The 57671-nt window shown below is 61.0% G+C and carries 49 protein-coding genes and 1 pseudogene (2 of these 50 only partly in view); 30 read left to right on the top strand and 20 right to left on the bottom strand.

Annotated elements, in window-relative coordinates; translation table 11 throughout:
* Together ACVDHE_RS03920 and ACVDHE_RS03915 are read left to right on the top strand one after the other, a co-directional pair.
* Window positions 1-168 carry the end of a PHP domain-containing protein gene (locus tag ACVDHE_RS03920; RefSeq protein WP_458885667.1) on the top strand. 654 nt of this gene lie to the left of the window's left edge, so only the last 168 of its 822 coding nucleotides appear in the window; the start codon falls outside the window, past its left edge; its stop codon occupies window positions 166-168.
* 125 nt (window positions 169-293) lie between these two features.
* Entirely contained in the window at window positions 294-956 is a 663-nt protein-coding gene (locus tag ACVDHE_RS03915) for an HAD family hydrolase (protein ID WP_458885666.1), read from the top strand.
* Between the two features lie 291 nt (window positions 957-1247).
* On the opposite strand, the gene ACVDHE_RS03910 is transcribed toward ACVDHE_RS03915, so the two are convergent.
* Window positions 1248-1646, bottom strand: a complete 399-nt coding sequence (locus ACVDHE_RS03910; protein WP_418726176.1) for a hypothetical protein — start codon at window positions 1644-1646, stop codon at window positions 1248-1250.
* A gap of 199 nt (window positions 1647-1845) precedes the next feature.
* Between ACVDHE_RS03910 and ACVDHE_RS03905 the strand changes: the two genes are divergently transcribed.
* The 7 genes from ACVDHE_RS03905 to ACVDHE_RS03875 all read left to right on the top strand — a co-directional run bounded on the left by ACVDHE_RS03905 (window position 1846) and on the right by ACVDHE_RS03875 (window position 10356).
* The gene (locus ACVDHE_RS03905) at window positions 1846-2238 is read left to right on the top strand and encodes a Fur family transcriptional regulator (protein ID WP_213039730.1); all 393 of its coding nucleotides are present in this window, start codon (window positions 1846-1848) and stop codon (window positions 2236-2238) included.
* Between the two features lie 53 nt (window positions 2239-2291).
* A complete protein-coding gene (gene rbr, locus ACVDHE_RS03900; RefSeq protein WP_325227416.1) occupies window positions 2292-2825 on the top strand; it encodes a rubrerythrin in 534 nt (177 codons plus the stop codon).
* 286 nt (window positions 2826-3111) lie between these two features.
* Window positions 3112-3375: an HPr family phosphocarrier protein gene (locus ACVDHE_RS03895; RefSeq protein WP_213039729.1), complete on the top strand. Its 264-nt coding sequence runs from the start codon at window positions 3112-3114 to the stop codon at window positions 3373-3375.
* A 141-nt stretch (window positions 3376-3516) separates the two neighbouring features.
* Window positions 3517-5346, top strand: a complete 1830-nt coding sequence (gene uvrC / locus ACVDHE_RS03890; protein ID WP_458885665.1) for an excinuclease ABC subunit UvrC — start codon at window positions 3517-3519, stop codon at window positions 5344-5346.
* 287 nt (window positions 5347-5633) lie between these two features.
* Window positions 5634-6203, top strand: a complete 570-nt coding sequence (locus ACVDHE_RS03885; RefSeq protein ID WP_458885664.1) for a hypothetical protein — start codon at window positions 5634-5636, stop codon at window positions 6201-6203.
* Between the two features lie 14 nt (window positions 6204-6217).
* Complete coding sequence (locus ACVDHE_RS03880) at window positions 6218-7816, top strand: GH3 domain-containing protein (protein ID WP_418726179.1); 1599 nt, start codon at window positions 6218-6220, stop codon at window positions 7814-7816.
* Window positions 7813-10356 (top strand): HD domain-containing phosphohydrolase, encoded by a 2544-nt coding sequence (locus ACVDHE_RS03875; protein WP_458885663.1) that lies wholly within the window; start codon window positions 7813-7815, stop codon window positions 10354-10356. Before ACVDHE_RS03880 ends, ACVDHE_RS03875 begins: the two co-directional genes overlap by 4 nt.
* A gap of 153 nt (window positions 10357-10509) precedes the next feature.
* Here ACVDHE_RS03875 and ACVDHE_RS03870 read toward each other — a convergent pair whose 3' ends face one another.
* Both ACVDHE_RS03870 and ACVDHE_RS03865 read right to left on the bottom strand, forming a co-directional pair.
* Complete coding sequence (locus tag ACVDHE_RS03870) at window positions 10510-10932, bottom strand: hypothetical protein (protein ID WP_458885662.1); 423 nt, start codon at window positions 10930-10932, stop codon at window positions 10510-10512.
* 113 nt (window positions 10933-11045) lie between these two features.
* Window positions 11046-12971 (bottom strand): LTA synthase family protein, encoded by a 1926-nt coding sequence (locus ACVDHE_RS03865; RefSeq protein WP_458885661.1) that lies wholly within the window; start codon window positions 12969-12971, stop codon window positions 11046-11048.
* A gap of 240 nt (window positions 12972-13211) precedes the next feature.
* Between ACVDHE_RS03865 and ACVDHE_RS03860 the strand changes: the two genes are divergently transcribed.
* Window positions 13212-14057 (top strand): helix-turn-helix domain-containing protein, encoded by an 846-nt coding sequence (locus ACVDHE_RS03860; protein WP_458885660.1) that lies wholly within the window; start codon window positions 13212-13214, stop codon window positions 14055-14057.
* A gap of 57 nt (window positions 14058-14114) precedes the next feature.
* Here ACVDHE_RS03860 and ACVDHE_RS03855 read toward each other — a convergent pair whose 3' ends face one another.
* The 10 genes from ACVDHE_RS03855 to ACVDHE_RS03810 all read right to left on the bottom strand — a co-directional run bounded on the left by ACVDHE_RS03855 (window position 14115) and on the right by ACVDHE_RS03810 (window position 25166).
* On the bottom strand, window positions 14115-14699 hold the full coding sequence (locus ACVDHE_RS03855) for a helix-turn-helix domain-containing protein (protein WP_458885659.1): 585 nt from the start codon (window positions 14697-14699) through the stop codon (window positions 14115-14117).
* A 138-nt stretch (window positions 14700-14837) separates the two neighbouring features.
* Window positions 14838-15770 (bottom strand): TIGR03943 family putative permease subunit, encoded by a 933-nt coding sequence (locus tag ACVDHE_RS03850; protein WP_213039720.1) that lies wholly within the window; start codon window positions 15768-15770, stop codon window positions 14838-14840.
* Window positions 15771-15795: 25 nt separating this feature from the next.
* Window positions 15796-16917 (bottom strand): CobW family GTP-binding protein, encoded by a 1122-nt coding sequence (locus ACVDHE_RS03845; protein ID WP_458885658.1) that lies wholly within the window; start codon window positions 16915-16917, stop codon window positions 15796-15798.
* Between the two features lie 98 nt (window positions 16918-17015).
* Window positions 17016-18383 carry an alanine/glycine:cation symporter family protein gene (locus ACVDHE_RS03840; protein ID WP_458885657.1) on the bottom strand — a complete coding sequence of 456 codons (1368 nt, stop codon included), beginning with the start codon at window positions 18381-18383 and terminating at the stop codon, window positions 17016-17018.
* Between the two features lie 123 nt (window positions 18384-18506).
* Window positions 18507-20705: a stage V sporulation T C-terminal domain-containing protein gene (locus tag ACVDHE_RS03835; protein ID WP_458885656.1), complete on the bottom strand. Its 2199-nt coding sequence runs from the start codon at window positions 20703-20705 to the stop codon at window positions 18507-18509.
* Window positions 20702-21727: a virulence RhuM family protein gene (locus ACVDHE_RS03830; protein WP_458885655.1), complete on the bottom strand. Its 1026-nt coding sequence runs from the start codon at window positions 21725-21727 to the stop codon at window positions 20702-20704. Before ACVDHE_RS03830 ends, ACVDHE_RS03835 begins: the two co-directional genes overlap by 4 nt.
* 135 nt (window positions 21728-21862) lie before the next feature.
* Entirely contained in the window at window positions 21863-22123 is a 261-nt protein-coding gene (locus tag ACVDHE_RS03825) for a hypothetical protein (RefSeq protein WP_458885654.1), read from the bottom strand.
* Window positions 22124-22173: 50 nt separating this feature from the next.
* On the bottom strand, window positions 22174-23541 hold the full coding sequence (locus ACVDHE_RS03820; protein ID WP_458885653.1) for a relaxase/mobilization nuclease domain-containing protein: 1368 nt from the start codon (window positions 23539-23541) through the stop codon (window positions 22174-22176).
* Window positions 23541-23858, bottom strand: coding sequence for a plasmid mobilization protein (locus ACVDHE_RS03815; RefSeq protein ID WP_458885652.1), 318 nt, complete (start codon window positions 23856-23858; stop codon window positions 23541-23543). The genes ACVDHE_RS03820 and ACVDHE_RS03815 overlap by 1 nt, the downstream gene beginning before the upstream one ends.
* A gap of 96 nt (window positions 23859-23954) precedes the next feature.
* Window positions 23955-25166, bottom strand: a complete 1212-nt coding sequence (locus tag ACVDHE_RS03810; RefSeq protein ID WP_458885651.1) for an AAA family ATPase — start codon at window positions 25164-25166, stop codon at window positions 23955-23957.
* 122 nt (window positions 25167-25288) lie between these two features.
* Between ACVDHE_RS03810 and ACVDHE_RS03805 the strand changes: the two genes are divergently transcribed.
* Window positions 25289-28318, top strand: coding sequence for an RNA dependent RNA polymerase (locus ACVDHE_RS03805; RefSeq protein ID WP_458885650.1), 3030 nt, complete (start codon window positions 25289-25291; stop codon window positions 28316-28318).
* Window positions 28308-29180 carry a hypothetical protein gene (locus tag ACVDHE_RS03800; protein ID WP_458885649.1) on the top strand — a complete coding sequence of 291 codons (873 nt, stop codon included), beginning with the start codon at window positions 28308-28310 and terminating at the stop codon, window positions 29178-29180. The genes ACVDHE_RS03805 and ACVDHE_RS03800 overlap by 11 nt, the downstream gene beginning before the upstream one ends.
* A gap of 6 nt (window positions 29181-29186) precedes the next feature.
* Here the strand turns inward: ACVDHE_RS03800 and ACVDHE_RS03795 are convergent, their stop codons facing one another.
* On the bottom strand, window positions 29187-29477 hold the full coding sequence (locus tag ACVDHE_RS03795; protein ID WP_458885648.1) for a DUF6809 family protein: 291 nt from the start codon (window positions 29475-29477) through the stop codon (window positions 29187-29189).
* 432 nt (window positions 29478-29909) lie between these two features.
* Entirely contained in the window at window positions 29910-30239 is a 330-nt protein-coding gene (locus ACVDHE_RS03790) for a hypothetical protein (RefSeq protein ID WP_458885647.1), read from the bottom strand.
* 384 nt (window positions 30240-30623) lie between these two features.
* Between ACVDHE_RS03790 and ACVDHE_RS03785 the strand changes: the two genes are divergently transcribed.
* The gene (locus tag ACVDHE_RS03785) at window positions 30624-32192 is read left to right on the top strand and encodes an S-layer homology domain-containing protein (protein WP_458885646.1); all 1569 of its coding nucleotides are present in this window, start codon (window positions 30624-30626) and stop codon (window positions 32190-32192) included.
* Window positions 32193-32402: 210 nt separating this feature from the next.
* Here the strand turns inward: ACVDHE_RS03785 and ACVDHE_RS03780 are convergent.
* Window positions 32403-32501: pseudogene (locus tag ACVDHE_RS03780) on the bottom strand (AbrB/MazE/SpoVT family DNA-binding domain-containing protein); the annotation flags it as partial.
* Window positions 32502-32946: 445 nt separating this feature from the next.
* Between ACVDHE_RS03780 and glgB the strand changes: the two are divergent.
* From glgB to ACVDHE_RS03745, 7 genes are all read left to right on the top strand, one after another.
* Window positions 32947-34869: a 1,4-alpha-glucan branching protein GlgB gene (gene glgB / locus ACVDHE_RS03775; RefSeq protein WP_418725474.1), complete on the top strand. Its 1923-nt coding sequence runs from the start codon at window positions 32947-32949 to the stop codon at window positions 34867-34869.
* On the top strand, window positions 34866-36074 hold the full coding sequence (locus ACVDHE_RS03770) for a glucose-1-phosphate adenylyltransferase (protein WP_458885645.1): 1209 nt from the start codon (window positions 34866-34868) through the stop codon (window positions 36072-36074). The genes glgB and ACVDHE_RS03770 overlap by 4 nt, the downstream gene beginning before the upstream one ends.
* Window positions 36071-37183 carry a glucose-1-phosphate adenylyltransferase subunit GlgD gene (gene glgD / locus ACVDHE_RS03765; RefSeq protein ID WP_458885644.1) on the top strand — a complete coding sequence of 371 codons (1113 nt, stop codon included), beginning with the start codon at window positions 36071-36073 and terminating at the stop codon, window positions 37181-37183. Before ACVDHE_RS03770 ends, glgD begins: the two co-directional genes overlap by 4 nt.
* Window positions 37184-37403: 220 nt before the next feature.
* A complete protein-coding gene (glgA, locus tag ACVDHE_RS03760; RefSeq protein WP_418725472.1) occupies window positions 37404-39485 on the top strand; it encodes a glycogen synthase GlgA in 2082 nt (693 codons plus the stop codon).
* A gap of 21 nt (window positions 39486-39506) precedes the next feature.
* On the top strand, window positions 39507-41936 hold the full coding sequence (locus tag ACVDHE_RS03755) for a glycogen/starch/alpha-glucan phosphorylase (RefSeq protein WP_458885642.1): 2430 nt from the start codon (window positions 39507-39509) through the stop codon (window positions 41934-41936).
* Window positions 41937-42067: 131 nt separating this feature from the next.
* Window positions 42068-42547 (top strand): RNA polymerase sigma factor, encoded by a 480-nt coding sequence (locus ACVDHE_RS03750; RefSeq protein WP_458885641.1) that lies wholly within the window; start codon window positions 42068-42070, stop codon window positions 42545-42547.
* A gap of 77 nt (window positions 42548-42624) precedes the next feature.
* Window positions 42625-43077 (top strand): hypothetical protein, encoded by a 453-nt coding sequence (locus tag ACVDHE_RS03745; RefSeq protein ID WP_458885640.1) that lies wholly within the window; start codon window positions 42625-42627, stop codon window positions 43075-43077.
* Between the two features lie 55 nt (window positions 43078-43132).
* On the opposite strand, the gene ACVDHE_RS03740 is transcribed toward ACVDHE_RS03745, so the two are convergent.
* Complete coding sequence (locus ACVDHE_RS03740; protein WP_418726248.1) at window positions 43133-43348, bottom strand: helix-turn-helix domain-containing protein; 216 nt, start codon at window positions 43346-43348, stop codon at window positions 43133-43135.
* Between the two features lie 310 nt (window positions 43349-43658).
* On the opposite strand from ACVDHE_RS03740, the gene ACVDHE_RS03735 reads away from it, so the two are divergent.
* Together ACVDHE_RS03735 and ACVDHE_RS03730 are read left to right on the top strand one after the other, a co-directional pair.
* Window positions 43659-44381 carry an SdpI family protein gene (locus tag ACVDHE_RS03735; RefSeq protein ID WP_458885639.1) on the top strand — a complete coding sequence of 241 codons (723 nt, stop codon included), beginning with the start codon at window positions 43659-43661 and terminating at the stop codon, window positions 44379-44381.
* 33 nt (window positions 44382-44414) lie between these two features.
* Window positions 44415-45572: a DEAD/DEAH box helicase gene (locus ACVDHE_RS03730; protein WP_213039708.1), complete on the top strand. Its 1158-nt coding sequence runs from the start codon at window positions 44415-44417 to the stop codon at window positions 45570-45572.
* A gap of 55 nt (window positions 45573-45627) precedes the next feature.
* On the opposite strand, the gene ACVDHE_RS03725 is transcribed toward ACVDHE_RS03730, so the two are convergent.
* A complete protein-coding gene (locus ACVDHE_RS03725; protein WP_458885638.1) occupies window positions 45628-46137 on the bottom strand; it encodes a hypothetical protein in 510 nt (169 codons plus the stop codon).
* 213 nt (window positions 46138-46350) lie between these two features.
* Between ACVDHE_RS03725 and ACVDHE_RS03720 the strand changes: the two genes are divergently transcribed.
* Both ACVDHE_RS03720 and ACVDHE_RS03715 read left to right on the top strand, forming a co-directional pair.
* On the top strand, window positions 46351-48054 hold the full coding sequence (locus tag ACVDHE_RS03720) for a peptide ABC transporter substrate-binding protein (RefSeq protein WP_458885637.1): 1704 nt from the start codon (window positions 46351-46353) through the stop codon (window positions 48052-48054).
* 129 nt (window positions 48055-48183) lie between these two features.
* A complete protein-coding gene (locus ACVDHE_RS03715; protein WP_458885636.1) occupies window positions 48184-49194 on the top strand; it encodes a lipoate--protein ligase in 1011 nt (336 codons plus the stop codon).
* Window positions 49195-49272: 78 nt separating this feature from the next.
* Here the strand turns inward: ACVDHE_RS03715 and ACVDHE_RS03710 are convergent, their stop codons facing one another.
* Window positions 49273-49935, bottom strand: coding sequence for a GntR family transcriptional regulator (locus ACVDHE_RS03710; protein ID WP_418726253.1), 663 nt, complete (start codon window positions 49933-49935; stop codon window positions 49273-49275).
* Window positions 49936-50086: 151 nt separating this feature from the next.
* Window positions 50087-50794, bottom strand: coding sequence for an MBL fold metallo-hydrolase (locus ACVDHE_RS03705; protein WP_325227351.1), 708 nt, complete (start codon window positions 50792-50794; stop codon window positions 50087-50089).
* A 475-nt stretch (window positions 50795-51269) separates the two neighbouring features.
* Between ACVDHE_RS03705 and ACVDHE_RS03700 the strand changes: the two genes are divergently transcribed.
* From ACVDHE_RS03700 to ACVDHE_RS03675, 6 genes are all read left to right on the top strand, one after another.
* Window positions 51270-51782, top strand: coding sequence for a TRAP transporter small permease (locus tag ACVDHE_RS03700; protein WP_213039702.1), 513 nt, complete (start codon window positions 51270-51272; stop codon window positions 51780-51782).
* Window positions 51782-53089, top strand: a complete 1308-nt coding sequence (locus tag ACVDHE_RS03695) for a TRAP transporter large permease (protein ID WP_458885635.1) — start codon at window positions 51782-51784, stop codon at window positions 53087-53089. Before ACVDHE_RS03700 ends, ACVDHE_RS03695 begins: the two co-directional genes overlap by 1 nt.
* 77 nt (window positions 53090-53166) lie before the next feature.
* Window positions 53167-54222, top strand: coding sequence for a TRAP transporter substrate-binding protein DctP (gene dctP / locus ACVDHE_RS03690; protein WP_418726256.1), 1056 nt, complete (start codon window positions 53167-53169; stop codon window positions 54220-54222).
* Window positions 54223-54416: 194 nt separating this feature from the next.
* Window positions 54417-55409 (top strand): thiamine pyrophosphate-dependent dehydrogenase E1 component subunit alpha, encoded by a 993-nt coding sequence (locus tag ACVDHE_RS03685; protein WP_213039699.1) that lies wholly within the window; start codon window positions 54417-54419, stop codon window positions 55407-55409.
* 20 nt (window positions 55410-55429) lie between these two features.
* Window positions 55430-56404: an alpha-ketoacid dehydrogenase subunit beta gene (locus ACVDHE_RS03680; protein ID WP_325227343.1), complete on the top strand. Its 975-nt coding sequence runs from the start codon at window positions 55430-55432 to the stop codon at window positions 56402-56404.
* A gap of 27 nt (window positions 56405-56431) precedes the next feature.
* A protein-coding gene (locus tag ACVDHE_RS03675; protein WP_458885634.1) for a 2-oxo acid dehydrogenase subunit E2 crosses the window boundary here: on the top strand, window positions 56432-57671 show its 5' portion. The gene runs 107 nt beyond the window's last position; only the first 1240 of its 1347 coding nucleotides appear in the window; it begins with the start codon at window positions 56432-56434; the stop codon falls past the right edge of the window.

Genomic DNA, 57671 nt, shown 5'->3' with positions numbered 1-57671 from the left:
CTGCGGGAGTGGCGGGCGATGGGCGGCCGGGTCATCCTCACCGCCGACGTCCACAGCGCCGCCGGGATCGTCCACGCCTACGATCAGGCGGCGGAGCTGGCCCGGGCCGCCGGGTTCCGGGAGCACACCCTTCTGACCAGCCGGGGCCCCATGCCCGATTTCCTGTGAGAATATCCCCTGCGAAATCCATAAAAAAGGCGCGGCATCCGCCGCGCCTTTCAGTTTGTCTGACACTTGTGAAGCGTCGGTAAAGTTGCTAAAATAGACGGGAATTTACGAAATGAGGTGCGCCTATGTACCAAACGGTGATTTTCGATCTGGATGGAACGCTGCTGGACACTCTGGAGGACCTGGCGGACGCCGGCAACTGGGTCTGCCGCCGCAACGGCTGGCCGGAGCACTCCCTGGAGGAGTTCCGGGCCATGGTGGGACACGGGATCCCCAATCTGGTGGAGCGGTTTTCCCCGGAGGGCTGCCGCAGCCCCCTGCTGATGGTGAACACCCTGGCGCAGTTTTCCCAGTACTACGGCGCCCATAATATGGACAAGACCCTGCCCTACGCGGGAATGGCGGAGCTGGCGGCGGAGCTGAAGGAGCGCGGCGTGCAGATGGCGGTCTACTCCAACAAGGCCGACGACTTCAGCCGTCAGATCGTGGAGCACTTTTTCCCCGGCGTATTTTCCCTGGTGCGGGGAAAGGTCCGGGGCGTGCCGGTGAAGCCGGACCCCACCGGCGTGCGGCAGGTGCTGGCGGAGCTGAACGCTGACCCGGCCGCGACCCTTTTTGTGGGGGACAGCTCCGTGGATATGGAGACGGCCCACAACGCGGGCCTTCCCGCCTGCGGCGTCACCTGGGGCTTCCGGTCCCGGGAGAGTCTGGAGGCCGCCGGCGCGGAGTTCCTGGCGGACACGCCGGAGCAGCTGGCCGCCGTGATCCTGGGCAAAGAGAAAACCTGAACAGCGGGATGCGGCCTGTACGCGCATCCGAAAAAACGGGAGCACCGGCTTATGCCGGGGCTCCCGTTTTGATGTAGACAGCAAAACCGGTCAGCTTACGCGACGGGAAGGAAGAGCGTTGCGAGAGGAACCCAGGAGGGTTCCTTTCGTTTTCAATCATGCGTTTTTAAAACCGCTTTGGGGTTTGAAAAATGTTTGCAGCCTGTTGAAAAAACTCTTTCGGCAGGCTGAATGGGGACCCCGGCTTATGCCGGAGTCCCCGTTTTTTCACGCCTCCAGGAACAGGCGCGGTTAAGCGGCGCCGGGTGTATGGGCGTTTTCGCCGTCCGTCAGGTCGCCGTCGGTGTCGTGGACGGAGCCGTTGCGCACCATCTGATCATAGCTGGCGCCGCTGTCCGTCAGATCGTCCACGCCTCGTTCCAGGTCATCTCCGAGGTCGTTCATGCCGTCCTCCAGATCACCCAGAACACCGTCATCGCCGGCATCCGTGGAATGGTCGTTCTCCATGCCGGTGCCGTCGTCCTGGTTGCGGTCAGAGCTGTCATCGCCCGTCAGAGCGCTGTCGTTCTGATCCGTCACCATGCCGTCGGTACCGTCTGTGGTCCCGGCGTCCTTGTCGTCTCCGCCGCAGCCGGCCAGGGTAACAGCCAGCAGACCGGAGACCAGCAAGAGCGCGAATTTTCTTTTCATTGTGCTCCTCCCTTGATGCGGGATGGTTGTGCGCGATACCCAGTGCCTATTGTCTCCGGCCGGCGTCGATTTATGGCTGGAAAGTTTCTCCGCAGCGGACAGAAAAATTATGGGTAATTTTTAAAAAAATGCTTGCAATTTGAAGAGAGATGTGTTATATCAATAATAGAAATCATTACTGATTAAGAAAGGGGTGCCCATGGCAGAACGACGCTTCTCCCATCAGCGGGAGCAGATCTACCAGGCAGTGTACGGCCGAAAGGACCACCCCACGGCGGAGATGGTCTACCAGCAGCTCAAACCCGAGATGCCCCGGCTGAGTCTGGGAACGGTATACCGCAACCTCCACCAGATGGCCCAGGAGGGCCGCCTGCGGGAGCTTCCGGGACCGGTGGTTCGATTTGACGGCGATACCACGCCGCACACCCATTTTCAGTGCGCCTGCTGCGGCCGGGTGACGGATATGGAGTCCGTCCCCTATGACAGCGCGCTGGATCAGGCCGCCGCCGAAAGCGGCTGGCAGGTAAATGGACATATTTTGGTATTCACCGGATGCTGCCCCGCCTGCGCGGCGCAGCGGGAACCGGCTTGAGTATACAAAGGAGATCAAGTATTCAACTTATTTTTTGAAAGGGGAAAGTTATTATGGAACTGAAAGGCAGCAAGACCGAGGCCAATCTGTGGATCGCATTCGCGGGGGAGTCCCAGGCCCGCAATAAGTATGATTATTTTGCCAGCCAGGCCAAGAAAGAGGGCTACGAGCAGATCGCGGCCATCTTCCAGGAGACCGCTCTGAACGAGAAAGAGCACGCCAAGCTCTGGTTCAAGGCCCTGAGCGGCATCGGCAGCACCGAGGCCAACCTGGCTGCTGCCGCTGCCGGCGAGAACGAGGAGTGGACCAAGATGTACGCCGAGATGGCCAAGACCGCCGAGGAGGAGGGTTTCCTGGCCCTGGCCGCTCAGTTTGAGGGCGTTGCCAAGATCGAAAAGACCCATGAGGAGCGCTATCTGAAGCTGCTGGACAACCTGAAGAAGGGCGAGGTCTTCAAGAAGGGCGAGAAGGTCATGTGGTTCTGCCGCAACTGCGGCCATGTGGAGATCGCCGAGAGCGCGCCTGCCGTGTGCCCGGTGTGCAAGCATCCCCAGGCCTACTTCCAGATCAAGGCCCAGAACTATTGATCCGTACGGCTGCCGTGCAGCAAGAGAGCGGGACATCCGAAGGATGTCCCGCTCATTTTCGTTTTGTCGGACACCGGATGGAAAAAGTGATAAAAACCGGGTATAAAATCGCCCTGGAATGGTGCAAACTACCAAAAGACTGGGTTTCCAACAGTTGGTTTTTTTCAAATGTTTGTGAAAAACGCCGTTGACGCAACTGGCAAAAGCGGTTATGATGATAACAGGAAAATGACCTGCTATGCAATCGCACGCGAAACGAATTGGTATAGAAAAGGAGAGCTGTATCATGTATACACAGGAGATCACTGTTAACAACGAGGTGGGACTGCACGCCAGACCCGCTACCTTCTTCATCCAGAAAGCCAATGAGTTCAAGAGCGGCATCTGGGTCGAGAAAGAGGACCGCCGTGTCAATGCCAAGAGCCTGCTGGGCGTTCTGTCCCTGGGCATCGTGAAGGGCACCACCATCACCCTCATCGCCGACGGCGCTGATGAGAAGGAAGCTGTCAGCGCCCTGGTGGATCTGGTCAACGACAACTTCGGCGAGTAATCCTGTCCCTTGCGGAGCGCCGGCTCTGCTGAAAACGGAAGGATCGGAATGCAGCGGCTTCGCCTTGCGCGGAGCCGCGCTTTTTGTTACACTGACAATGCCGGCGGCCGCCGGAGAGGCTCAGAGAGAGGAGGATGCCCCATGACACGGGAGGAGCTGCGGGAGAAGGCCAACGACCTGCCCCTGACGCCGGGAGTCTATCTGATGATGGACAAGACCGGCAAGGTCATCTACGTAGGCAAGGCCAAGAAACTGAAAAACCGGGTCAGTCAGTATTTCCAGGACAGCGCGGGCCACACCGTCAAGACCCGGCAGATGGTGGCCCAGGTGGACCACTTCGACACCATCTTCGTCTCCAGTGAGTTCGAGGCGCTGGTGCTGGAGAACTCTCTCATCAAGCGCCACAGCCCCAAGTACAACATCCTCCTCAAGGACGACAAGGGCTATCCCTTTGTGCGGCTGTCCAAGGGGGAGTATCCCCGCTTTTCCATGGTCAACAAGATGGCTCAGGACGGGGCCCGGTACTTCGGCCCCTTCGGCGGCCGGTACGAGACCCGCCAGGCCCTGGACGCGGTGCTCTCCGCCCTGCGCCTGCCCACCTGCTCCCGGGTGTTCCCCCGGGACATCGGGGCGGAGCGGCCCTGTCTGAACTTCCACATGGGCCGGTGCGACGGCTTCTGCCGCCGGGAGATGACGGCGGAGACCTACCGGGCCCGGATCGAGCAGGCGGTGCAGCTGCTGGAGGGCAAGTCCAAGCAGCTGCTGCGGGAGATGACCGCCCAGATGGAGGCGGAGGCGGAGGCACTGCGCTTCGAGCAGGCAGCGGCTCTGCGGGACCGGATCAACGCCATCGGTGCCCTGGCCAAAAAGCAGACGGTGATCGCTGGCCTCTGCGCCGACACGGACATCTGGGGCATCTTCCGAGGCTCCGGCAAGTGCTGCTATGCCGTGCTCCACATGGAGGAGGGGAACCTGGCCGGCCGGGAGACGGAGCTGTTCACCGCCCCCATTGACGAGGACGAGGGGGAGATGCTCTCCGCCATCACCGCCCAGTACTATCTGCCCAGATCCATCCTGCCCCACGAGATCCTGCTGCCCGCCGAGACGGAGGGCCATTGCGAGGATCTCAGCCAGGTCCTCACCCGCCGGGCGGGGCGGAAGGTGTGGGTCCACGTGCCCTACCGGGGGGAGAAGGCGGACCTTTTGGAGATGGCCCACGACAACGCCGCCCGGGAGGCGGAGCGGGCCACCACCGACGCCGAGCGGGTGGCCCACACCCTGGAGCTGCTGCAGCGGATGCTGGACCTGCCCGCCCCGCCGGGGCGCATGGAGTCCTTTGATATCTCCAACACCGGAAAAAGCGACATCGTGGCCTCCATGGTGGTGTACAGCGGAACCCGCCCCCTGAAATCCGCCTACCGGCGCTTCCGCATCCAGTCCCTGAAGGGCCACCCGGACGACTACGCCTCCATGCAGGAGGTGCTGGCCCGGCGGCTCCAGCGGGCCGCCGACGGGGATGAGAAGTTCCTGCCCCTGCCGGACGTGTTTTTGATCGACGGCGGCCAGACCCATGCCGCCGCCGCCCGGGAGGTGGCGCAGCGGTTTGGGGTGGCCGTGCCCATCTTCGGCATGGTGAAGGACGACCGCCACCGGACCCGGGCCCTGGTGACCCCGGACGGCCGGGAGATCGGCATTGTGGCCAACCAGGCGGTGTTCTCCCTGATCGGCCAGATCCAGGAGGAGACCCACCGTTTTGCCATCACCTACCACCATGAGAGCCACAGCAAAAGCGCCACCCGCTCCGCTCTGGACGGCATCCCCGGCGTGGGGCCCAAGCGGCGGGAGGAGCTGCGCAGGCACTTCGGCACCATCCGAGCCATCCGGGAGGCGGACGTGGAGACCCTGGCCGCTGTGGTGCCGCGGAGTGCCGCCGAGGCGGTATGGCAGCATTTTCACCAGAAAAATCCATGACGAAAGCAGGAAAAAACCGGCAAAGCCTTTGGGCTGAGCCGGTTTTTCTATTGTGAGATTTGCCAAAAACGGTTGGTTACAAAAATTATATTATTTTCAAATTGAAAAATAATAAGAAACCTGATACAAGCGGTGGAAATTGTGCAAGAAACAGTGCCCCATATCTTGTGCCCGGTTGGTTTGTAAGCGATTTGTGTAAATCGTATAGTCAAAATTTGTTGAAATTATACATAAACACCAGTATAATAAGATACAATAGGTAACATAACAATATTATGGAGAAATATGTGACCGGTTGGGAGGACGATGCCATGGGTTGGCCGCTGAGCCTCTGTGGCTTCGCGCTGTTTTTTCTCAGTGATTATAACGACTGGCGGTGGGGATACCGGGCTCTGCGATTCTGCTTTCCCAGCGGAGGATTGCTGCTGACGGCCGGGACCCTTTTGGACCTGCGGTGGGAGCGGTCGCTGGCTCGGGGCTGGTTCCGGGCCGCGGTGCTGCTTCTGGGCGTAATGTTTCTGGCGCTCTTGGTCTATACGCTGTTTTTTGCCCTGCCTGCGGCGGCATCCTACGCCCGCCCCGGAGAAAAGCGGCGGGCCTGCACTACGGGAGTGTACGCCCTGTGCCGGCATCCCGGCGTGCTGTGGTTTGCCGGCGTGTACGGATGCCTGTGGCTTGTCGCCGGGCTGCCGCTATGGGAGGCGGCACTGCTGTGCGGAGTGAATGTGGGGCTGGTGCTGTTTGAGGACCGGTGTGTGTTTCCGGCGCTGCTGGAGGGGTATGAGGCCTATCAGGCCGCCACGCCCTTTCTGCTGCCGGGCCGGCGGCGCAGGAGAAGCTGCCGGAAAAAGAGTTGAGGGGGATCGGGCCCGTGCGATTTGAGGACAAGCTGAAAAAGTGCAGCCATGAACAGCTGTGGCAGGAGTACTGCGGCTTCCTGGACATGAGCCTTGCCGACTATATGTATACCCAGCGCCGGCTGATGGAGGAGCAGATCGACCTCTGGAGCAAGAGCGGGCTGGGCCGCCAGATGCTGCGGGGCAAGACTCCCCGGACCATTGATGACCTGCGGACCATGCTGCCCCTGACCACCTATGCCAACTACGCCGACGTGCTGCTGGCCCGGCGGACGGATATGCTCTGCGGCGAGCCCGCCGTCTGGATCCAGACCACCTGGGAGGGCGGCCTCCGGCCGGTGAAGCTGGCGCCCTATACCCGCAGCATGCTGGATACTTACCGTCACAATCTGCTGGCCACCATGATGATGGCCACTGCCCGGAAAAAGGGCGACTTTGATCTCAAGCGCGGCGACCGGATTTTGTACGGCGGCGCGCCGCTTCCCTATGCCACGGGACTGATGCCCTCCCTCTTCGACGAGGACATCCGCTTCACCTGGCTGCCGGACTCCAACACCAATTCCGACCTGAGCTTCAGCCAGCGGATCAAGAAGGGCTTCGCCATGGCCATGAGCGGCGGCGTGGACTTCTTCTTCGGCATCGGCTCCGTGGCCAATTACATCACGGAGAGCTTCGGCAAAAGCAGCGGCGGCCACAGCGGAAAGGTAAAGGCCTCCCCGGGCAACGCCCTGCGGTATCTGCGGGCCAAGTACATCAGCCGCCGGGACGGGCGGCCTATCGTCCCGGGCGATGTGTTTCGGCTGAAGGCCTTCTTCTTTGCCGGGACCGACGCCAAGTGCTACAAGGACCGGCTGACCAGGGCGTGGGGCATTGCGCCGGTGGAACTGGCCGCCGGGACGGAGTCCACCTGTATCGGCGCTGAGAACTGGGAGCACCGGGGCATGGTATTCTTCCCGGATGCCTGCTTCTACGAGTTCATCCCGGAGGCCGAGTGCCGCCGGAACCTGACTGATCCGGACTACCAGCCCCGTACCTGCCTGATGGACGAGATCCAGGCGGGGGAGACCTATGAGCTGGTGATCTCCGTGCTCCACGGCGGTGCCTTCATGCGCTACCGCATCGGCGATATGTACCACTGCGTCAGCGCCGGCAGCGGCCAGCTGCCCCGGCTGACCTTCGTGGACCGGGTGCCGGATGTGATCGACATTGCCGGCTTCACCCGGATCACCCTCTCGTCCATGCAGGAGGTCATCCGCCTCAGCCGTCTGGACCTGGGGGACTGGGTGCTGAAGAAGGAGTTCAACGAAAACGACGACCCCTTCCTCCACATGTATCTGGAGATTCCGCCGGATACACAGTGCAGCGAGGTGACCGTCCGCACGGTGCTGGCGGAGCACCTGAGCTTGTACTTCAAGTATTTCGACAGCGATTACGGCGATCTGAAGAAGCTGCTGAACATGGAGCCTCTGGAGATCACCATTCTTAAATATGGCACCATCTCTGCCTATGAGGCCCATATCGGCCAGCGGATCCCGCGGATCAATCCCGGCATGCTGGACGTGATGGGGCTGCTGCGCCAGCAGGCCCAGCCGGAAGGGAGGCGGCTGCCGTGAGCAACATCCCCTTCCTGTATATCAACGTTTCGGTACTGTGCTGCTTCCTGCTGATGTTCGTCACCATCCTGGCGGTGAAGAAGACGCCGGAGATCTGGGCGTTTCTGGCGGTGCTGGTGGACGTGATCCTGTGGGCCGGCGGCTCCGTACTCATGCGGCTGCAGTTCTGGCCGGGGATGCGGTTTTGGTATGCGGTCTCCCTGGTGGCGCTGTTCATCATGGAGCTGCTGTTTTACATCTTCATCCATGTGTTCACCCGCCGCAAGGGCAAGCTCCTGCTGAGTGTGTTTGTCCTCTGGAATGCCGCGATCATCCCCGGCACCATCAGCGGCTTCTTTCTGGAAATGCCCAGACCCGTAAGCCTGGAAAACGGGGACACGGTGTTTCTGTACAGCCTGAACTGGCATATCATCATCCCCTGCATCATGTTCGTGTGCATCATCGCGGCCACGGTGGCGGCGCTGCTGCAGGCCATCCGCGAGCAGGGGGCCCATTCTCCCGGCATCCAGATGCTGGTGGCCAGCGGTCTGATAATGCTGGTGGGCAATCTGCTGCAGGTGAGTATTCCGGGGAATACGTTCCCCTTCGACATGCTCTCCGGCCTGGTGTTTGCCGCGCTGCTGATTTACACGCTGTACCGCCGCCGTCTGTTCCGAATGACCCTGGTGGTGTCGCGGAGCCTGCTGGCAGTGACCATGGCGGCGGTGTGCGTCACCTTTGCCGCCAACCTGATCGGTCCCATGTATGAATTCTCCCAGCGGCGGCTGGGACTGGATCAGGACTGGTCCATCACCACCGTGGCAGTCACCTTCGCCGGGGTGCTGGCCGTGGCCTATGTGCTGGTACGGCGGCTGCTGGACGCGGTGTTCATCCGGGAGGAGCAGCAGAACAAGCTGGTAAAAAAGTTCTCCGCCGAGGTCTCTCAGACTCTGAGTACGGCGGATATCATGGAAAAGCTGGGCGGCGTGATCGCCTGTGAGATCCCGGTGGAGCAGATCTACGTCTGCCTGCTGGAGGGGAACGCCTATCAGGCCCGGTATTGTTCCAGCCCCTTGGCGACGCTGTCCTTCTCCATCTCCAAGGACAGCCCCCAGATCGCCTATCTCCAGGAGGAGAGCTACCTGCTGCTCAATGAGTTTCGCAACACGCCCCGGTATCTGTCCGTATGGGAGACGGAGAAGGAGCTGTTCCGCCGTCTGAACATCGACTGCGTGGCCGCCATGCGCAGCGGCAGCGAGGTGGTGGGCCTGGTGATGCTCTCCGCCAAGACCCGGGACCACAGCTTCACGGCTGTGGAGGTAGGCTTTTTGGAGACGGTCAGTTCCATCGCCTCCATCGCGCTGAAAAACGCGTCGCTGTATGAGAAGATCTTCCGGGAGGCCCGCATCGACCCCCTGACCGGCATGTACAACTACCGCTACTTCGTGGAGCAGCTGGAGGAGCAGTTCCGCGCCTGCGGCAAGGAATGCCTGACGCTGATGTACATCGATGTGGACGACTTCAAGCTCTACAACCAGCTCTACGGCGTGGGCGAGGGCGACGCGGCCCTGTGCCGCATCAGCGAGGCCATCACCCGCAGCGTGGGCGAGAGCGGCACCGTGTTCCGCACCAGCGGCAAGGTGTTCGCCGTGCTGCTGCAGCTGCAAGATACCCAGCGGGCCCGGAAGCTGGCCCGGGATATCCAGGAGCGGGTGGCGGACATCAACATGGTGCCGGAACGGCGCCGCTACAAGCCGCTGTCCGTCAGCGCGGGCATCTGCTCGGCGCCCTATGCCGCCTCCAGTGCCAAGGAGCTGATGGACAACGCCGACCTGGCGGTCTACAACGCCAAGCAGGGCGGTAAGGACCAGATCGTCATTTTCCGGGGTGCGTCGGACTTCGTGCCCCAGCAGCTGGCGGAGCGGACCGACGCCATCGTGGACCGCATCGAGCAGGGCGAGGGCGAATACCGCACCGCCATGTCCATGATCTCGGCCCTGACCGCCGCCATCGACGCCAAGGACCACTATACATACGCTCACAGCAAGAACGTGGCCCGATACGCCGCCACCCTGGCGGTGGCCGCCGGCCTCAACGACGATCAGGTCCGCACCATCTACGCCGCGGGTCTCCTCCACGACATCGGCAAGATCTCCGTGCCGGAGACCATCCTCAACAAGACCGGCAAGCTGGAGGCGGAGGAGTACCGGCAGATGAAGGACCACGTCAACAACTCCATCGAGATGATCCGCCACCTGCCGGAGATGGACTACCTGATCCCGGCGGTGCTGGGCCACCACGAGCGCTGGGACGGCAAGGGCTATCCCCGGGGCATCTCCGGGGAGGACATCCCAGTCTCCGCCCGGTGCCTGGCCCTGGCCGACGTGTTCGACGCCATGACCACGGACCGGCCCTACCGCAAGGGCCTGCCCCTGGATTACGCCCTCAGCGAATTGCAGCGGGGCGCCGGGACCCAGTTCGACCCGGCCCTGACAGAGGTGTTCGTGCAGCTGATCCGCAGCCGCAGCATTCCGCTGTCCAATCCCTCCGCCCGCCGCTGAGCGGAACGAAATCAACACAGGCAACCGCCCGGCGTGAAGCGCAGCTTCACGCCGGGCGGATCTCGTTTTGGGCGCCGGATGCGGCCCTTCAAGCATCCGCTTCGGAGCGCGGCCTGGAAAAACGCCCGGAGCCGAGCGCTCCGGGCGTGGGACCTATGCGGATCTCTTGGGGAACATCCGCCCCAGAAAGGTGCCGATCAGGGCTCCGACCAGCATCCCGCCGCAGCACAGCAGGGCGAACAGCAGGAAAAAGCCCGTGGACTCCGCGTCATAGAAATCCGTCACGACCGCCACAAGGCGGGCGGCGGTGGACAGGTCCGCCATCAAAAGGAGCACCAGTCCCAGGCATGCCGCCAGGACCAGGATCCATGCCCGGGGCCGCCGTCCCCGCCGGGCCCAGTGGAAAAAGGGGCCGGCCATCACCAGAGCCGGGATCCAGAAGAGGATCACGATGTACGAGATCGGGTGGAAGAGGCGCAGGCTGCCCAGCAGCGGTGCGGCGGCGAAAAAGGCGGCGACCGCTGCTGCTGCCGTCAGCACCGACAAAATCAGATCTCTCCAGGACCAGGACCGCATACCATTCCCGTCCTTTCTCCCGAGCGGGGCTTTTTTTCATGGTAGCATGGCCGTCCGCACCTTGTCAAGGCGGCAGAAAGCCCCCGGCGGACCCGTCCGCCGGGGGCTGCCGGTCATGGGATATCCTTGTAGCGCAGGTGATAGTAACTCCACTGGCGCCACTGCTGGATCAGCTCCCGGATCTCCGCACCCGTGGCGCCGCTCTCCGGCGCCCACTGGTCCAGATCCCGGTCCTTGATGTAGGTGCCGTCCGGGATCATATAGGTCTTTTTCTGCACCACAGGCACGACCCGCCGCAGCTGGTTGAGGAAGTCGAACCAGGGACTCTCGCCGGCCCGGCCCGTCAGCTCCAGCACCGCCGCGCCCAGGAAGCTGGCGGACAGCCTCCCGTTCTCCGGCAGGTCCAGGTCCGCCGCAGCCTGGTCCCAGTCCAGGGCCTCCGCCGCCGCGTCGTTGGCCCAGATCACATAGGGTGTCTCATAGGAGCACAGGGGGTCCGTCCGGTCGTCCTCCGGCTGGGCCACCTCCAATCCCAGCTCCGCGTAGGCCAGCTGGTTGTCCCCCAGATAGGGCAGGTGGTCCCCCCAGAACACCAGCACCACCGGCTCGCCGGAGGCGGAGAAATGGTCCACCAGGCGGCCCAGCATGGCGTCGGCGTCCCGGGCGCCCTCGATGTAGACCTTCAGCAGCGTCTCCACCTCCTCGGAGACGGAGACCGTCAGAGGCACGTCGGGGTAGTCGTAGCCCTCGCCGTACTTGTCGGCGGTGTAGGACATGTGGTTCTGGATGGTGGTGGTGTAGTGGAACAGGGGCTCTCCGGCGTCCACGGCCTCCTGGAATTTCTCCTCGATCAGGCCCGCCATGTAGTCGTCGGTGACCCAGCGGCCCTTGTACTGAAGGTCCGTCATCTGGTCGGCAAACACCGTCTCCTCCGCGCCGAACCAGCGGTAGACGTTTTCCCGGTTGTAGAACCAGTCGTCGCCGGGGTGGAAGAAGGAGGTGGCGTAGCCGTCGTCGGCAAAGACCCGGAACAGACTGTCCAGGTTCCGGTTCACCACCCGGAAGGAGGAAGTGGTGGTGGCGGAGAGGGCGTTGGTCTGCATCCCCGTCAGCACGTCGAACTCCGTGTTGGCGGTGCCGCCGGCGAAGCCCGGCACCACCACGTGGCCGGTCAGGGCGTGGGGGTCGCTTTGCAGGGCGTGGAGGTTGGGCAGGGGGTCGGTCTCCTCCGTATAGGCGAACACGTCAGCGTCGGTCAGGTCGGAGAAGGCCTCGTTCATCACCATGATGACATTCACGTCCTTCCCCAGGCCGGTCTCGCCGCCCTCGTCCCAGGCCTCCGCCTCCGCGCGGCTGAAGCCCTCGGGCTTGTCCACGGCGTAGGTGGTGAACTGGTGGCAGAAGCAGTAGGGGAAGCCCAGCTCGTTGAATACCGAGGGGATGTAATAGGCGTTGGAGACCCGGAAGGAGTTGTACAGGCCGTCGGAGGCGTACACCGTCAAAATGAGGCCCGCCAGCACCGCGAAGCTGGCGGCGGCCCCCAGCGCCCGGCCCAGAGCGCCCTGGAGACGCCGCACCGGGAAGGGCTTGCCGCCCACTACCACGCCCAGGGCCGCCAGGGCCAGGGTGGTCAGGACCACCAGGGCGATGGCGCCCCAGGGGAAGCGGATCTCGTAGGTGCCCATGGCGCTGCCGACCTCTTTGAGCAGGGCGAAGTCCCGGGGGAACACCGGCTCGTCCCGGACCTCGATCTTGATGCGGTTGGCAATGGACAGCAGGCACACCACCAGGTTCACCAGGGCGGCGCCGAAAAAGACGTTGCGGAACAGGCAGGCGAACACCAGCACCAGCAGTCCGATGGGCATGGCGTTCAGCACGATCAGAAGGGGCTGGCCCCGGAATACCGCCAGCACGCTGCGCAGGGCGTTGGGCTGGCACCAGAGGGCCAGCAGGGTGATGCATCCGGACACCAGCACCGCCGCCAGCAGGGAACCCCACCAGGGCAGGCGGAATTTGGGGAAGTGATCTCGAATTTTCAAAGCCTTGGTCCTTTCCTGTTCAAATTGGTTCTGTTTGACGCAGTATTCCTCTATTATAAGGATTTGGCTGTGAAAAGCAAGCGGGAAGATGTGAACAAATATACGATCCGTATTTTTTGGGAGGAAAATACGGACCGTATCGAACGGAGGCGAAAAATGACGGCGGTCACGCCCCGTAGGGTGCCCGGCAGGCGGGGGCTGTGGTACAATGTCCCGGAGAACACGGAAAAGGAGCACGCCATGGACGCGAAAAAAACCGGAGAACTGATCGCCGCCCGCCGCCGGGAGCTGGGCCTCAGCCAGGAGGAGCTGGCGGCGCGGCTGCACGTGACGGACAAGGCTGTCAGCAAGTGGGAGACAGGCCGGGGGATGCCGGGCATCGAGTCCCTGGAGCCTCTGGCAGAGGCCCTGGGCCTCTCGGTCAGCGAGATCCTGGGCGGCCGGCGGCTGACGGCGGAGGAGCTGCCGAAAGCGGCGGGGGGCCAGATCGTGGAGACCATGCAGGAGCGGCTGCGGCTTTTGCGGGGCGTCCTGGCCGCGCTGATCGTCATTGCCGCCTTGGCGGGGATGTATTTCGGGTATCACTACTTCGGTTCGGCCCCGGAGGCGGACCTGGAGGCCCTGGCAAAGAAGGCGGAGGAATATCTGGGTGCCCGGGACTCCGGCGCCGCCGTGGGGATCGCGGAGACGGAGCGGCGGGGGGATTACCTGGCCGCCCTGTGCACCGACGATCAGGGGAATTGGTGCATGTGCGTCTATGACCGGGACAGCGTGTTCCCGGACCGCTGGCGGGCCGGAGGCGGGAAGCCCAGCCTGACCGCCGGGAAATTGGGCAGCTGGAACTTCGGCAATCCCAGGGAGGCGGTCATCATCCTCTGCGGCGGGGACCTGCCGGAGGAGGCGGCCTTCTATACCTTCCAAAACAGCGGCATCACCTACACCTGTCCCATTGAAAACCGACGGGTGCTGGACGTGTTTTTGCTGCCGGACAACACGGATATCAGCTCCGACTGGATGGAACTGCTGGACGAAAACGGAGCGCCTCTGGATTGGCCCCTGGAGGGTGCCGCGGAGGCGGTCCCGTGATGGAATCTCCCTGAACGAACGGCACCCCCTCCGCCCACAGGCGGAGGGGGTGCCCCTTTACACCAGCTGGTAGAACAGGCCCTGGGTGGTGGAGTACCACACCAGCTTGCCGTGGGGTCTGCCCGGCAGCCGGGCGTGGATCTCCCACTCCGGGTACTGGCGCAGCACCAGCAGCTTCTCCCCGGTCACCAGGGCCAAGAAGGAGATGTAGTCGTCCTTCCGGGCGGGATGGTCGCTCTCCACGTACCAGTCCCCGTCGCTGTCCGTGACCCGCAGGGCCTGCTCCGGCGCGGCCTTTTGGGGCTCCAGCGCCTCCAGAGGACGGCCGCAGCAGGACACGGAGGACGGCCCCGTGCAGAAGGAGAGACTGCCGCAGACCGGGCAGACAAAAAAGCGTGTCTTGTTCATGTTTCCTCCTGAGAGTTGATTTTCCGCCAGCTCCCCGGCCAGCAGGGCGGACACATCCACCTGCAGGCAGGCGGAGAGGGCAGGCAGCAGGCTCACGTCGGGACAGCCCAGAGCCCGCTCCCACTTGCTGACGGTCTTGGGGCTCAGCCCCAGGGCCTCCGCCAGCTGCCCCTGGGTCAGGCCCCGCTCCCGCCGCAGACGGCAGATCAGGGCGCCGATCTTTGCATAGTCCATACGCTCACCTCTTCGTCAGGATAGCGGACGGCCCGCCGTCCGGCAACCGCCGCTCCGTAGACTTTTTGCAAAATTCCCCTCCGTTTGACAACGAAGGGGAATTTTTCGGCCGGATGTTACGATTTGTATTGCGGTTCGTCAGAAGGTGACGACCTCCTGGGCGGGCTTTTCCGCCGGGCCGATGGCCAGCACGTGCATGACGGGACCCCGGCCCTTGTAGGCCGCGTGCTTCTCCACGGCCATGCGGGCGGTGACCTCGATCCAGTCCCGGTTGTTGTACTGGGCAAGGCCCACGCCCTTGGCGATGAGGCCCATGAACTGGATGTCGTTTTCGCAGCAGGTCATCACGAAGCGGCCGGGACAGTGGATGCCCGGGTACTTCTTGGAGTGGCACATGATGAGCTTCATGTGGACGGTCTTGCCGGCGTACCGGTCCGGGTGGTCCATGACGTCCACGTACCACACGCCGAAGTCGTCGTCGGGGATGTCGATGACCTCCTGATTGAGGTCGAAGGGGCACTCGTCGCCGGTGAGGTAGTCCTCGCTGGTGCCGTCCTCCATCTCCAGATAGATGTCCGCCCGGCGGTTCACCATGCGGAGGTTCCGCTTGCGCAGAGCGTCCCGCAGCTCCGGCGTGCAGCGGTTGAACACCAGCATGTCCGCGTTGGTGATCTTCTCCATCATCAGCTGGCCCATGTTCTTGGCGTACATCTCGAAGGTGGGGGCGTGGACGAAGGTCATGATCTGGTAGAGGACCCAGTTGGCCGGCAGGACCTCTCTGTAAAGGCGTTCCATCTGCCACATGCCGTTGTACTCGATGAGCACCTGCTTGGGGTGGTACTGCTTCTCCAGCTCCTTGAGCCGGGAGCATTTCAGGTCCTCCTCGTCCTCAAAGGTGACGACCGTCACATTGTCCAGGGCGTTTTTCTCGTACTCCTCCTCGCCCTCCTCGCAGCAGAGCAGGAGCGTGGGCTCCTGGCGGGCGAAGCCGTCCTCCAGGATGCCGTTGATGAAATTGGTCTTGCCGGCGTCCAGGAAGCCGGCCACCAGATAAACAGGAATATCAGCCATGGTAAAGTGCGTTTCCTTTCCAAACTTACAAGCCGAAGAGCTGCGCCAGCTTGTCCTCTTTCAGCTCCGCGCCGATGACGCAGAGGCGTCCCGTGTAGTCGGGATGGCCGGGGCGGACCTGGTGCTCCTCGGGCACGAAGTCGAACTCGATCCACGCGCCGTTCTCGCCGGAGACGATGCCCTTGGCCCGGAGGATCTTGCCGTACTCGCCGGAGTCCAGGGCGGTCAGGATGCGCTCGATGTCGGCCCGGGCGAACACCTTGGGCGTCTCCTTGCCCCAGGAGGTGAACACCTCGTCGGCGTGATGATGGTGATGATGGTGGCAGGAGCAGCTGGGATCGTCGCACTCGTGGTCGTGGTCGTGATGGTGCTCGTGCTCGTCGTGGTCGTGATGGTGCTCGTGCTCGTCGTGGTCGTGATGGTGCTCGTGCTCATGGTCATGATGATGTTCATGCACATGGTCGTGCTCGTGTTCATGCTCGTGGGCGTGCTCCGCCTCGTCGGCGGCGTGCTCGGCGCGCATCTTCTCCAGCAGCTCGTCGGCCAGGGACACCTTCTCCATGGCGGAGAGGATCACCTTGCCGTCCAGCTGGTCCCAGGGGGTGGTGAGGATGGCGGCGTCGGGGTTCTTCTCCCGCAGCATGGCCGCGGCGGCCTCCAGCTTCTCCTGGGTCAGCTTCTGGGTCCGGGAGAGGATGATGGCCCCGGCGGATTCGATCTGGTTGTTGTAGAACTCGCCGAAGTTCTTCATATAGACCTTCACCTTGGTGGCGTCGGCCACGGTGACGTAGCTGTCCAGCACCATGTCGGGGATCTCGGAAATGGTGTTCTGCACGGCCACCACCACGTCGCTGAGCTTGCCCACGCCGGAGGGCTCAATGAGGATGCGGTCCGGGTGGAACTGCTCCTGCACGTCCTTCAATGCCTTGCCGAAGTCGCCCACCAGGGAGCAGCAGATGCACCCGGAGGACATCTCGGAGATCTGGATGCCGGACTCTTTCAAAAAGCCGCCGTCAATGCTGATCTCGCCGAATTCGTTTTCGATCAGCACCAGCTGCTCACCCTGGAAGGCCTCGGAGAGGAGCTTCTTGATGAGGGTGGTCTTGCCGGCGCCCAGGAATCCGGAGATAATGTCGATTTTCGTCATGAAATCAAGTCCTTTGCCATAAAATTTTTGACCGACATTATCTTACCATTAAAAATAAAAAATGCAACTCCTATTGGGACAAAAATGCCGGTTCCGCCCTATTTCCGCCCTTCCGCCTTCAGCCGGGCCTGAAAATTCCGGGCCTCCGCCGCGGCGGTGCCGGAGAGGAGCAGAAGGCACAGAAGGTTCGGCAGGGCCATCAGGGCGTTGCAGATGTCCGCCAGGCGGAACACCGTCTCCAGCTGTACCACCGCGCCCCAGAAGGCCGTCAGGGCAAAGACGGTCCGGTACAGGGAGAGCCCGCGGCCGCCGGTGAGATATCCGAAGGCGGTCTCCCCCTGGTAGGCCCAACCGATGATGGTGGAGAAGGCGAAGAGAGTCACGCAGACGCACACCAACACGGCGCCGGTCCGGCCCAGCACGGTGGAAAAGGCCAGGATGGTCAGCGCCGCGCCGTCGGTGCCCCGGGCCTCCGGTGTGCCCAGGACCCCGGAGGCGCAGATGGCAAGGCCCGTGACGGTGCAGAGGATCAGCGTGTCGAACACGATGCCGGTCATGCTGACGTAGCCCTGACGGGCGGGGCAGTCGGTCCGGGCAGCGGCGGCAGAGATGGCGGCGGAGCCAAGCCCTGCCTCGTTGGAAAACACGCCCCGGGCCACGCCCCAGCGCAGGGAGGTGAGGAGCGACCCGGCGGCCCCGCCCGCTGCGGCCCGGGGAGAGAGGGCACAGAGGAACAGATCTCCCACGGCCTGGGGCAGGTTCCGCCAGTTGCCGAGGATGACCGCCAGGCCCGCCCCCAGGTACAGCACCGCCATGGCCGGCACCAGCACCGAGGACACCCGGGCGATGCCCCGGATGCCGCCCAATATGATGACCAGAGCCAGGGCCGCCGTCACCGCCCCCACCGCCGCCGGCGGCAGGGAGAAGGCGGTGTCCAGGGCGGCGGAGATGGAATTGGCCTGCGTGAGGCTCCCGATGCCGAAGGAGGCCCCTACGGCAAAGAGCGCGAACACCGCGCCCAGTACGGCGCCGGGGCGGCCCAGAGTGTCTGCCATGACGTACATGGGACCGCCATAGGGCTGGCCCTGTCTGTCACGGCGGCGGTACTTCACCGCCAGGGTGCACTCGGTGAATTTGGTGGCCATGCCCAGCAGGGCGGAGACCTCCATCCACACCAGGGCCCCCGGCCCGCCGGCGGTCAGAGCCGTGGCCACGCCCACGATGTTGCCGGTGCCGATGGTGGCGGCCAGGGCGGTCATCAGGGCGGCGAAGGGGGACACGCCCCCCTCGCCGCCCCGGCGCGCCTCCCGGCTGAGGACGCTGCGCAGTGCCCAGCCCAGGTTCCGCCAGGGAAGAAAGCCCAGACGGACCGTCAGAAACGCCCCGGTCCCCAGCAGCAGCGCCAGGGTGCCGGGCCCCCACAGGACCCGCTCTGCCGTCCGGAGCCACGTCTCCAAAGCCGCCATGGACCCGCCCCCTTTTTTTCATATGTACCAGCATACGGCGGCCTGACGGGGATTTATGCCTGAAAAAACGCGGCGGGCACCCCGTTGGGGAAGCCCGCCGCGGTGAAAGGGGCCGCCGGAGGATCAACCCTCCATATGACGGCCCAGAAAGGCGGCGATGGTCTGGGCCAGCTTGTACTCCGTCTCGCCGGTGACGGCGCCGTCGGCCGAGATAAACAGCACCAGGCCCAGAAGGTCCCCCTCCGCCAGAATAGGCGCCGCCACGGCGACGGTGAGCTTGTCGCTGCCGTCGCACACCGGGATGGGCTGTCCCTCTCCGGCAAACTGATAGATCCTGCGGGTCTCCATGATCTGCTCCAGGTCCGCCGTGATCCGCTTGCCCATCAGCTCCCGCTTTCCTCCGCCGGCCACGGCGATCACCGTGTCCCGGTCTGTGACGGCGCAGACGGCGCCTGTGGAACGGCTCATGGTCTCGCACAGCTCCCCGGCGAAGTCCTCGATGCCGCCCAGCAGGGAATACTTTTTGAAGATCACCTCGCCGTCCCGGCTGGTGTAGATCTCCAGAGGATCGCCGTCACTGATAACATTGGCATGGAACACCTTGTCCGGACGCCGTTTTGCGGTCTGGACGATGGTGACAGGTGAGATATGCTCCATGCCCTGCTTAAAATTTGCGGTGCCCTCCCCAACCGGTGCCATGGCGGCCACCGCCTCCGGCTGCTCCACCGGCAGCGTCCCGGAGCGGAGGATGGCGTCCACATCCGCCTGGAGCTGGATCTCCAGGTGATCCTCGTACACCTGGATCTTCCGGATGATCAGCTCCAGATCGTTGCGCTCCAGGGTGTCCTTTCGGAGAATATCCCCAAAGACCTCCATGGCGGTGCGGGCGGCCCGGTTCACCTGAATGATGGTGTTGCGCTTGTCCGAGAGCATATCGATCTGGTGCCGGATGCCCTCGATCCTTTTCTGAAGGTCGGCCTCCAGTTCGTCGTAGGTCTCCGACAGAAGCTCCTCCTGCTCCGGGTGCTTCATGAGATCCCGGATGCGCTGGCGCTTGGTGACCTTCAGCTCCTCCTGGAGATCGGAGAGTACCTCCGCCAGCCGGTCGGCGCTCTGCTCCGTCTCCTGCACATCCTCCTGCTCCCGGGCCAGATCCTCGTTGAGCCGCGTCAGCATATCCGCCGAGTTCTCCATCACCTGCCGGACATAGGTTTTCAGCAGCTCGTCCAGCTTATCGGTGCGGATGTGGTGGGAGGTGCAGCCCGCCCGGCCCCGCCGGTGGTAGGTGCCGCAGGTGTAGGCGCTTTTTAGATCGCTGCGGCTCATTGCGAACATGGGGCTGCCGCAGTCCCCGCACACCAGAAAACCGGAGTACACATTGTCGTACTTTTTCACTCCCCGGTAGTTGGAGGTGGTACGCTTTTCCCGCAGCGCCCGGGTGGTGGCGAAGGTGCGGTAGTCGATGATGGCCTGGTGGTGGTTTTCAATGACGATCTGCTCGTCCTCGTCCCGGAGGATGTCCTTGCCGTTGATCTTCTTCCGGGTGTACTTCCCCTGGCGCAGGGTGCCGATGTAGAAGTCGTTGTCCAGGATGCTCTGCACCGTCACAATGGCCCAGTCCCGCTTGACCGTCCGATTGTACTCCTTTCCGGCGGCCTCCTTCCGGTCCCGCTCTGCCATGCGGGGGGTTGGGATGCCCTGGTCGGTGAGGTAGTTGGCGATTTTCTTGTAGCCCCAGCCCTCCTCGTTATAGAGGCGGAAGATGGTGCGGACGATATCCGCTTCGGTGGGGACGATCTCAAACTCCTGCCGCTGGTTGATGATGTAGCCGTAGGGCGCGGCGCAGATCCATTTTCCGTCGGCCTGCCGCCGCTTGATGACATTGCGTACCTTTTTGCTGGTGTCGGTGACGGGCATCTCGTTGATGAGGAACTGGAACTGGATCTTCAGCCAGTCGTCGTCGTTGGGGAAGTCGATACCGTCCCCGATGGAGATGATCCGCACCCCGGCGTCCCGCAGGTCCTCCAGTTCCACCAGCCCCCGGCTGTTGCGCCGGGAGAAACGGGAGAAGTCCTTGACGATGAGAATGTCGTACTGGCGGGTCACCAGTTTTTTCCGCATGGCCTGGTAGCCCTCCCGCTGCTCGAAGGTGTAGCCGGAGCGGTCCCGGTCCTCGTAGAAGGTAAGGGTGCTGCCGGGAAATTTCTGCTTTACAAAATCCTCGATGATGGCCTTCTGGTTTTCAATGGAGATGTTTTTCTGATCCAGCTCATCGTCCACCGAGATACGGGTGTATCCGGCAATATCAAAGGTCTCGATCACGGGTTGCCGCCCCCTTTCAAGTACCGCTCCATAGCCCGGTCAAACTCGGAGATGTAGTCGGCATCCTGTTTCTTCCGGAATTGGGCATAGATGTCGCTGACCTTCTTCACCGCCGCCTCCCGGGAGATATGCCCCTTGCCCTCCAGCACCTTGCGCCGGTTGTTGGTGAGGAAGCGGTCTGTCTCGCGGAGCCAGTCCTCCATGCTCATAAGCTGCTCGTCCTCTGCCATCAGCTCGGCGTAGTCGATGAACATGGTCACCAGACGGTTGAGCCGGGACAGCTCCTTCTCGTTGAGATAGTTTTTTGCCACCAGAGTATCGCTTTTCAGAATTTTTCCGTCCGGTGCGCCCTTCCAGGTGGTCAGGCCCATGGTGGGGCTGTCCAGAGTAGCCCGTTCCGAAATCAGCTCCGCCGCCGTCTTGCCGGTGACGGCAAAGTGCAGCTTGTTCTGTACGAAGGCATAGAAGGCTTTCGTGGTTTCGCTGTTCTTGTCGTAGTCATAGCTGCACTGCTCAAACACATCGGCGATCTTCTGATAGGCTCGGCGCTCGCTGGCCCGGATCTCCCGGATGCGCTCCAGCAGCTCGTCGAAGTAGTCCCGGCCGAAGGGCTTGCCGTTTTTCAGCATGTCGTCGTTGAGGACAAAGCCCTTGGTGATGTACTCTTTCAGTGTCTTGGTCGCCCACTGGCGGAACCGGGTGGCCTTTTTGGAGTTCACCCGGTAGCCCACGGCGATGATGGCATCCAGGTTGTAGTGCTCCAGGATGCGGCGAACCCGCCGGGAACCCTCCTCCTGAACTGTTTCCATTTTGGAAACGGTTGCGTCTCGGGTGAGTTCCTCCTCCTCATAGATGTTTTGCAAGTGCTTGGAGATGGCGGGAACATTCACATCGAACAGCTCCGCCATTGCCTTTTGCGTCAGCCAGAAGGTCTCGTCCCGAAATACAACACTGACAAACTCCTTCTCGCCGTCATTGTTGTAGAGCAGGATCTCACCCTGCTGCATGGGCGTTTGATCCATAGTATCCCCCTTTCAACAATATGGTTTATTTTCATTCTTCTATTTACAGATAACATTGTATATTGGTTTTTCAAAAATTGCAAGCGGAAAATAAAAAACAGGGGGAGGCAATTTTTCGCTGCCTCCCCCGATCGGTTACATGGTCATCGCCTGTTGCTCCTGCTTTTGCGCCAGCACTTCCTTCTCCGCCTGTCGCCGCCGGTTATAGAGCAGCAGATCCCGGGTCTGCTGGTACAGGTCTGCCTCTCCGGACAGGAAGACCGCCACCAGATAGTTCTGTGCCTTGTACTGCTGGTAGAGCGGCTTCAGCGATTCCCGGAATGCCGCGTCCTCTTTTTCCTCTCTGGTCAACCAGAGCTCTACGATCTTGTTTTGTTCCCTTACTTCCATGCGCAATGGGCTGTCATCTCCTCTCCAGTATTTTCCTCTTTGCGGAGGAAAAATATTCACATGGTCTGTTGCCAAGTCTGTTCTTCTTCGTGATCGTCCTCGGCATGGCCTTGGGCGATTTTCTTTTGCTGCTTCTTACGGAGCGTCTTCCTGTCTGTATGCGGATGTGTGGTGGTAGCGTCCATCACGGGAGCAGACCCCTGGCCGCGCTCCAGAGCGTGTCCAAGCTGGACCACACCACCCACAGCACCAGCCCAGTCAGCGCCAGGGCCGCCAGTCCCAACAGCAGACTGGTCCATGGAATGTCTGGCAGACTCAGTCTGGGCAGCCTGATGCCGCGCAGAGAAAAACGCTTCTCGTTCCGCTTCCCAGCCTGTCGCAGTATCGCCCGTATCTCCGCCACATCCCGCGCCAGTGCCTCCATCTGCGCCTGGGTGGGGTACGGCTTCCTCCGGCTGGAAGCCTCCCGCAGAAGGGCTGTGTGGGCCTCCGTGTGCCGCTCCAGATTCTCCAGAGCCTTGCTCTGCTCTGCCGTCAACTGATACAGTGCGCTGATCATCAGCAGTAAATTGTCCCACTCCTCCTGGCTGGGACAGGTCTGAGTTGCTACTGGCTGTGAAGCGTTCCTCCGCTTCAATTCCTCCATGGGCAAGCGCTGCCCGGATTCTGAACTCATGTTCCATGACCTCCTTGGTGTACTTTCCGTCGTGGAGCCGGTCATCCCGGCACTTCATTCCCTTTGGTGTGGTGTAGGTGATATTCTTCCGGCTGTCCGTCCAGCGCACTTCGTAGCCCTCACTTTTCATCAGAGCAATGAACTCCTCCTTGGTAGAGGCATACCGCATACACTGATCGATGGTGTTCATCAGTCGGAACTTCCAGCTCTCCCCCTTGGCGGCGGAGCGGTACTCCCGGCTGCTCATGCCCTTGGTCTTTTTCGGTTGTTGCTTCTCCAAAACAGAAAAACCATATTTCATACAAAGCTCATCAGAGAGTGCACGCAGGTTTTTCAAGGTGCTTGGTCCCTGCCGAAGCATTTTCCCGGTTTCGTAGCACACCGAATTGACAATGAAATGCGTGTGGATGTGTTCGGCGTCCGTGTGGGTGGCGATGAGCACCTCACTGTCCGGCCACGCCTGCTCCGCAAACTCCTGCGCCACCTGGTGCGCCAACACTCCGGTAATCTCCTCGTCCGGTGAGAAGGACTGGACATAGTGATAGAACCAAACGGGGCTGTCCTTTCGGTGCATCTGCCGGGTGGCAATGAACTCCTGAGCAGCCAACTGTGGCGTGCAGTTCTGTCCCTTGACCAACTGCCAGCCGTCCTCTTGCTCGGTTTTCTGTTTCTGAGACACATAGCCAGCCACGCCATGAAGCGCTCCAGCGGACTGACTCTTGTATCGAATGAATGTAACCGTAGCCATCAGGTCCGCTCCTGTTCCGCCAGTTCCCGCAGTTTGAGATAGACCTGGCTGAGTGTCTGCCACGCATCGTCCAGATGGACTTCTTTGATCCTGCCCATGTTGCACAGCACCACCAGTTGGTTGATGTTGCGCCCGACGCCCTTGAGTTCATGGGTGATCTCCTCCAGCCCTTCTACCACTACGACCTTGTGCCGCAGCGCCGCCGCACGCACATACGCCCCTACCGGCATTTGCGCTGTTTCTGCTTTTGCCGCAATGCTGTCATATTGCTCCTGCGTGAGTCGGAGCGTGATCCGCACTTCTTTTTTCTGTTTCATGCCATACCTCCATTTTCTCGTCCCCACCAAACGAGAGCCCAGCGTAGCGGGTCCCGTTTGGAAAGGAGACAGTGTGTAATGAACGAGCTTTCGGCTTTAGCCGGAAGCGAATGATGTGGAACTACTGTCGACGCAGTGGGTCCGGGCTTCTGCCCGGAATCCGCCGGTTTCCGGCGGGGCCAAGTCCGACAAAGTCGGACGAAGGCTCTGCTTGCCCTCCCAAAGGGAGGAATCCGCGTCCCCGGCCCTCTCCGCTCCTCCAGTCGAGTGCTTAACGATAGCAGGGTCAACAGGGTCGACTGCTGGGACACCCTGGGTATCGTCACTTTCGGCACGCTGCAGCTCAATGAGCCGCCTTCCGTTGCTGCGGCGCACCACAGCGGAAATGCCGATTTTCCTTAGTGCGTCAAGGTTTTGCAGGATCTGTCTGGACACTTTCTTGGGCGAGATACGCTCCACGTCTACAGGGTCGATTTGTTCAGACAGCTCTGTGGGAGTGCCGATAAATTCGGTTCGGTCACGCATCAGTTCAGAGAGGAGATAAACGATGCGGTCGCCCAGCAGCTCCGGCTGTGTCCGGCTGTCCGACACCAACTGCCACACATTGTCACCGCTGCGTTCCAACTCCAACTCCCGGTATTCGATGTCCCGGCCCACGCAGGTCAGTCTGGCCTTGCCGCTGCCCCGCTTTTCTTCCACCAGCGTGAAGCTGGAATCCACTGCGCCGCTGATGGCGGTGGTGCCAGAGATCCGATGGAACACATCTTCCGCCTTTTCTTTCCGCAGATGGTGGATGAGCAGGATGGCAATGCCGTGCTTGTCCGCCAGCCGCTTGAGCACAGACAGATCCCGGTAGTCATTGGCGTAGGTGGCGTCGTGGATCGGACGAACCATCTGCAGGGTGTCAATGATGACCAGCACGGTGTCGGGGTGTGCGGCGACAAATGCGTCCACCTGTTCCTCCAGTCCCTGACCGATGAGGTCGCACTCGGTACAGAAGTGGACGCTGCTTGGTGCGTCCTCCGTGATCTCAAACAGCCGGTTCTGGATACGGAGGACGGAGTCCTCCAGGCAGAGATAGAGGGTGGTACCCTGCTTGGTGGTCATGTTCCAGACAGGTTCTCCCTTAGCCACCGTCACCGCCAGCCACAGGGCAAGCCAGGACTTGCCCACCTTTGGTGAGCCAGCCAGGATGTGCAGACCCTGAGAGATCAGGGTATCCACCACAAAATTGGGCGGCTCCAGCGGACGATCCATCAGGGTTCTGCCGTCTACTGTGATCAGGGGATGGTTCATTTTGTTGCTCATGTTTGGTACCTCCATTTCAAGAATTTGAATACAAAAAGCTCCCACCTCAAAAGAAGTGGGAGTAGTATTCATTTTGATTTTGAAATGGTTTGTGGTAGAATAGAGCAAACGGAGGTGAGCCAATGACGACCTATCAGATCTACGAACTCTCTGCCCGGGCGGTGATGAGCTATGCCATGGAGCAAGACGGCGTTTTCACCTTTACCCTGAACCGCAGCGCCACCGAGCACTGCAAGGTACCGGGAGCCAGGCACGAGCAGGACAGCTGCGCTATGTTCCACCAGCTGATGTACCAACTCCACGGGGAGGGCTGGCGGGAGCGTGGCGAGGAGAAGGTCACGGCTCTTTCCGATGTGTTGTTCTATATGGACTTCGCCGGCATCTTCGACCGGCGTGGAACCGGGAAGACGCAGCAGGCCCGCCGGGAGAAGGCCAGAGACATGTTCCGTCCCGAGGGGATCACTCTGGACTTCGGCAGCGGCCCACACCGCTATGTGGCTTTTGAACGCTCCGCCAGCATGAGCCGCCAGTCCCGCCTCTCCTTCATCTGGGCGGAACTGTACGAGCCCATGCGCCAGCGGATCATGCTGAATATGGAACTGGGCCGATGCCAACTCAGTAAACTCTACGCCTACAATGGTCTCATGTTCTCCAGCGGAACCCGGGTAGACGGCATCCGCATTGACAAAAATCACCGGGTCATCGTCATAGACAATCCAACCAAGAGAGTGGAGCGAGCCCCTGTCATCACCCTGCGGGAAGACAGAGAGCCGGGAACCTTCTACCGGGCAGATACACTGGAAGATCTGGACATCACCTGCTTTGACGGCGTGGGCCTCATCTCCAAAGAGTATGCGGAGGTAGTGGACAAGGCCTGCTGCGGCATCCACACCCACACCTCCTTCCAGATCCGTATGCCCTACATCAAGGGGATGCTCCATCAGGTGGATTTCAAGGATTTTTTGAAGCGCAGCGGCACCCAGAGCATCGTAGACATCTGGGGCAAGTCGCACCCTGTCCGCAATGTAGACATCATCCTCACCCGCAGTCAGTTCAAAGCCTACGGCTGGCTGCGGGAGAACAATATGACCTGGGAGGACTACTGGGACGCCTTTCGGGACTACAACCACGCCCTGTACATCACCAACCTGAGCAAGACGGAGCCGGAAAAGCTGGTGGAGCTCAACTACCAATTTCTCTCCACCCTCTCCATCCAGCCGGAGGAGTTCCGCCCTGCCGACCTGCCGGAGGGCTGGGACCACAGCCCGGAGGATGATTCCCGGCAGTGGCTGACCAAGGCCACCGAGACGTCCTACTATAACTTTCGTGCCAACGAAGCATATCAGCGAGAATATTTTCGCCGGGGCCTGAGCCAGCCCAAGGGGAGCCGCGCGCACATCATGGCCCGGGTACTGGAGAAAAATCCGAAGTTTATCCGCGAGCCTATTTACGTGGAACAGCTGGACGGACAGGCCCGGAAGATCCTCCGAGGATATGCCGTTGGGCGGTTGCTGGTGCCAGGGGACAACCGTTTTCTCTCCGGTGATCTGCTGGAGTTGCTGCGGCAGTTGATCGCGCCCCGTGTGTTCCAGTTGCCCGGTGAGCGGGACTTCTGCAACCAAGTGCTGGGAGACTTCTTCGCGGAGGACTGTTTCTTTGCTCCTGGTGCAGCCTATGACCATGAGGACAGCTGCACCCTTCTCCGCAACCCTCACATCGCCCGGAACGAGGAATTGCAGCTGTCGGTGTACCCAGAGGGAGACGACCTGCGCCAACACTACCTGGGCCACCTCACCGATGTGGTCATGGTGACCGCTGACAGTTTGGCAGCGGAGCGGCTGGGCGGCGCTGACTACGACGGCGACCTCATCAAGACCATTGCCGATCCCATCCTGAACCGCTGTGTGAAGCGGAACTATGATTACGATGTCCATCAGCAGCTCTCCAACAACGCCAACCTGCCCCTGCTGAAGATTCCCGCTCTATCAGCAGCCAAGTCCGACGCCAACGACTGGCAGGCCCGGTTTCAGACGGTGGAAAACACCTTTGCCGCCCGCATCGGACAGATCTGCAACGCAGCTTTAGACCGCAGCGTCATTGCCTACAACGACCACGCTGACCCGGAGGAGCGCAAGCGGTGCCGCCGGGACTTGGAGGCTCTGGCCATCTACAGCGGCCTGGAGATCGACGCGGCCAAGACCGGCGTGCGTCCTAACCTGGATGAATTTCTGGGTGGGCGGAAGGTGAAGCGCACTCCTTTCCTCCAGTACAAATATCTGTTGGAACGTGCGGAGGAGCGTAACCGCACCTGGTACGAGCCCACCCACCGGGAGCGTCTGGAGGCATTCTTTGCCGGGATCGACTGGGACACGGTGGACTCCCCGGTGGAGCGGTTGCCCTGGCTGGCCCGCCAGCTGGAGCGCAACACGCCGAAGGTTCAGGAGAAACCGGCAAAGGACGGCGAGTTGTTCGCTTTTGCCCAGGAACGAAGTTGGAAGAAACAGCTGAATGAGAACATTCTTTCTTCTGTCTCTGCCTTGCTGTGGGACTACGAGCACTGCCTCTCCCGCGTCCGGGCCTGCCGCGCCCCCGCCAAGGGACAGCAGCGGAAAACGGACATTGACCGCATCCTCTACGCCAGAGGACAAGAGGAACTCTGCGACAGCGACGAACTGTATGCCTTCTTCCAGCAGCTCTCCCCGGAGCGTATCGCCGCTCTGCGAAAGGAGATTGTGGAACAGCAGTGGCACCTGATGACAGAAGCACAGAGAGAAACATTCCTGCGGGAGTGGCTGCCGGAGGGAGCCAACTACTACGACCTCCTGACCGACTTCCGCCATGGCGGGTTCCGTCTGCTGGGTGATCTGGTCTGCGACAGCGACGATCTGGAGGCAGCGCGGGAACGGAAGCAGCTCCGCCGCCCGGCGGACTCCCCGGCCTTCCAGAAGATGATGGAGGCCTATCTGTCTGCCCCCTTCAGCGGCAACGAGCGGGCCGTGGTGTCCAAGGTTTGCCGCAAGCTGCTGAATAAGATTATCCGGCCCAGTCTGGCGGTACCCTATGTGGTGGCCCTGGGTAAGCGGAACCTGCTGTGGGATCTGCTGCCGGACCATATCGAGGAACATGTTCTGGAGGTGGACCATGCTGAATGAGTGGAAGGAGTTTCAGGACTACACCGGTGTGGTAAACTACACTGCCCGGAACAAGCAGGACACCACCTACCTGGGCCGGTTCACATTCGACACTATTCTGGACTTTGAGGGGCTCAACCGGGTACTGACCATCCTGGCAAGAGGATTTCTGTTTCATAATGAGAATGGCAGCCCGGTCAAAGCGCCCCGGGAACGCATCGACTATGCCAAGCGGGGCCTGTGCGCCTGGTGCAGTGTGCCGGACAGCGAAAAAGCCACGCCCCGGGAGGCGTGGCAGTTCGGCAGTGATTTTGGAAAACTCCATAGGGATTTTCCCGGCCTTGTGGAGGAAAACGGCAGTGGATGGTTTCACCGCCATGTACATCGAGTGGTGGATTTCGTGCGGGAAAATCCCGGACGGGTATCCAGCAGCGCCCAGAAGAAGTGTGCTGCCATTGAGAAAGGCTTTGACCATGCCTGGCAGGACAAGGTGATCCAGATGCAGATTCCCCTGTTCGCCCCCACCACCAAGGGACAGTGGGGCCTGCGGTTTGACAGCTTTCTGGCCCAGGCCCTGGATCTGGGGCCGCTCCGGAATAAGGAGTTGGAACTGCTGCCCACGCTGGTGGAGCAACTTCGCAGTCTCACGCCTAAGGGCGTTCCCGTGGAGATGGTGGAGACGCTGGCGGCCTACTACTTTGCCAACAAGCCGGAAGATTCCGACTGGGTGGTGCTGCCGGTGGCAAACTTTGACGCGTACTTCGGCACCACCAGCTTTGGACGGAAGTATCTTAGGCAGATCCCAAAGACCATTTTGGAGCGCTCCGAAACTGGCTTTGGATTGTGCCGGTACCGGCTGGGGGAAGCTATCGTTATTGAGTAGATAAAATCAGGCATCCATCTCCGTTTCTTCCACTGGAGATGGATGCCTGTTCGTTTCAAAATGATTCAGTTCGTTTGCCAGTTCCCACGCCAGACGGAATCCGCAGATAAAACTGTCCACGGAGCGTTCCTCCGCAATCAGGCCCTGTGCGTCCATGATCCGGAGCACCAGTTTTCTCTCGGGTTTTTCCAGGCGCTCGATGAGTTGCCGGTGACAAGTCTCGATTTCCTGCTCGGCCTCCTCCATAGGCACCGGAGTGTAAAATCTGTCATACAGTCGCTTCAGCGTATCGTGCATGTGTTTCGCCTCCTTACAGCGCAACAACATATCACAGTCTTTCAGCAAAATCCACTGTAAGTTTCGCATCATTTTTCATATGCCGTACCGCCTTGACCCCTTGCCCTGCAATCTTCTATAAATAAAAAATGTTATCGGGGAAGCCCCTATGGAATACATGACAGTGCGGGAGCTCACCGCCCACATGAGCATATCCCCCAACGAAGAATGGGCCATTTCAGGGGGCAAAAGAGAGGGTAGCGAAAGAAGATTTTTTATGGTAAAGTAAGGATACAAGTTGCGGCTGCGGCAGCTGCGGCGAAAATATCATCGGAAAGAGCCATGGCTCTTTCCGGTATGGGGAACCCCATACCGGAACATCCCTGCCTGCGGGAAATACAGGGACGGGCGCTGCTGCCCGGAAGGAGGAACTGTGAGATGAAAAAACGATTTTTAAGCCTGCTCTGCGTGCTGGCCCTCTGCCTGGGCTTGCTCCCCGTCACGGCGCTGGCGGCGGAAGAAATTAAGCTGTTTATAGGCGGTCAGCAAATCACAGAAAGCGGCTGCTATGAAAACAAAAATGGAACTTGGACAAAGGTTGACGGTACAGAACCTACCAACGGTCAGTTTTCCTATGATGCCGCCACCTTCACCCTTACGCTGAATAAGGCGGAGATTACTAACAATCAAACTGTGAATGTTGCAGAAGGTTACACCTATGACGGTAGCGTGATTGCCTTTAGTCAAACTGCCGATGTTTCTCTCAAAATAGTAGTATCCCAAGGAACGAGTACCATAACGGGAACCGGCGGGATTCGTGTAGAGTCCACGACTGGAAATGCCTCCTTGTCTATTAAGGGTTCTGGCAGCTTAGATGTCGAACCGAAAGGGAGTAATTCAGGAATTACGCTTTGTAGTTCAAAGAATACGAACCTGGATATCGACGGTGCGGATGTTACAGCTTCATCTCCTTCCCTATATGGAGTTTATCTACTATCTGATACCGCCACATCCACTTCTACTATTACGGTAAATAATGGCAGCCTGACCACCGGTGGCAATGGTAGTGTCGGAATTTACTATTATTGGTCTGGCACGAACAATGCTGGCACTTCCAGCCTGACCGTCAGCGGCAACGCAGTGGTGGATACAAGAAACAGTCAAATAATGGCTCAGAATAAGGAAACGGTTGTTCAGGTTGGTGCAGGCAGCGGTGGCAACGGAGGTATCGTCTTTAACGGCAAGAGCGGCACTGTCTACGGCGATGTGACCTTGGAGGACGACCTTGAAATTGCGAGCGACGAGACCCTGACCATCCCGGATGATTCCTCTCTTAACAGTAATGGCAAGCTGACCAACAACGGCAAGATCATCGTGGATAACGGCGGCAAGCTGGAGGGAACCATTAACGGCAGTCAGCCGCCGAAGATTACCACCGAAAGACTGAACGATGGCACGGTGAACACCAAGTATAACCAAACCCTTGTAGCCAGCGGAGATGCCACCATTACATGGAGTTCCAGCGATTTGCCTAATTGGTTGACGCTGAACAGTGATGGCACAATCTCCGGCACCCCGACAGCGGCGGGGGCTTCTACCTTTACCGTGACCGCCACCAATGCCAGCGGCAGCGACAGCAAGGAATTTACACTGACGATCAGCGAGCCCGCACCAATCTACACTATCTCCGCCGATGTTGATCCCGTTGGTGCAGGTACCGTGTCCGGCGGAGGCAAGTACACAGCGGGTACATCTGTCACCCTCACCGCTACCAACAATCCGGGCTACCGCTTCGTGGGCTGGGTGGAAAGCGGCACGACTGTGAGTACCAACCCCAACTATACTTTCGTGGCCAACAGCAACCGCAGCCTCACTACTCAGTTTGACAGGATTTCCTCCGGCGGCGGTGACAGTGATCCCACCTACTCTATCACGCTGCCCAGCCGGGTCACCGGCGGCGAACTCAAGCTCTCCCGGCGCTATGCCGAAAAGGGGGAGACCGTGACCCTGACCGCTATCCCCGACGAGGGCTACGAGCTGGACACCCTGACGGTCACTGACAGCAAGGGCAAAGAAATCGACCTAACCCATAAGGGCGGCAACGAGTACACCTTTAAGATGCCCGCCGGGCGGGTGGAGATTGAGGTCTCCTTCCGGGAGATCGCGGTGGAGCTGCCCTTCACTGATGTGCCGGAGGGCGTATGGTATGAGGACGCCGCTGCCTATGTCTATGAACACGGCCTGATGGCAGGCATCAGCGCCACCACCTTTGCCCCCGACGCTACCACCAGCCGCTCCATGATCGCCACCATCCTCTGGCGCATGGCAGGCAGCCCCGTGGTCAACTACGCCATGGATTATACCGATGTGGCTCAGGGCCAGTGGTATTCCGAGGCCATCCGCTGGGCGTCCAGCGAGGGCATTGTGGGCGGCTACGGCAACGGCCTGTTCGGCACCAATGACCCCATCACCCGTGAGCAGTTTGCCGCCATGCTGTATCGCTTCGCCCAGGAGCAGGGCTATGATGTGTCCATCGGTGAGAACACCAATATCCTGTCTTATACGGATGTGGCGGATCTCAGTGAGTATGCCATCTCCGCTATGCAGTGGGCCGTGGGCGCCGGGATCATCAACGGCACCGGCGACGGCTCCACCCTCACTCCCCAGGGCCAGGCCACCCGCGCCCAGGCGGCGGTCATGCTCATGCGGTTCTGTGAGGAATATGTGACCTGGTAAGCAGCAAACCAAGACGACAGCCCCCGTTGGCCACTGGCCAACGGGGGCTGCTTTTTGATCTTTTTCCGTTTTTTCGGGTACATGACCCCTCCCGAATGCCCACGGTAGAGCCCGCCGGTTTCGTCATGATGTACAATCCAGACCGGTTCTTTTTGCCAGATCCAGCATTCCAAAGCAGAACATCTCCCACCATGTCCATGTTGTCTGTGACGGGTCGCCCTCCCGAATGCGCATGGTGCGGCGGATCTCCTTGGGAATGACCACCCGTCCCAGGTCGTCGATCCGCCGCACGATTCCAGTTGCCTTCATATCGAAAACTCCTTTTGTCTGATTGATTTTGCTCTGCCTGCCCGCTGGCGGCAGCCCCTTGGCAAAAGCTAGTATCCGCAGGATTTGTTTGCCTATGCGGTCTCTTCCCTGGTTTCATTTGCCAGAGACGGTGCACCGCGCGATAGTAGAAAAGTGGAGGCGGACGGCTCTGCAATTTGTGAAAGCTGTGAAAAGAGATCGCAAAATTTTGACATCATCTTGAGGGAATTGACAAAAACGTCAAAATAATCCTGTTGAAATCCTGGAAAAATTAGGCGATTCAAACAACTCTTCCCCAGCTTTTTCGACAGGACCATCCTTGACGGTATTTTTTGCAGGAAGTATAATATATAAAGTAAAATCGGGTCCGAAACAAGTCATTTATCCCCTAAAAAATCAAGGAACCTGCCCGCCCCGCGGACGCGCAGGGAGAGGAGCTGCTGCCATGGCAAAGAGAGATCTAGTAGACCGTTTCCATAAGGGCGAACTGACCGACGGCTGGCGCTGGTTCGGCGCCCACCCGGAGGAAAAACGCGGAAAGGCCGGCTGGACCTTCCGGGTCTGGGCGCCTCACGCTCAGGCGGTCTCCGTGGTGGGAGACTTCAACGACTGGGACGTGTCCGCCTCTCCCCTCAAACAAAAAGGAGAGATCTGGGAGGGGTTTATCCCTGGGCTCAAGCCCTATACTGCCTACAAGTTTGCCGTCCGGGGCGCTGACGGCGCGGTCCACCAGAAGGCGGACCCCTATGGCTTCCATACAGAGACCCGCCCCGCCACCGCCAGCAAGCTGTATGACATCAGCGGCTTCAAGTGGACGGACGCGGCCTTCCGCAAGAAGAAGGCGGCCCGTCCGGTGTACCATGCGCCGCTGAACATCTACGAGGTGCATCTGGGCTCCTGGAAGAAGCGGGACAACGGGGACTTCGTGGATTACAAGGACCTTGCCAGAGAGCTGGCGGCCTATGTCAAGGACATGGGCTACAACGCCATCGAGCTGCTGCCGGTGACAGAGCACCCGCTGGACGACTCCTGGGGCTACCAGTGCACCGGATACTTCGCCCCCACCTCCCGGTTCGGCACGCCCCACGACTTCATGTGGTTCGTCAACCATATGCACAAAAACGGCATCTCCGTGCTGCTGGACTGGGTGCCTGCCCATTTCTGCAAGGACGAGCAGGGCCTGTATCAGTTCGACGGTACCTGCTGCTACGAGTACAGCGACCCCAACAAGTGGGAGCACGCCAGCTGGGGCACCCGGGTTTTCGACTACGGCCGGCCGGAGGTCAAGAGTTTCCTGTTCTCCTCCGCCCGCTTCTGGCTGGAGGAGTACCACATCGACGGATTGCGGGTGGACGCCGTGGCCTCCATGCTGTATCTGGACTATGACCGCCAGGGCGGCCCCTGGACTCCCAACAAGTACGGCGGGCACGAGAACCTGGAGGCGATCGATTTCCTCCGGGAGCTCAACGCCATGGCCTTCTCCGTGGACCCGGATGTGCTGATGGTGGCGGAGGAGTCCACTGCCTGGCCCCTGGTGACCCGGCCTGCCGACGTGGGGGGCCTTGGGTTCAACCTCAAGTGGAACATGGGCTGGATGAACGACATGTGCCACTACCTCAAGCTGGATCCCTGGTTCCGCCAGGACCACCATAAGGACATCACCTTCTCCATGATGTACGCCTTCTCCGAGAACTTCGTGCTGCCCATCTCCCACGACGAGGTGGTCCACATGAAGGGCTCCGTGGTGGGGAAGATGCCCGGTGACTACGAAAATCAGCTGCGCTGCCTGAAGGGCTTCTACGCGTACCTCCTGGCCCACCCCGGCAAGAAGCTCCTCTTCATGGGCGCCGAGATCGGCCAGTGGCACGAGTGGGACTCCGACGGCCAGCTGGACTGGTATCTGCTGGACCAGCCCATCAACCAGAAGATCCACCGCTTCTTCCGGGAGGCCAACGCCTTCTACCAGAAGAACCCGGCTCTGTGGGAGATCGACTTTGGCTGGGAGGGCTTCGAGTGGCTGGTGCCGGACGATAACCACAACAACGTGGTGGTGTTCCTGCGCAAGGACAGCAAGGGCCGCGACCTCATGTGCGCAGTGAACTTCTCCCCCAATACATATGAGGGGTACCGCATGGGCGTTCCGGCCCACCGGCGGTATGTGCCCGTGTTCAATACGGACGACCCCATTTACGGCGGTGACGGCTTCGGCGACACCTCGCCGGTGCCGGTGGAGGCCATTCCCTCCCACGGGCGGGAGCACTCCGCCGCCATCCGCATCCCCGCGTTTGGCGCGGTGTTCCTGCGGGGTGAGGGAACCTTCCCCAAGCCCAGGAAGAAACAACAGGCAAAGGAGATGGAGAAAAAATGAAAAAAGAGTGTATCGCCATGTTGCTGGCGGGCGGCCAGGGAAGCCGCCTCTACGTTCTCACCGGCGATATGGCAAAGCCCGCCGTGCCCTTCGGCGGCAAGTACCGCATCATTGACTTTCCTCTTTCCAACTGCACCAACTCCGGCATCGACACGGTGGGCGTCCTGACCCAGTACCGTCCTCTGGAGCTCAACAGCTACATCGGCAGCGGCATTCCCTGGGACCTGGACGGCACCACCGGCGGTGTCCACATCCTGCCGCCTTATCAGGGCAGCAAGGGCGGCACCTGGTACAAGGGTACTGCCAACGCCATCTACCAGAACATCGGCTTCATCGACCTGTATGATCCGGACTACGTGGTGATTCTCTCCGGCGACCACATCTACAAGATGAACTACGCCAAGATGGTGGAGCGCCACAAGGCCGCCGGCGCCGCCTGTACCATCTCCGTTATGGAGGTGCCCTGGTCCGAGGCGCCCCGCTTCGGCATCATGAGCGTGGATGAGAACGACCTCATCACCGAGTTCGCGGAAAAACCCAAGGAGCCCAAGAGCAACCTGGCGTCCATGGGCATCTATGTGTTCTCCTGGAAGGCTCTGCGCAAGTACCTGACGGAGGACGAGGCCAACCCCAACTCTGAAAACGACTTCGGCAAGAACGTGATCCCCGCCATGCTGGGCAACGGCGAGGTCATGGCCGCCTACCGCTTTTCCGGTTACTGGAAGGACGTGGGTACCCTGGAGAGCCTCTGGGACGCCAACATGGATATGCTCTCTCCGGAGTCCGGCCTGGACCTGCTGGATGAATCCTGGCCCATCTATGCCCGGTCCGTCAACGCGCCGCCGGCTTTTCTGGGCCGCGGGTCCCATGTCAGCCACAGCGCCTTCAACCGCGGCAGCGTCATCGAGGGCGTGGTGGAGAACTCCGTTCTCTCGCCCAACGTGATTGTGGGTGAGGGTGCCAAAGTCAGCTATTCCGTGCTGCTGCCCGGCGTCACCGTGGAACCCGGCGCCGTGGTGAAGTATGCGATCCTGGGTGAAAACTGCCGCATCGGCGAGGGCTGCCAGGTGGGCGGCGCGCCGGAGGATGTCCTGCCCGACTCCTGGGGGCTGACGGTCCTGGCACCCGGCTGCCAGGTGGAGAACGGGCGGAAGGTCCGGCCCGGCATCATGCTGGACCGAAACGGTGAGGAGGTGTCCAAATGAACGGTATGCACGGCATCATCTTTTCCTACGAAAAGCGCAACGACCTGCGGGAGCTGGAGGAGATCCGCTCCGCGTCCTCCGTGCCCTTCGGCGGCCGCTACCGGGCGGTGGATTTCTCCCTGTCCAATCTGGTCAACGCCGGTGTCACCGACGTGGGCATCGTGCTCCATGGCCATTACCAGAGCCTGCTGGACCATCTGGGCACCGGCAAGGACTGGGACCTGAGCCGCAAGCGCGGCGGGTTGAAGCTGCTGCCGCCCTTCGCCTTCAAGGAGAAGTACGGCGAGGGGGCCTTCCGGGGCAAGATGGAGGCTCTGGCCGGAGTCCGCTCCTATTTGCAGGAGATCCGCCGGGACTATGTGGCGCTGATGGACGGTGACCTGGTGGTGAACCTGCCGCTGACGGAGATCTTTGAACAGCATCTCAAGAGCGGCGCCGATATCACCGTGGTCTGCGGCAACGACAGCTTCCGGACTGAGAACGGCACCTATTTCGAGCGGAACAAGGAGGGGCGGATCACCGACGTCCTCTACCACCTCCACACCCCCAGGGGCTACCGGGGCCTGGAGGTCTACATCCTCTCCACCAAGCTGCTGCTGGAGCTGGTGGACGAGTGCGCCAGCCACGACCAGTTCAGCTGGCGGCGGGATGTGCTGCAGGCCAGAAAGGATACCCTCTATCTCAACAGCTACGTCTGGGGCGGCTTTGCCGCGCAGATCCGCTCCGTGCAGGAGTACTATGACCGCAGCATGCAGCTGCTGGACCCCGCCATCCGGGCGGAGCTGTTCTGCCCCGAGCGGCCCATCCGGGCCAAGGGCACCGACAAGTGCTCGTCCTACATCGGGCCGGACGGCCGCTGCATCAACTCTCTGGTGGCCGACGGCTGCAGCATCGAGGGTGTGGTGGAGAACTCCATCCTCTTCCCCGGTGTGGTGGTGGAGGCCGGCGCCGTGGTGCGCAACTGCGTGCTGTTCAAGGAGACGGCGGTGCGCCGCAATGCGGAGGTATCCTATCTGATTGCCGACAAGAACGTGGAGGTCCTGGCGGACCGGACGCTGATGGGCCACAGTTCGTATCCCATCGTGCTGGCCAAGGGCAGCGTCATCTGAGGCGGGGCAGAGCGCCCTGCCTCTGACGGTGCGGCCTGCGGGCCGGAAGTGAACCATTGTTAGGGACGAGGCGTTTTCGCCGCCGAAGGGCGGGATGCCCTGGCGGCGGCGAAAACGCCCGCATTTTTGTGTGTTTGTGTGGGAGGACCCGGCGGGACCGCAGCGGCCCCGGCCTGTTTTCCCGGCCCGTTTCCCACGGGCCGAAAGAAAGGAGTGGACCATGAAGATTTTATATGCGACCAGCGAGGCGGTGCCTTTTTGCAAAACCGGCGGTCTGGCGGATGTGGCGGGCTCTCTGCCTCCGGCTCTGGCTGCCAGCGGCGCTGAGGTGGCGGTGGTGCTGCCCCTGTACCAGAAGGTGCGGGAGCGCTACGGCCATGAGCTGAACTTCCTCTGCTACGACTATGTGGACCTGGCCTGGCGCCACAGCTACTGCGGATTGTTCTCCCTGGAGCGGGACGGCGTGACGTGGTACTTCCTGGACAACGAGCAGTATTTCAACCGGCCGGATCTGTACGGCTACATGGACGACGGCGAGCGTTTCGGCTTCTTTGCACGGGCCGTGGTGCAGATGCTGGACCACATGAAGTTCTGGCCGGAGGTCATCCACTGCAACGACTGGCAGACCGCCCTGGTGCCCGTCTATCTGAAGGACGACGGTGTGCGGATGGACCGCTACCGCTCCATCCGGACGGTGCTGACCATCCATAACATCGAGTATCAGGGCCGCTACGGCAAGCAGACTCTGGGCGATCTGTTCGGCCTGGACCACGGCTGGGCTGACGACGGCACCATCCTCATGGACGGCGACGTGAACCTGCTCAAGGGCGCCATCCTCTGCGCCGACGCGGTCAACGCCGTGTCTCCCACCTATGCCAATGAGCTGAAGATGCCCTTCTTCGCCCACCGGCTGGACGGCATCATGCGCCAGTGCGGCTACAAGGTCTCCGGCGTGCTCAACGGCATCGATATGCAGCGCTACAACCCCGCTACCGATCCCCACATCGCCGCCAACTACTCCGTGAGCGAGATGAGCGGCAAGGAGCGGTGCAAGGCGGAGCTGCAGAAGATGATGGGCCTGCGGGAAGAGCCCTACACCCCCATCGTGGGCATGGTCAGCCGTCTGGTCAGCCACAAGGGCCTGGACCTGCTGTGCGAGGTGATCCACGACCTGATGGAGATGCCCATGCAGCTGGTGATCCTGGGCAAGGGCGACCGGAAGTACGAGGAGTTCTTCAACTGGGCTGCCCAGCAGTATCCCGGCCGCATGGCGGTGCGCCTGGACTACAACGAGGATCTGTCCATGGCCATCTACGCCGGCGCCGATCTGTTCCTGATGCCTTCCAAGAGCGAACCCTGCGGCCTGAGCCAGATGATCGCCATGCGCTACGGCACCGTGCCCATCGTCCGGGAGACCGGCGGCCTGAAGGATACCGTCCAGCCCTACGAGGCCTGGCGGGACGCCGGCAACGGATTTACCTTTGCAAATTACGCAAGTGGTGATATGCTGTATGTGGTCCGTGAGGCCGTGTATCTGTACAAGGACTATCCCGACGCCTTCGGCCGCCTGCGCCAGCGGGCTATGGAGTGCGACTTCAGCTGGGCACGGAGCGCCGGGGACTACCTGCGGATCTACGCCTCTGTCACGGGCCAGACCTGGCCGCCTCAGACCCCCGAAGCGCCCCCTTTTGAGTCTGCTCCGGCGGAGACGCCGGTGACGGAGGCTCCCGCCGAGGCCGCGCCTGTGGAGGAGCCTGCCGCCGAACCTGCTCCCGCGGAGGCACCTGCCGCCGAGGCCGCTCCCGCCGCGGAGAGCGTCCCCGCCGAAGCCGCGCCTGCGGAGGAACCGCCCGCCGAGGCCAAAAAGCCGACCGCAAAGACTGCGGCCAGGAAGTCCGCAGCGAAGAAATCCGCCGCCAAAAAGGCGGAGGCCCCCAAGAAGCCCGCTGCCAGAAGGACTTCCAAAAAGACGGAGAATCCCAAGGAGGAAACCACTAAGGAGGAGGCGTCCGTCTCCGCAGAAGTTCCCAAAGAGGAGAGCGCTCCGGAGAAGGCGCTGGCTGTGAAGCCGGAGTCTGCCCTGGCCGTCAAGAAAGAGAGCTCCAAGGCCCTGACGGTGAAAGAGGAGGGGCCCAAGGCGCTGACCGTCCAGGAGGAAAAGGCAGCCCCTGAAGCGGAATCTGCTCCGAAGGAGACTCCTGCGGAGAAGCCCGCCAAGAAGGCTGCCGGGAAGAAACCCGCCGCAAAAAAGACCGCGGCCAAAAAAGAGACCAGCCAGAAGAAAGGACCCGCCGGCAAGTAAAAGGGCGGAGCGAGAGGATTCATGAAGAAATTTACCACCAAGTCACTGGAAGAAGAACTGTCCGCCAAGCTGATGCTGCACTTCGGCAAGACGGCGGAGGAGGCGCTCCCCGGCGAGATGATGCGGGCCTGTGCCCTGACGCTGCGGGATGTAATGGCACTGCGGGAGGTCGAGACCCGCAGAAAGACCCGCAAGGAACAGAAAAAGCAGGTCCACTACCTGTCTTTGGAATTCCTCATGGGCCGCAGCCTGATGAAGAACGCCTACAACCTGGGGATCCTGCCTCAGCTGCGGCAGGCGCTGGAGAACATGGGCTTTAAAGCGGCAGATATCTTTGAGATCGAGCCCGACGCGGCGCTGGGCAACGGCGGCCTGGGCCGTCTGGCCGCCTGCTACCTGGACTCCATGACCACCCTGGAGATCCCGGCCACCGGCTATTCCATCTGCTATGAGCTGGGCATCTTCAAGCAGAAGATCGTGGAGGGCCAGCAGGTGGAGCTGCCGGACAACTGGAAGGACCTGGGCGCCGCCTGGCTGCTGCCCAAGCCTGCTGAGGCCCAGGAGGTCCGCTTCGGCGGCAAGGTCCGGGAATTCTGGGACAACGGCCATCTGCACATTATCCATGAGGATGCCACCGTGGTCCAGGCGGTCCCCTGCGACATGGAGATCGCCGGCTACGGCACGGAGCACGTCAATGTCCTGCGGCTGTGGGACGCCCGGTCCACCAAGCCGGTGGACATGTCCCTGTTCTCCCGGGGCGAGTATCTCAAGGCCGCCGAGGAGGAGGCCATGGCGGAGACCATCGCCAAGGTCCTCTACCCGGAGGACAATCATCTGGAGGGCAAGTCCCTGCGGCTCAAGCAGCAGTACTTCTTCGTCTCCGCCACCATGCAGTCCATCGTGGCCAAGCACCTGGAGACCTGCGGCACCCTCCACAACTTCCATGAGAAGAATGTCATCCAGATCAACGACACCCACCCGGCCCTGGTGATCCCGGAGCTGATGCGGCTGTTCATCGATGACGCCGGCATGGACTGGGACGAGGCGTGGCGCATCACCACCCAGTCTGTGGCCTACACCAACCACACCGTTCTGGCGGAGGCCCTGGAGCGCTGGCCCCAGAACCTCTTCGAGCACTTCCTGCCCCGGATCTGGCAGATCACTCTGGAGATCTCCCGCCGCTGGCAGGAGAAGGTGGAGGACTTCTACCACGATCCCCGCAAGACGGAGAAAATGGCCATCGTCTGGGGCGGCGAGGTCCGCATGGCGAACCTGTGCATCGCCGGCGGAATGGCTGTCAACGGCGTCAGCGGCCTCCACTCCGAGATCCTGCGCAAGGATGTGTTCCGGGACGCCTGCGGTATGGAGCCATGGAAGTTCCGCAACGTCACCAACGGCATCGACCACCGCCGCTGGCTCAGTGAGATCAATCCCCGGCTGGACAGCCTCATCAAGGAACTGACTGGCGGAGACGAGTACCTTCTGCACCCCCAGGCGTTGAAGAAGCTGGACGCCTTTGCCGACGACCGGACCGTTCTGGATCGGCTGGCCGAGATCAAGCTGGCCAACAAACGGGATTTCGCCGCCCATGCCAAAAAGACCCGGGGCGTGATCCTGAATCCGGACGCCATCTTCGACGTGCAGGTCAAGCGCCTGCACGAATACAAGCGGCAGCTTTTGAATGTGCTGCACATCATCGCGCTGTATCAGCGGCTGCAGGATGATCCCAATGCCATCACCCAGCCTCACACCTTCCTCTTCGGGGCCAAGGCGGCCCCGGGCTACGCCGTGGCCAAGCGGATCATCCACCTCATCAACTCCCTGGCCGACCAGATCGACCACGATCCCATCTGCAAGGACAAATTGCAGGTGGTGTTCCTGGAGAACTACCGGGTCTCCCTGGCGGAACAGCTGATGCCCGCCAGCGAGGTCTCCCAGCAGATCTCCACCGCCGGCAAGGAGGCCAGCGGCACCGGCAACATGAAGTTCATGATGAACGGCGCCCTGACCATCGGCACCCTGGACGGCGCCAACGTGGAGATGCACCAGCTGCTGGGCGACGAGAACATGTTCCTCTTCGGCCTGCACTCCGACGAGGTGGAGCAGATGAAGCGGGAGGGCTATGTGCCCCAGCGGATCTACAACCGCTCCCCGGTGCTCAGCCGCTGCCTGGATGCCCTGCGCAACGGCTTCCGGGACGGCGTGCGCTACGACGATCTGTACCAGCGGCTGCTCTTCGGCGCCGGCGGCAGCCCTGCCGACGAGTATCTGCTGCTGGCGGATTTCGACAGCTACTGCCAGGCCTCCGACCGGGTGGTCCGGACCTATGCCGACCCCGTTCAGTGGAACCGCATGAGCCTGCACAACATCGCCCGCAGCGGCGTCTTTGCCGCCGACCGGGCTGTGGCGGAGTATGCGGACAACATCTGGCGGGTGCCCCACAGAAAATAAGCCCGATGCGGCGGAGCCGGTTTTTCCGGCTCCGCCGAAAAAATATCCCCCGGCCCGGGATTTTTTTCGGCGCCGGGGGATATTCCTGATAGAAAGGCCTTTCCACTCTGGAGCAAACGAGGTGAGACAAGTTGACGGACGCGGAATTCCGCCTGGCGGTGGAACGATATGGGGATATGCTGTTTCGGCTGGCATACAGCTGCACCCGCAGCCGGGCGGATGCGGAGGACGTGATGCAGGAGACACTGCTGAAGCTCTACACAGCCCAAAAAGCATTTGAATCAACGGATCACGAGAAAAACTGGCTGGTCCGGGTGGCGGTGAACGAGTGCCGGCACCTGCTGCGGACACCCTGGCGGCGCCGGACCGGGCCTCTGGAGGAGGCGGCGGATACGCCGGTGTGGGACACACCGGCCCAAAGCGAGCTGTTTCGCCAGGTGATGGCCCTGCCGCCTAAGTACCGGGCGGCCATTTACCTCTATTACTATGAGGGCTACGCCGTCCGTGAGATCGCCGCCCTGCTGGGAGCGAAAATTTCCACCGTCCAGACCTGGCTCCTGCGGGCCAGAGGGCAGCTGAAACTGAGATTGAAGGAGGCTGAAAGCCAGTGATTGACGAAAAACTGTATCGCGAGACCTTTTCCAGGCTGCGGGCCTCTGAGAAGGCAAAAGAGGAGGTCTTTTACAAAATGAAAAACAAAACCCACGCCCGGCGCCTGCCGAAGCTGCTGCGGACGGCAGCCATCGCCGCCGTGATGGCGATGGCCCTGGCCGTCACTGCCGGAGCGGTGAACTATGCCACGGACGGAGCGCTGTTCCGCCAATTCCGGATCATTGCCTGGTCGGGAGAGGATACCCTGCTGGCCCAGGATGAGGAGGGGAATCAGGTCCATATTACCGTGGACAGCGATGCGCAGCATTTGGTTACCCGGGAGAACGGGCGGCTGATCCTCCATGCGGACCAGGATATCGATATCACCGAGGCGCTGGAGGAGACCGGGGCATACCACTATACCTATGAGGTGCTGACCGTCTGGGAGGATGGCAGTCAGGAGACCCGGACCGTCACCATCGATGTCACCGGTGATCTGGATGACTGGACTGTCACCCGCGGCAGCGGCGCCCCGGAAAGGACGGCGTGAGTGCCGGGCTGAAAAAATAGAAAACGCGGACAGGAACGCTCTTCCTGTCCGCGTTTTACCGTTCTTTTGACAGCCCCAACAGATAGTCTGTGCTGACCCCGTAGTATTTGCTCAGCGTGATCAAATGGTGGATGGGCAGCTCATTTGCGCCGCGCTCATAGCGGGCGTACATGGTCTGCGACGTCCCCAGCACCTGGGCGATTTGTGTTTGCGTTTTGTCGGCATCCTCACGCAGATCCCGGAGGATCCGCACGTAGTCCATGTCGGTCATTGGTTGACCCTCCAATCCCATGGGATTTTGCGTTCGCTTACTAATGTAGCATAAAAACAGGGAATCCTTCCATCACAATACAAAATTTTACTACAAAAAATAGAAAAAACAGACAAAATAGAGGAAGATTTTGACTATTGTTACAAATAATGGACGAAAACTTTGCGTAAATGAACCACCGTGAAGCGAGGAAAACGGGCGGCTCTGCCAGAGAATACTTTACAATCCTTATTTTTATGGATATAATATCATTCATATGTACTTTTCTGCCGAAACGGCTGGATTTTCAAAGGAGGGACCCGCCCGAGCCATGAGCAAACAGAAAAAGAAAGCGGCCCTGAGCCGGGAAGACGAGATGACAGGGGCCAAGCTCTTCGGCAAGCATGCCTCAGTGGAAAAGCGGCGGGCGCTGCTGGCCGTGACACTGGCGGTCTGCGCGATGCCCATGCTGCTGGGGTGGCGCTTTTGGAGTGAGATTCCCAGAGTTGTGGAGACCGGGCTGATCGGCCCTGGAGGGCAGGACGACTCTCTGCCGCGGTGGATGGTGGCGTTTGGGATGCCGGCCTTTATGTGCCTGATGGACGCGATTACCCACATGCAGCTTCATCTGAACCAAAAGCGCATGACCATTCCGGCTGCGCCGGTGCGCCTGCTGGGGCGGTGGGGATTTCCCGTTTTGTCCGTCATTTTCTGCAGCTGGCTGATTTTCCATTCTGCCGGACAGAAAATGCTGCAGCTGTCTTTTGTCACTCCCTGTGCGCTGGGTCTGCTGTTGCTGCTGCTGGGATCCCATATGTTTGACTGTCCCCTGGACAGCCGCCTGGCGCTGCGGTTTTCCGGCCTGGAGGAAAACCCCCTCCAGTGGAAGGCGGTTCACCGCTTTGCCGGATGGATCTGGATGCTGGCGGGTTTGGCGTTGATCGCCTGGACAATGGCCGTGGGAAGTCTCTCGCTGGTTATGCCGGCCGTGGTGCTGGCGGCCTTTGCGGTGCCCTGGATCTTTGCCCGCAGCCGCAGCGGAAAGATGGATTGAAGAGAAAATCGAGAAAATAAGGAAGTAACGACTATGGAATATACACAGGGCGTCCGGTTTGATACGCTTTCCCTGTCTCCGGAGATCATGCGGGCCATTGAAAAGCGGGGGATCGAGGTGTCCACGCCGGTCCAGGCGGGCTGCATCCCGCCCATGATGGACTGGCAGGATGTGATTGCCAAGGCGCCTACCGGCACCGGCAAGACCTTTGCCTACGGCATTCCCATCGTGGAGCACGTAGACCCGGAGGACGAGAGTGTCCAGGCGGTGATTTTGGCGCCCACCCGGGAGCTTGCCATCCAGATCACTGACGAACTGCGGGACCTGGCGGAGTTCAAGCCCGGCGTCCGTACCGTCTGCCTTTACGGCGGCCAGCCCATCGGCAGGCAGATCGACACGCTGAAAAAGCGCCCCCAGATCGTGGTGGCCACGCCGGGACGGCTCAGCGACCACATGAAGCGCCGCACTGTCCGGGTGGACACGGCAAAGACCGTGGTGCTGGACGAGGCGGACCGGATGCTGGACATGGGCTTCATCCACGACGTGACCCGCCTGCTGGACAAGATGAACAAGCGCAAAAACCTGGGCCTCTTCTCCGCCACCATTTCCCGGGAGGTCATGGACATCGCCTGGGTCTACCAGCGCGACGCGGCGGAGATCACCGTCCGGGAGGACGAGCAGAACAAGCCGGACATCAAGCAGTTCCGCATGGAGGTGCCCCAGAACGAGAAGGCCGACGCCATTGCCCGCATCCTGGAGGAGACCGGCTTCGACCGGTGCATGGCCTTCTGCAACACCAAGGGCTCCACAGAGCGGATCGCAAAGTTCCTGCAGATGCTGGGTGTGGACGCCGAGTGCATCCACGGCGATATCCCCCAGAAGCGCCGGGAGCAGGTCATGGACCAGTTCCGCCAGGGCAAGCTGCGGGTGTTCGTCTCCACCGACGTGGCGGCCCGGGGCATCGACGTGGACGACGTGGACATCGTGTTCAACTGCGACGTGCCCGACGAGAACCAAGACTACGTCCACCGGATCGGCCGCACCGGCCGGGCCAAGCGCCAGGGCGTGGCGGTGACCTTCATCTCCGACTACCCCGCCAAAATGCGCATCGACGACATCGCCCAAAAGACCCGGAACGAGATCGTCCCGGTGAAATTCGGCGAGGACGGCAAGCTGACCGTAGTAGAATAAAAGAGCGCCGGAAACCATGCGGTTTCCGGCGCTTGTTGCTGCGCGGGGCGGTCCATCAGGACGCCAGCAGGGTCTCCAGCTGGCTCCAGAACTCCTCCGGAGTGAAGGTGAGGATGTCGTAGGTGTTCTTCTCCGTCAGCAGCCAGCCGTCGCTGGTGAGAGTAAACTGGTCCTCTCCGGCGATAAAAACACAGCTGTCTTTCGACGGGGTGGTGTCAATGGTACCAGTGGCCCGCTTCACCTTGGCCTGGTCCAGCAGATCCAGCAGCGCCTCCCGCTGCTGGTCGGTCAGGACCTGGGGGGACGCTCCGTCCAGACAGGCCTCCACAGTCTCCGCCGTCCGCAGGGCGGAGGGCGTCACCGACGAGGCGCTAAGATCGGACAGGCGCAGCATCAGCAGCAGCGCCGCCACAAAAAAGATCACCACGGCCAGGCTCTTGGGCCGGTTATTCTTCAGAAACCGCCGGGAAAGGGCTTGGTTGACTGCCTGGACCTCCGGGTCCTCCATGGCGGCGCGCAGGTCCTCCGCGGTATCCGGCTTCTGGAAATTGTCCTTGTCTCCCATGGGGAATTCCTCCTTGCCGATCGGGTTTTCTTGAGTATACCACGGGGCGGCGAGTTTGTGAACAAACCTTAAAATTTGTAATTTTTTGTTACTTTTTCCGTGAAAGAACTTTACAAGGCTGCGAAAGTTCTTTATAATGTCTTTGCTTTGGAAGCTGTGAGGGTGCCGCGGAGCCGGCACCTCTTCTTTACTCCCAGGAAAGGAGCGATATGAATGAAGAAACAAATGCGATGGGCGTGCGCGCTGCTGACGGCGGCGCTGTGCCTGAGCCTGCTGGCCGGATGCAGCGGCGGGGAGGAGGGCATGGATCTGTTCGTGTGTGTCGGTGCGGCGCCGGAGAGCCTGGACCCCACCTATGCAGTCAGCGCCGCGGACCAGACGATCCTGACCCACCTGTATGAGAACCTGATGCAGGCGTCCGTGGATGAAAACGGCGCCCTGACGGCGGTCAGCGGCATGGCGAAGAGCGCCGAGTCGGAGACTGACGTGGATGGCAACGTCACTTGGACCTTCCGCCTGCGCAGCGCAAAATGGTCTGACGGGAAGAAGGTCACGGCCGACGATTTCGTTTACGCCTGGCAGCGCCTGGCGGACCCGGAGCGGAATTCCCCCTATGCTTCGCTGCTGTCCATTGTGGCGGGCTATGAGGAAGCTCGGGCCAGCGGAGATATGAGCCTGCTGCGGGTGAGTGCTGAGAACGACTCCACTCTTGTGGTGGTACTGAACGGCAATTACGAGTGGTTCCTGACGCAGGTGTGCACGGCGACCGCTACCATGCCGCTGCGGCGGGATCTGATGGAGCGGTGGGAGCCGGAGGAGACCGGGGAGGATCAGGAGCAGTCTGCGGAAGAGGCTGAGAGCACGGCGGAGACGGAAGAGGCGCTTTGGTGGAGTGACGTGTCCGCCCTGGTGACCAACGGCCCTTACCAAGTCAGCGGCTATACCCGGGACGAGAGCCTGACGGCTACAGTCTATGAGGACTATTACGGCCGGCTCAAGGGCCCGGAGACGCTGACGTTCCGCTTTGCGGACACTGCGGAGGAGGCCTGGGCCCTGTATGAGGCGGGAACTGTGGATTTTGTGGGCGAACTGCCTCAGGAGCAGCTGGAGCTTCGGGCGGCGGACCAGACAAAGTCGCTGACAGCGGAGCTGAGCACCTATGCGGTGGTGCTCAACTGCGCCCGGGATCTCTTCGATGAGGCGGAGGTGCGCCGGGCGCTGACACTGGTCCTGGACCGGAATGCCCTGGCCCAGGCGGCGGGCACGGACGCCCGGGCGGCGGAGGGCCTGGTGCCTCCGGATGTGCCGGATAGTGACGGCACGGCCTTCCGGACGGACAGCGCTCTGCTGGACAACGACCCCAATCACTACGCCGACGCCTGCGCCCAGGCGGCGGAGCTGCTGTCCCAGGCCGGTTACGACGGCGGCCGGGGACTGGGGGATCTGGAATACCTGTATGTGGACGACGGTGCCGGCGCCGCGGCTGTGGCCCAGGCTCTGTGCCAGATGTGGAACCAGAAGCTGGACCTGCGGGTGACGGCCCGGGCCGTCACAGAGGAGGAGTTGTCCCAGGCTCTGGCGGAGGGCACGTTCACCCTGGCCGGAGTGGAACTGCGGGCGGTGGCCAACGATCCGGAATGCTTTTTGATGCCATGGGTCTCCAAAAGCGGGGAGAATATTGCAAATTATGCCAACAGCGCCTATGATACGCTGCTGTCCATCATCGCCAGCGCTCAGGACAGTACCGCCCGCAGCGGCTGCCTCCATGATGCGGAGGCCCTGCTGCTGGAGGAGGGCGTGGTGGCGCCTCTGTACACCACTGTTACCGGCTGGCAGCTGCGGGATACCCTGACAGGCCTGTGGCGGGACGGCCGCGGCTGGTTCCGCTTTGCCAGTGTCGTGGTCAGGAGCGTGTGAGGGTCTGTCGATCCATATAAAAAGCCGCGGCGCCTGTCAGGCGCCGCGGCTTTTTTCGTGCAGCAGTTGCCGGAAAGAGGGGAGATGTGTATAATGAGAGGACAAGACCCTTATAGAAAGGAGCATCCCATGCGATCTCAAACCCATTACCTGGAGACCGGCTCCCGGGATCCCGCCTACAACCTGGCTCTGGAGGAGACAGTGCTGCGCCGCCGTATTCAGGGCGACTATCTGCTGCTGTGGCAGAACGACAATACCATTGTTATCGGCCAGAATCAGAACGCTGAGGCGGAGATCAACCGGGCCTTTGTGGAGACTCACGGCATCCGCGTGGTACGGCGGACTACCGGCGGCGGTGCCGTGTATCACGACCTGGGAAATCTGAATTACTCCTTTATTACCGACGCCGGCGATGCCGAGCGGCTGACCATGGAGCGCTTTACCCGTCCGGTGGTGGAGGCGCTGCGGGGGCTGGGCCTCCAGGCGGAGGCCTCCGGCCGCAACGACATCCTTGTGGAGGGCCGCAAGGTCTCCGGTACGGCCCAGCGCCTGTTGGGAAAGCGCATCCTGCATCACGGTACGCTGCTCTTTGACGCAAACCCGGAAATGGTGGCCGGTGCGCTGAACGTGGATCCCACCAAGTTCCAGTCCAAGAGCTCCAAGTCCGTACGCAGCCGTATCGGCAACATCCGTACCTTTTTGAAAGAGGACATGGATCTGCCGGCCTTCTGGGCCTATCTGAAGGAGGCGCTGGCGGGCGACGGATTGACGCCGGACAGTCTCACGGCGGAAGAACTGGCTGAAGTGGAGGAGCTGCGCCGGGAGAAGTATGACACCTGGGAATGGACGTTCGGCCGGTCTCCGCGATACAGTATGACCAACTGCCGCCGCTGGGACGGCGGATCTCTGGAGCCCCATCTGGAAGTGGAGAAGGGGCTTATCAGCGGTATCGTGTTTTACGGAGATTTTTTGGCGCTGCGTTCTCTGGAGCCGGTGACGGGGGCGCTGCTGGGGTGTCCCTTCCGCCGGGAGGCGGTGGCCGCGGTCCTGGATCGATTTCCGCTGTCCCAGTATTTCGGAGCCATTACCCGGGAGGAGATTCTGGATACGCTGTTCCACCCGGCTGGTGAGGACGAATGATCCATATTGGACCATACACTTTGAAGAATATTCAAACGGTGCCCTTTCCGACTTGGAAAGGGCACCGTTTGTGTGTGATCATTTGGAATTGAAGGCCCGGTACAGGTCCAGCAGATCGTAGCAGCTGTTGACATGGGTCTGAATGGCGGAGGAGAGCAGCAGCTCGTCTCCGGTAGCCAGAGCGTCCACCATCTGCACGTGGTGCTGAAGCGTCATCTCCCGATGGCGGTCCGGCTGATTGGTGCGGAAAAAGAAATAGAAGATGGCGGCCACAGACCAGTTGGCCTTGTACAGCTCCAGCAGCTGCTTGTTTCCTGCCAGTTCAATATACTTGGAGTGGAAACGAAACTCCACATTTTCCGCTTCGGCATCCCCCTTTTCGTAGGCGCCGTGAAATCCATCCAGCATCCTGCGCAGTTCCGTCAGGGTCTCCGGCTGGGCGGCCACTGTTCGCAGCGCACCGGATATGGCATAGAGCTCCATCATTTTGCGGACTTCCAGCACATCCTGCACCTGCTCGGGAGACATTTTTGCCACCACCATGCCCCGGCGGGGAATGGCCTCAACCAGGCCAAGCGATACCAGCCGGTTGATGGCGGAGATCACTGGCGTGCGGCTGATGCCGAGAGAGTCTGAAATCTCCTGGGTGGTGAGCTTTGTGCCAGGGGGGTACTCCCCGCTCTGGATACGGGCGCGGATCTCATTGAGGGCATAATCCAGCATCGATCCGGTTGGCTTCACGGCAGGTCCCTCCTTGTCAAAAATGGTGCGCGGTCCAAACGACGCGCACCTTCGTTACGTTTTTTCTATTATAGAGGAAAAACGCCAAAAAGTAAATGCAAATTTTGCCTCTTACAAGGTAAATCTCACAAAACCTTTATGGCGCTGACCTTTAGTCAAACGTTTCCTCCTGCAGGGGCTCCAGCAGCAGCCGTGCATCGGGAATGGTGATGAGTTTGCCCAGAGCCCGCCGGGCGGCCAGCCGATAGCCCCAGCGGTCATCCTCCTGAAAGGGCAGATGCCAGATCAGCAGATGGCGGGGCCGGATGCTCTCGATAACAGCTCTGCCCCGGGGAAGAGTCAGCCAGGGAAAATTCAGGATGGCCAGATCGATGGGCTCGCCGCCTACGAATTTCACCAGCGCGGGGCTGGCTACGGCGCAGTCGCCCGCCAGCAGCACCCGGAAATCCCCGCTCCGGAGAATACAGCCGTAGTTGGCAACACGGGCGTACTGGGCGCCCTCGTGGGGCAGGGGGGCGAAGCGCAGCTCCAGACCCGCAAGGCTCATGCGGCTTTCGCCCTCCAGCAGGATCTGATCGGGTAAATGGGGCTCTGGCAGTACCAGTTTTGCCCGGGGCCACAGCCGCTGGGCCTCCTTCAGCAAAGGGATGGAGCAGTGGTCGGGGTGGCAGTGACTGCACAGGATCAGGTCCGGGTCGTAGAAGGCCCGGGTCTGCTCAAGAGCCGCCATCAGAGCGGGAGAAATGGTGGAAAATCCGGGAACCTGCTGGCGGTGCATGGCGTCGTACCAGATGCGGGCGGGCCCCAGTGCCAGCGCGCCGCCGGCGTTGGCGCTGAGCGTGACGGTACAATGAGACATGGGAGAACTCCTCTTTTCTATTATCGGTAAAGATCCCTGCATTTTGAGTACAAAATGCAAAATTCAATTTTTATTTAAAATTTAATGCATATAGCACAAAGCAAGGTAAAATTTTCGGCTGTTATCACGAGTATACCACAAATCGGACAAAAAGGAAGTACTATTCCCTCATTTTTTGATTTTTTTGCTGAAAAGATGAACTTTACGCAAAATTAGGCAACGGCTTGCCGAGAAAAAAGCTCAATACAAAATCTGCTTTTGTGATTGCCAATTTTCCGGGTCGGTGTTATAATTTTGAAAGCCGATGGAGAGGGATTCTCTCCATCCGCGTGCCCAAGTGAGTGCTGCGGGAGAAAGGGCTCTGGGTTCAGAAGAGACTTTTGAATGGATATGTGGTGAATAAATATTCAAAAGTTGCTTTCGCGGCACCGCGCTGGGAGGGAAATCGCATGAATGTGAGGAAGGGAATGATTTCATGAAAGCCTACAAAAAGATCATGGGAGGCATCGCCGAGCTCGAGAAGATCGTCACCAGTCTCGTTTTGACGTTTGTCACCCTGATCACCTTTGCGAACGTGGTCGTTCGGAAGCTGAGCGACAGCCAGTTCGCCTGGACGGAAGAATTGGTCATCAACCTGTTCGTCCTGCTGATCATGCTGGGCTGCGGCCTGTGCGCCCGGGAGGGCAGCCTCATCAGCCTCTCCTTGATCTTCGACCGTCTGAAGGTCGGCGGCAAGAAGGTCCTGGTGGTCATCGCGACCATTGTGAACACCGTGTTCTGGGTGCTGCTGCTGTGGACCGGTTGGGAGAAGGTCCTCTCTCAGATCGCCTCCGGCAAGCACACCAACTCTCTGGGCTGGCCCGAGTGGGTGTTCACCATTTTCCTGCCGATCGGCGCAATTTTCCTGATTTTGCATACCATTGAGTATCTTGTGGACGTCCTGCACGGGGACGCGGACTGTGTGAAGGAAGAGGGAGGAAACGACTGATGATTAACTTTATTCTGTTTGGCTCCTTCTTTGTGATGCTGTTTTTGAACATTCCCATCTGCGTCAGCCTGGGTATGTCCTCCATCTTCGCCATGTTCTGTTCCGGCGATATGCTCTCCATCGTCCCCACCAACGTCTACAACGGCATGGCCAAGTTCCTGCTGCTGGCCATTCCGTTCTTCGTCCTGTCCGGCAACATTATGGCTAAGGCCGGCATTTCCACCCGCCTGGTTCAGTTCATTGACGACTGCATTGGACATCGCCGCGGCGGCATCGCCATCGTGTGCGTGGTGGTGGCCTGCTTCTTCGGCGCCATTTCCGGTTCCGGTCCGGCCACCGTGGCGGCTCTGGGCATCATCCTGATCCCCGCCATGATCAACCGCGGCGGCTTCTCCGCTCCGTTCTCCTCCGCCATGATGGCCAGCGCATCCTCCATCGCCATCGTTATCCCGCCCTCCATCGCGTTCGTGGTGTACGCCTCCATCACCGGCGTCTCCGTGGGCGACATGTTCATGGGTGGTATCATCCCCGGCATCATGATGGGCATTGCCCTGGTGGTGGTCATCATGATCGAGGTCCGCAAGAAGGGCCTGACTGCTTCCCGCGAGAAGGCCTCCTGGGGCGCCCGCTGGAAGTCCTTCCGCACCGCGTTCTGGGGATTCCTGATGCCCGTTATCATTCTGGGCGGTATCTACGGCGGCATCTTCACTCCCACCGAGGCCGCTGCCGTGTCCGTGGTGTACGGCCTGCTGGTCGGTATGTTCATCTATCGCGAGGTCAAGCTTCGCGACCTGTATGATCTGCTGGTGGATTCCACCAAGACCACCGGCGGTATCATGCTCATCATCGGCGCTGCTACGCTGTTCTCCTATGTCTGCACTGTGCACGGCATCTCCGGCGCTGCGCAGAATCTGCTGCTGAGCATTTCTGCCAACAAGTACATCTTCCTGCTGATCGTCAACATCATCTTCCTGATTGCCGGCTGCTTTGTGGACGCCAACTCCGCCATGTACATCTTCATCCCCATCATGTACCCTGTCGCCACTCAGCTGGGGATTGATCCCATCCACTTCGGCGTTCTGTCCACCGTGAACCTGGCCATCGGTCAGGTGACCCCGCCCGTGGGCGTGAACCTGTTCGTGGCCATCGGCGTCAGCAGCAAGCTGCAGGACGTCCGGGACAAGACCAGAGTTACCATCGAGACCATCTCCAAGGCCGTGTGGCCCCAGATTGTGGCCTGCGTCGTGGCTCTGCTGCTGGTCACCTACATCGAGCCCCTGTCCACCATCCTGCTGTTCAAGCCCTAAGTTCCATCCCTGTCGGTCTGTGATCACGTAAGTGATATCAGATAAATCCCAAGCACAATGTTTAAGGAGGAAAACCCATGAAAAAGTTTCTTGCACTGATCCTGGCTCTGGTGATGTCCCTGAGCCTCGTCGCCTGCGGCGGCGGTGACACCGCCACGGAGGAGACTACCGATGATGCCGCCGGCACCGAGGAGGGCGGCACCACCTTCGAGAAGCAGACCTGGAAGTTCACCTGCTCTGCTACCGAGAACACCCCCTGGGCTGACATGGGCCGCGAGTTCGGCGAGCTGGTCAGCGAGGCTACCGGCGGCGCTGTGACCGTTCAGGTCTTTGCCGCCGACCAGCTGACTGCCGGCAACCAGACCGAGGGCATTCAGGGCGTTATGGACGGCACCATCGAGCTGTCCGCTCACTCCAACATCATCTACTCCAGCTTCGACCAGCGTCTGAACGTTGTGTCCCTGCCCTTCCTGTTCGACTCCTTCGACGATGTCGACGCCAAGCTGGACGGCGAGGCCGGCGCAGCTGTGGGCGAGGTCGTGGAGAGCATGGGCCTGCACCTGCTGGGCATTGCTGAGAACGGCTTCCGTCACGTTACCAACAGCGCCCGTCCCATCGAGTCTCTGGCCGATATGAAGGGCCTGAAGATCCGCGTGGCCGGTTCCGAGCTGCTGAACGAGGAGTACACCGCCTGGGGCGCCAACTGGACCAACGCCAACTGGTCCGAGGTTTACACCGGCCTGCAGACCGGCACCTATGACGGCCAGGAGAACCCCCTGCCCACCGCTGACGGCGCTTCCATCGCTGAGGTTCAGAAGTATGTCACCTACTGGACCGGCGTGTATGACTGCATCTTCTTCACCATGAACGGCGATCTGTACAACTCCCTGTCTCCCGAGCTGCAGGCCATCGTTGACGAGTGCGGCCAGAAGGCTGCTCAGAGCCAGCGTGAGAAGGAGCGTGCCATGGACCAGGAGATCCTGGACAAGTGGGCCGCCGCTGGTGTCACTGTCACCGAGCTGAGCGAGGAGGCCGCTGCTGAGTTCAAGGAGGCTGCTGCCTACATCTATGAGGATCAGAAGTTCGTGGACATGATGACTCCCGAGCTGATCGCTGCTTTCACCGCCGAATAAGCTTGCGCGACTTACGCAACCGCTCCGGCGTTTGCAGACTGCGCTGAATCGAAAAAACGTGGCTGCAGGCGACTGTCGCCACGTTTTTTCGAATCAAAATTCAAAAATAACCAGTATTTTCCACAAAAAGCAGGAAACATTCCGCAATACAAATTAAAAACACCGATCAAATCGGCAGAAGGGAGTTCTTTCCTATGGCAGCAACGAAAGCGAAGGCTGAAAAGTACACCAAGGAACAGGCGGCCAAGTTCTACGAGACTATGTGCACCATCCGCAAGTTCGAGGAGACCGTCAAGCACGATTTCCTGGCGGGTGAGATCCCGGGCTTTGTCCACCTGTACATCGGCGAGGAAGCCATTGCCACCGGCGTGTGCGCCGCCCTGCGGCAGGATGACATGATCGAGTCCACTCACCGCGGCCATGGTCACTGCGTGGCCAAGGGCGCCGATGTGAACCGCATGATGGCTGAGATCTACGGCAAGAAGACCGGCCTGTGCCAGGGCCGCGGCGGCTCCATGCACATTGCTGACTTCTCCGTGGGCATGCTGGGCGCCAACGGCGTCGTGGGCGGCGGCTACAACCTGGCCACCGGTGCCGCCCTGGCCAACAAGATGATCCTGAAGAACGACAAGGTCTCCGTGGTGTTCTTCGGCGACGGCGCCTCCAACCGCGGTACCTTCCACGAGGCCATGAACGTGGCTTCCGCCTGGAAGCTGCCCGTCATCTTCGTCAACGAGATGAACTGCTGGGCTTCCACCACTCCCTACCGCACCACCTGCAACGTGGAGAACATCTCCGACCGCGCTGCCGGCTACCATGTGCCCGGCGTCATCGTGGACGGCCAGGACGTGTTCGCCGTGTATGAGGCCGCCAAGGAGGCTGTTGCCCGCGCCCGCGCCGGCGAAGGCCCCACCTTCATCGAGGCCAAGACCTACCGCATCGAGGGTCACTTCGTGGGCGATCCCGAGCTGTATCGTGACCACGCCGAGACCCAGAAGATCTACCACGACACCGATCCTCTGAAGATGTTCCGCGCCAAGGCCGCCAAGCTGAAGCTGATGACCGCCGCCGAGTGCGACGAGCTGGACGCCAAGTGCGACGCGAAGATCAAGGCCGCCAAGGAGTTTGCCCTGAGCAGCGAGTATCCCGATGCGTCCGAGTACATGAAGTACGTCTATGTGGACTAAGGCGAAGGAGGAACGAAACGATGCGTAAGATCACATTTGCACAGGCCACCCTGGAAGCGATGGCCGAGACGATGGCAAAAGACGATAAGATTTTCGTTATGGGCGAGGACCTGGCCCGTCAGGGCGGTATCTTCGGCCAGTTCAAGGGCCTGCCCCAGCAGTTCCCCGGCCGCGTGCTGGATACCCCGATCTCCGAGACCTTCATCATCGGCGGCGGCGTGGGTGCTGCTCTGGCCGGCGCCCGCCCCGTGGTGGATATGCACTTCGCCGACTTCATCGGCGTGCCCATGGACGAGGTGTTCAACCAGATGGCCAAGGCCCGCTACATGTTCGGCGGTCAGGCTAAGGTGCCCCTGGTGCTGCGTGCTCCCGACGGCATGACCATCCAGGGCGCTGCCCAGCACTCCCAGTGCGTGGAGGCCTGGTTCACCCACATTCCCGGCGTTCAGGTCGTGGCTCCCTCCAATCCCTATGACGCCAAGATGGTGCTGAAGGCCGCCATCGAGAGCGACGATCCCGTCATCTACTTCGAGAACAAGATCCTCTACAAGGAAAAAGGCGAGGTTCCCGAGCTGGCCGACGAGGTGCCCTACACCATCGGCAAGGCCCGCGTGGAGCGCGAGGGCTCTGACGTGACCATCGTGTCCTACTCCATCGGTATGAAGAACGCCCGCGGCGCCGCAGACCTGCTGGCCAAGGAGGGCATCAAGGCCGAGGTCATCGACCTGATCACCCTGTCTCCCTGGGACAAGGAGACCGTGCTCAACAGCGTGAAGAAGACCCACCGGCTGTGCATCGTCCACGAGGCGGTCAAGCAGGGCGGCTTCGGCGCTGAGATCGCCGCCACTGTGGCGGAGGAGGCCCTGGAGTATCTGGACGCCCCCATCCTGCGGTACGGCGCTCCCTTCTGCCCCATCCCCTTCGCTCCCACGCTGGAGAAGATGGTCCGCATCTTCCCGGAGGACCTGGTCAAGGGCATCAAGGGCATGTTTTAATGCCTGTTGAAAAGGAGATTTTCAAGTATGGCAACTGAAGTATTGATGCCCAAGCTCGGCCTGACCATGACCGAGGGCACCATTGAAGAATGGAAGTTCAAGGAAGGCGACACCGTGAAGGCCGGAGACGTGCTGTTCTCCGTGGCCACCGATAAGCTGACCAACGACGTGGAGTGCGACACCGACGGCACACTGCTGAAGATCCTGCTGCCCGAGGGCGAGACCGCCGAGTGCAAGAGCGTCATCGCCTGGATCGGCCAGCCCGGTGAGGCTGTCCCCGGCGCTGAGGCCGCGGCTCCTGCCGCTGCAGCCGCTCCCGCCGCCCCCGCCGCTGCGGCTCCTGCCGCGGCTCCCGCCGCCGCTGCCGCTCCGGCCAAGACCGCCGGCGGTTTCGTGCTGGCCTCTCCCTATGCCAGAAAGCTGGCCAAGGAGAAGGGCTATGACCTGGCGGCCATCCCCGCCTCCGGTCCCAACGGCACCGTCATCGCCCGGGACGTGGAGAACTACGTGGCCGGTCCCAAGACCAGCCCCATGGCCGCCAAGCTGGCCGCCGAGCTGGGCGTGGACGTCAGCAAGCTGGACGTCCAGGGCCGCGTGATGAAGGCCGATGTGCTGGCCGCCGCCGGCGCCGCTGCGCCTGCCGCTGCCGCCGCCAACGTCCCCGCCGCTGCCGCCGTGGAGAGCAACGACGAGGCTCCCGTGAAGGTCAATCCGCTGCGCCGCAGCATCGCCGCCAACATGAGCAACTCCTGGCACACCTCTCCGCGGGTCACCTATACCCGTCCCGTGGACGTGACCGCCATGAAGGACCTGCGCGCCAAGCTGAAGGACGGCTTGAAGGAGCAGGGGATCAAGCTGACCTACAACCACATCCTGATGAAGGTCGTGGCCAAGGCCCTGACCGAGTTCCCCGACATCAACGCCAGCTTCGCCGACAACATGCTGACCCGCCACAAGCACGTCAACATGGGTCTGGCGGTGGCCAAGGGCGACGGCCTGATCGTCCCCAACGTCAAGAGCTGCGACACCAAGTCCCTGGCGGAGATCGCCAAGGAGACGGAGGCCCTGATCGAGGCCACCCGTACCGGCAAGCTGGGCATGGAGGACATGACCGGCGGCACCTTCACCATCTCCTCCCTGGGGCCCTATGGCATCACCAGCTTCTCTCCCATCATCAACCAGCCTGAGCTGGCGATCCTGGGCGTGTGCGACATGGTGGACACCCCTGTGGTGCGGGACGGCCAGATCGTGATCCGGCCCATGATGA

The organism is Dysosmobacter sp. Phy (assembly GCF_054476235.1).
The sequence above is the reverse complement of the archived record's forward strand: the minus strand, read 5'-3'. Positions and strand labels throughout refer to the sequence as shown.

What these genes read in the sequence shown, in the direction of transcription:
- ACVDHE_RS03770 (WP_458885645.1), top strand. Translation starts at nt 34,866, where the DNA reads ATGAAAAAAGAGTGTATCGCCATGTTGCTGGCGGGCGGCCAGGGAAGC.
- ACVDHE_RS03745 (WP_458885640.1), top strand. Translation starts at nt 42,625, where the DNA reads ATGAAAAACAAAACCCACGCCCGGCGCCTGCCGAAGCTGCTGCGGACG.
- ACVDHE_RS03860 (WP_458885660.1), top strand. Translation starts at nt 13,212, where the DNA reads ATGGACGCGAAAAAAACCGGAGAACTGATCGCCGCCCGCCGCCGGGAG.
- ACVDHE_RS03730 (WP_213039708.1), top strand. Translation starts at nt 44,415, where the DNA reads ATGGAATATACACAGGGCGTCCGGTTTGATACGCTTTCCCTGTCTCCG.
- ACVDHE_RS03785 (WP_458885646.1), top strand. Translation starts at nt 30,624, where the DNA reads ATGGCTCAGAATAAGGAAACGGTTGTTCAGGTTGGTGCAGGCAGCGGT.
- ACVDHE_RS03830 (WP_458885655.1), bottom strand. Translation starts at nt 21,727, where the DNA reads ATGGATCAAACGCCCATGCAGCAGGGTGAGATCCTGCTCTACAACAAT.
- ACVDHE_RS03820 (WP_458885653.1), bottom strand. Translation starts at nt 23,541, where the DNA reads ATGGCTACGGTTACATTCATTCGATACAAGAGTCAGTCCGCTGGAGCG.
- ACVDHE_RS03720 (WP_458885637.1), top strand. Translation starts at nt 46,351, where the DNA reads ATGAAGAAACAAATGCGATGGGCGTGCGCGCTGCTGACGGCGGCGCTG.
- ACVDHE_RS03845 (WP_458885658.1), bottom strand. Translation starts at nt 16,917, where the DNA reads ATGACGAAAATCGACATTATCTCCGGATTCCTGGGCGCCGGCAAGACC.
- ACVDHE_RS03915 (WP_458885666.1), top strand. Translation starts at nt 294, where the DNA reads ATGTACCAAACGGTGATTTTCGATCTGGATGGAACGCTGCTGGACACT.
- ACVDHE_RS03705 (WP_325227351.1), bottom strand. Translation starts at nt 50,794, where the DNA reads ATGTCTCATTGTACCGTCACGCTCAGCGCCAACGCCGGCGGCGCGCTG.
- ACVDHE_RS03800 (WP_458885649.1), top strand. Translation starts at nt 28,308, where the DNA reads ATGCTGAATGAGTGGAAGGAGTTTCAGGACTACACCGGTGTGGTAAAC.
- ACVDHE_RS03685 (WP_213039699.1), top strand. Translation starts at nt 54,417, where the DNA reads ATGGCAGCAACGAAAGCGAAGGCTGAAAAGTACACCAAGGAACAGGCG.
- ACVDHE_RS03850 (WP_213039720.1), bottom strand. Translation starts at nt 15,770, where the DNA reads ATGGCTGATATTCCTGTTTATCTGGTGGCCGGCTTCCTGGACGCCGGC.
- ACVDHE_RS03910 (WP_418726176.1), bottom strand. Translation starts at nt 1,646, where the DNA reads ATGAAAAGAAAATTCGCGCTCTTGCTGGTCTCCGGTCTGCTGGCTGTT.
- ACVDHE_RS03725 (WP_458885638.1), bottom strand. Translation starts at nt 46,137, where the DNA reads ATGGGAGACAAGGACAATTTCCAGAAGCCGGATACCGCGGAGGACCTG.
- ACVDHE_RS03805 (WP_458885650.1), top strand. Translation starts at nt 25,289, where the DNA reads ATGACGACCTATCAGATCTACGAACTCTCTGCCCGGGCGGTGATGAGC.
- ACVDHE_RS03840 (WP_458885657.1), bottom strand. Translation starts at nt 18,383, where the DNA reads ATGGCGGCTTTGGAGACGTGGCTCCGGACGGCAGAGCGGGTCCTGTGG.
- ACVDHE_RS03855 (WP_458885659.1), bottom strand. Translation starts at nt 14,699, where the DNA reads ATGGACTATGCAAAGATCGGCGCCCTGATCTGCCGTCTGCGGCGGGAG.
- ACVDHE_RS03870 (WP_458885662.1), bottom strand. Translation starts at nt 10,932, where the DNA reads ATGCGGTCCTGGTCCTGGAGAGATCTGATTTTGTCGGTGCTGACGGCA.
- ACVDHE_RS03680 (WP_325227343.1), top strand. Translation starts at nt 55,430, where the DNA reads ATGCGTAAGATCACATTTGCACAGGCCACCCTGGAAGCGATGGCCGAG.
- glgD (WP_458885644.1), top strand. Translation starts at nt 36,071, where the DNA reads ATGAACGGTATGCACGGCATCATCTTTTCCTACGAAAAGCGCAACGAC.
- ACVDHE_RS03700 (WP_213039702.1), top strand. Translation starts at nt 51,270, where the DNA reads ATGAAAGCCTACAAAAAGATCATGGGAGGCATCGCCGAGCTCGAGAAG.
- ACVDHE_RS03755 (WP_458885642.1), top strand. Translation starts at nt 39,507, where the DNA reads ATGAAGAAATTTACCACCAAGTCACTGGAAGAAGAACTGTCCGCCAAG.
- ACVDHE_RS03815 (WP_458885652.1), bottom strand. Translation starts at nt 23,858, where the DNA reads ATGAAACAGAAAAAAGAAGTGCGGATCACGCTCCGACTCACGCAGGAG.
- ACVDHE_RS03795 (WP_458885648.1), bottom strand. Translation starts at nt 29,477, where the DNA reads ATGCACGATACGCTGAAGCGACTGTATGACAGATTTTACACTCCGGTG.
- glgA (WP_418725472.1), top strand. Translation starts at nt 37,404, where the DNA reads ATGAAGATTTTATATGCGACCAGCGAGGCGGTGCCTTTTTGCAAAACC.
- ACVDHE_RS03740 (WP_418726248.1), bottom strand. Translation starts at nt 43,348, where the DNA reads ATGACCGACATGGACTACGTGCGGATCCTCCGGGATCTGCGTGAGGAT.
- glgB (WP_418725474.1), top strand. Translation starts at nt 32,947, where the DNA reads ATGGCAAAGAGAGATCTAGTAGACCGTTTCCATAAGGGCGAACTGACC.
- ACVDHE_RS03735 (WP_458885639.1), top strand. Translation starts at nt 43,659, where the DNA reads ATGAGCAAACAGAAAAAGAAAGCGGCCCTGAGCCGGGAAGACGAGATG.
- rbr (WP_325227416.1), top strand. Translation starts at nt 2,292, where the DNA reads ATGGAACTGAAAGGCAGCAAGACCGAGGCCAATCTGTGGATCGCATTC.
- ACVDHE_RS03810 (WP_458885651.1), bottom strand. Translation starts at nt 25,166, where the DNA reads ATGAGCAACAAAATGAACCATCCCCTGATCACAGTAGACGGCAGAACC.
- uvrC (WP_458885665.1), top strand. Translation starts at nt 3,517, where the DNA reads ATGACACGGGAGGAGCTGCGGGAGAAGGCCAACGACCTGCCCCTGACG.
- ACVDHE_RS03715 (WP_458885636.1), top strand. Translation starts at nt 48,184, where the DNA reads ATGCGATCTCAAACCCATTACCTGGAGACCGGCTCCCGGGATCCCGCC.
- dctP (WP_418726256.1), top strand. Translation starts at nt 53,167, where the DNA reads ATGAAAAAGTTTCTTGCACTGATCCTGGCTCTGGTGATGTCCCTGAGC.
- ACVDHE_RS03905 (WP_213039730.1), top strand. Translation starts at nt 1,846, where the DNA reads ATGGCAGAACGACGCTTCTCCCATCAGCGGGAGCAGATCTACCAGGCA.
- ACVDHE_RS03895 (WP_213039729.1), top strand. Translation starts at nt 3,112, where the DNA reads ATGTATACACAGGAGATCACTGTTAACAACGAGGTGGGACTGCACGCC.
- ACVDHE_RS03695 (WP_458885635.1), top strand. Translation starts at nt 51,782, where the DNA reads ATGATTAACTTTATTCTGTTTGGCTCCTTCTTTGTGATGCTGTTTTTG.